This is a genomic window from Streptomyces lasiicapitis (assembly GCF_014646335.1).
In the GTDB taxonomy this organism is placed as follows: Bacteria; Actinomycetota; Actinomycetes; order Streptomycetales; family Streptomycetaceae; genus Streptomyces; species Streptomyces lasiicapitis.
In genome coordinates this window covers 113,291-170,961 of sequence record NZ_BMNG01000002.1, presented here as the reverse complement: position 1 = coordinate 170,961, position 57,671 = coordinate 113,291, and the positions used below count along the sequence as shown (strand labels likewise).

The 57,671-nt window shown below is 72.1% G+C and carries 47 protein-coding genes (2 of these 47 running past the window's edge); 18 read left to right on the top strand and 29 right to left on the bottom strand.

Annotated elements, in window-relative coordinates; genetic code table 11:
* The 6 genes from IEY91_RS04250 to IEY91_RS04230 all read right to left on the bottom strand — a co-directional run.
* Positions 1 to 717 carry the 5' portion of an ROK family transcriptional regulator gene (locus tag IEY91_RS04250; protein ID WP_164318565.1) on the bottom strand. 465 nt of this gene lie to the left of the window's left edge, so the window shows 717 of its 1,182 coding nt (coding positions 1-717); its start codon is at positions 715 to 717; the stop codon falls past the left edge of the window.
* 327 nt (positions 718 to 1,044) lie between these two features.
* Positions 1,045 to 1,722 (bottom strand): GntR family transcriptional regulator, encoded by a 678-nt coding sequence (locus IEY91_RS04245; RefSeq protein WP_164328032.1) that lies wholly within the window; start codon positions 1,720 to 1,722, stop codon positions 1,045 to 1,047.
* 166 nt (positions 1,723 to 1,888) lie between these two features.
* Positions 1,889 to 2,836 carry a beta-ketoacyl-ACP synthase III gene (locus IEY91_RS04240; RefSeq protein ID WP_164318567.1) on the bottom strand — a complete coding sequence of 316 codons (948 nt, stop codon included), beginning with the start codon at positions 2,834 to 2,836 and terminating at the stop codon, positions 1,889 to 1,891.
* Positions 2,837 to 2,976: 140 nt separating this feature from the next.
* Positions 2,977 to 3,120: an MFS transporter small subunit gene (locus IEY91_RS42755; protein ID WP_444545463.1), complete on the bottom strand. Its 144-nt coding sequence runs from the start codon at positions 3,118 to 3,120 to the stop codon at positions 2,977 to 2,979.
* Positions 3,095 to 4,471 carry an OFA family MFS transporter gene (locus IEY91_RS04235; RefSeq protein WP_229696698.1) on the bottom strand — a complete coding sequence of 459 codons (1,377 nt, stop codon included), beginning with the start codon at positions 4,469 to 4,471 and terminating at the stop codon, positions 3,095 to 3,097. Before IEY91_RS04235 ends, IEY91_RS42755 begins: the two co-directional genes overlap by 26 nt.
* 165 nt (positions 4,472 to 4,636) lie before the next feature.
* Entirely contained in the window at positions 4,637 to 5,548 is a 912-nt protein-coding gene (locus tag IEY91_RS04230; RefSeq protein WP_189172897.1) for a LysR family transcriptional regulator, read from the bottom strand.
* 84 nt (positions 5,549 to 5,632) lie between these two features.
* On the opposite strand from IEY91_RS04230, the gene IEY91_RS04225 reads away from it, so the two are divergent.
* The 8 genes from IEY91_RS04225 to IEY91_RS04190 all read left to right on the top strand — a co-directional run bounded on the left by IEY91_RS04225 (position 5,633) and on the right by IEY91_RS04190 (position 17,049).
* Positions 5,633 to 6,394 carry a TSUP family transporter gene (locus IEY91_RS04225; RefSeq protein ID WP_189172896.1) on the top strand — a complete coding sequence of 254 codons (762 nt, stop codon included), beginning with the start codon at positions 5,633 to 5,635 and terminating at the stop codon, positions 6,392 to 6,394.
* A 291-nt stretch (positions 6,395 to 6,685) separates the two neighbouring features.
* Positions 6,686 to 7,666, top strand: coding sequence for a 2-dehydropantoate 2-reductase (locus IEY91_RS04220; protein ID WP_164318569.1), 981 nt, complete (start codon positions 6,686 to 6,688; stop codon positions 7,664 to 7,666).
* Complete coding sequence (locus IEY91_RS04215; RefSeq protein WP_189172895.1) at positions 7,663 to 9,654, top strand: molybdopterin oxidoreductase family protein; 1,992 nt, start codon at positions 7,663 to 7,665, stop codon at positions 9,652 to 9,654. The genes IEY91_RS04220 and IEY91_RS04215 overlap by 4 nt, the downstream gene beginning before the upstream one ends.
* A gap of 26 nt (positions 9,655 to 9,680) precedes the next feature.
* Positions 9,681 to 11,648 (top strand): NAD(P)H-dependent oxidoreductase subunit E, encoded by a 1,968-nt coding sequence (locus IEY91_RS04210; RefSeq protein ID WP_189172894.1) that lies wholly within the window; start codon positions 9,681 to 9,683, stop codon positions 11,646 to 11,648.
* Positions 11,645 to 12,505 carry a 2Fe-2S iron-sulfur cluster-binding protein gene (locus IEY91_RS04205; RefSeq protein ID WP_164318575.1) on the top strand — a complete coding sequence of 287 codons (861 nt, stop codon included), beginning with the start codon at positions 11,645 to 11,647 and terminating at the stop codon, positions 12,503 to 12,505. The genes IEY91_RS04210 and IEY91_RS04205 overlap by 4 nt, the downstream gene beginning before the upstream one ends.
* Positions 12,506 to 12,510: 5 nt before the next feature.
* Positions 12,511 to 13,371: a formate dehydrogenase accessory sulfurtransferase FdhD gene (fdhD, locus tag IEY91_RS04200; protein WP_164318577.1), complete on the top strand. Its 861-nt coding sequence runs from the start codon at positions 12,511 to 12,513 to the stop codon at positions 13,369 to 13,371.
* 395 nt (positions 13,372 to 13,766) lie between these two features.
* Positions 13,767 to 15,731, top strand: coding sequence for a sialidase family protein (locus IEY91_RS04195; RefSeq protein ID WP_164318579.1), 1,965 nt, complete (start codon positions 13,767 to 13,769; stop codon positions 15,729 to 15,731).
* 10 nt (positions 15,732 to 15,741) lie between these two features.
* On the top strand, positions 15,742 to 17,049 hold the full coding sequence (locus IEY91_RS04190) for a DUF5005 domain-containing protein (protein ID WP_189172893.1): 1,308 nt from the start codon (positions 15,742 to 15,744) through the stop codon (positions 17,047 to 17,049).
* On the opposite strand, the gene IEY91_RS04185 is transcribed toward IEY91_RS04190, so the two are convergent.
* Complete coding sequence (locus IEY91_RS04185) at positions 16,985 to 18,094, bottom strand: bile acid:sodium symporter family protein (RefSeq protein ID WP_189172892.1); 1,110 nt, start codon at positions 18,092 to 18,094, stop codon at positions 16,985 to 16,987. The two genes, IEY91_RS04190 and IEY91_RS04185, sit on opposite strands and share 65 nt — an antisense overlap.
* A 171-nt stretch (positions 18,095 to 18,265) precedes the next feature.
* Here IEY91_RS04185 and IEY91_RS04180 point away from each other — a divergent pair, with 171 nt between their 5' ends.
* On the top strand, positions 18,266 to 19,138 hold the full coding sequence (locus IEY91_RS04180) for a LysR substrate-binding domain-containing protein (RefSeq protein WP_164318583.1): 873 nt from the start codon (positions 18,266 to 18,268) through the stop codon (positions 19,136 to 19,138).
* A gap of 17 nt (positions 19,139 to 19,155) precedes the next feature.
* Here the strand turns inward: IEY91_RS04180 and IEY91_RS04175 are convergent, their stop codons facing one another.
* On the bottom strand, positions 19,156 to 20,154 hold the full coding sequence (locus IEY91_RS04175; protein WP_268240850.1) for an Lrp/AsnC family transcriptional regulator: 999 nt from the start codon (positions 20,152 to 20,154) through the stop codon (positions 19,156 to 19,158).
* A gap of 120 nt (positions 20,155 to 20,274) precedes the next feature.
* Between IEY91_RS04175 and IEY91_RS04170 the strand changes: the two genes are divergently transcribed.
* The 5 genes from IEY91_RS04170 (at position 20,275) to IEY91_RS04150 (ending at position 28,956) form a co-directional block, all read left to right on the top strand.
* Complete coding sequence (locus tag IEY91_RS04170; RefSeq protein ID WP_189172891.1) at positions 20,275 to 21,771, top strand: MFS transporter; 1,497 nt, start codon at positions 20,275 to 20,277, stop codon at positions 21,769 to 21,771.
* A 204-nt stretch (positions 21,772 to 21,975) separates the two neighbouring features.
* Positions 21,976 to 23,799 carry an AMP-dependent synthetase/ligase gene (locus tag IEY91_RS04165; RefSeq protein WP_189172890.1) on the top strand — a complete coding sequence of 608 codons (1,824 nt, stop codon included), beginning with the start codon at positions 21,976 to 21,978 and terminating at the stop codon, positions 23,797 to 23,799.
* 119 nt (positions 23,800 to 23,918) lie between these two features.
* Positions 23,919 to 25,187, top strand: coding sequence for an ABC transporter substrate-binding protein (locus IEY91_RS04160; protein ID WP_189172889.1), 1,269 nt, complete (start codon positions 23,919 to 23,921; stop codon positions 25,185 to 25,187).
* Positions 25,188 to 25,199: 12 nt separating this feature from the next.
* Positions 25,200 to 28,088, top strand: coding sequence for an ABC transporter permease subunit (locus tag IEY91_RS04155; RefSeq protein ID WP_189172888.1), 2,889 nt, complete (start codon positions 25,200 to 25,202; stop codon positions 28,086 to 28,088).
* Positions 28,089 to 28,215: 127 nt separating this feature from the next.
* Positions 28,216 to 28,956 carry an ABC transporter ATP-binding protein gene (locus IEY91_RS04150; RefSeq protein ID WP_373287891.1) on the top strand — a complete coding sequence of 247 codons (741 nt, stop codon included), beginning with the start codon at positions 28,216 to 28,218 and terminating at the stop codon, positions 28,954 to 28,956.
* Here the strand turns inward: IEY91_RS04150 and IEY91_RS04145 are convergent.
* The 10 genes from IEY91_RS04145 to pqqA form a co-directional block, all read right to left on the bottom strand.
* Entirely contained in the window at positions 28,953 to 30,563 is a 1,611-nt protein-coding gene (locus tag IEY91_RS04145) for a glycoside hydrolase family 28 protein (protein ID WP_189172887.1), read from the bottom strand. The genes IEY91_RS04150 and IEY91_RS04145 overlap by 4 nt on opposite strands.
* A gap of 103 nt (positions 30,564 to 30,666) precedes the next feature.
* A complete protein-coding gene (locus IEY91_RS04140) occupies positions 30,667 to 31,785 on the bottom strand; it encodes a PQQ-dependent sugar dehydrogenase (RefSeq protein WP_189172886.1) in 1,119 nt (372 codons plus the stop codon).
* Positions 31,786 to 31,838: 53 nt separating this feature from the next.
* A complete protein-coding gene (locus tag IEY91_RS04135; protein WP_229696697.1) occupies positions 31,839 to 32,843 on the bottom strand; it encodes a chitinase in 1,005 nt (334 codons plus the stop codon).
* A gap of 38 nt (positions 32,844 to 32,881) precedes the next feature.
* Positions 32,882 to 33,700 carry a Tat pathway signal sequence domain protein gene (locus IEY91_RS04130; protein WP_189172885.1) on the bottom strand — a complete coding sequence of 273 codons (819 nt, stop codon included), beginning with the start codon at positions 33,698 to 33,700 and terminating at the stop codon, positions 32,882 to 32,884.
* 7 nt (positions 33,701 to 33,707) lie between these two features.
* On the bottom strand, positions 33,708 to 34,988 hold the full coding sequence (locus IEY91_RS04125) for a glycoside hydrolase family 88/105 protein (protein WP_229696734.1): 1,281 nt from the start codon (positions 34,986 to 34,988) through the stop codon (positions 33,708 to 33,710).
* Positions 34,985 to 36,148 carry a pyrroloquinoline quinone biosynthesis protein PqqE gene (pqqE, locus tag IEY91_RS04120; RefSeq protein WP_189172884.1) on the bottom strand — a complete coding sequence of 388 codons (1,164 nt, stop codon included), beginning with the start codon at positions 36,146 to 36,148 and terminating at the stop codon, positions 34,985 to 34,987. The genes IEY91_RS04125 and pqqE overlap by 4 nt, the downstream gene beginning before the upstream one ends.
* Positions 36,145 to 36,456: a pyrroloquinoline quinone biosynthesis peptide chaperone PqqD gene (pqqD, locus tag IEY91_RS04115; protein ID WP_189172883.1), complete on the bottom strand. Its 312-nt coding sequence runs from the start codon at positions 36,454 to 36,456 to the stop codon at positions 36,145 to 36,147. The genes pqqE and pqqD overlap by 4 nt, the downstream gene beginning before the upstream one ends.
* Positions 36,449 to 37,228, bottom strand: coding sequence for a pyrroloquinoline-quinone synthase PqqC (pqqC, locus tag IEY91_RS04110; protein ID WP_189172882.1), 780 nt, complete (start codon positions 37,226 to 37,228; stop codon positions 36,449 to 36,451). The genes pqqD and pqqC overlap by 8 nt, the downstream gene beginning before the upstream one ends.
* Entirely contained in the window at positions 37,225 to 38,130 is a 906-nt protein-coding gene (pqqB, locus tag IEY91_RS04105) for a pyrroloquinoline quinone biosynthesis protein PqqB (protein WP_189172881.1), read from the bottom strand. Before pqqB ends, pqqC begins: the two co-directional genes overlap by 4 nt.
* Before the next feature lie 9 nt (positions 38,131 to 38,139).
* Positions 38,140 to 38,253, bottom strand: coding sequence for a pyrroloquinoline quinone precursor peptide PqqA (gene pqqA / locus IEY91_RS04100; RefSeq protein WP_229696732.1), 114 nt, complete (start codon positions 38,251 to 38,253; stop codon positions 38,140 to 38,142).
* 370 nt (positions 38,254 to 38,623) lie between these two features.
* Between pqqA and IEY91_RS04095 the strand changes: the two genes are divergently transcribed.
* Entirely contained in the window at positions 38,624 to 39,415 is a 792-nt protein-coding gene (locus tag IEY91_RS04095) for an aldo/keto reductase (protein ID WP_189173127.1), read from the top strand.
* 22 nt (positions 39,416 to 39,437) lie between these two features.
* Here the strand turns inward: IEY91_RS04095 and IEY91_RS42290 are convergent, their stop codons facing one another.
* From IEY91_RS42290 to IEY91_RS04075, 4 genes are read right to left on the bottom strand one after another with little or no spacing between them, the layout of a single operon-like run.
* Positions 39,438 to 43,841 carry a tetratricopeptide repeat protein gene (locus tag IEY91_RS42290; protein WP_189172879.1) on the bottom strand — a complete coding sequence of 1,468 codons (4,404 nt, stop codon included), beginning with the start codon at positions 43,839 to 43,841 and terminating at the stop codon, positions 39,438 to 39,440.
* Complete coding sequence (locus tag IEY91_RS04085) at positions 43,831 to 44,895, bottom strand: AAA family ATPase (RefSeq protein WP_229696696.1); 1,065 nt, start codon at positions 44,893 to 44,895, stop codon at positions 43,831 to 43,833. The genes IEY91_RS42290 and IEY91_RS04085 overlap by 11 nt, the downstream gene beginning before the upstream one ends.
* Before the next feature lie 39 nt (positions 44,896 to 44,934).
* Entirely contained in the window at positions 44,935 to 46,668 is a 1,734-nt protein-coding gene (locus IEY91_RS04080) for a VMAP-C domain-containing protein (protein WP_189172878.1), read from the bottom strand.
* Between the two features lie 8 nt (positions 46,669 to 46,676).
* Entirely contained in the window at positions 46,677 to 47,087 is a 411-nt protein-coding gene (locus tag IEY91_RS04075) for a CU044_2847 family protein (protein WP_189172877.1), read from the bottom strand.
* A 114-nt stretch (positions 47,088 to 47,201) separates the two neighbouring features.
* On the opposite strand from IEY91_RS04075, the gene IEY91_RS04070 reads away from it, so the two are divergent.
* Positions 47,202 to 47,903, top strand: a complete 702-nt coding sequence (locus IEY91_RS04070) for a bleomycin resistance protein (protein WP_189172876.1) — start codon at positions 47,202 to 47,204, stop codon at positions 47,901 to 47,903.
* A gap of 27 nt (positions 47,904 to 47,930) precedes the next feature.
* Here the strand turns inward: IEY91_RS04070 and IEY91_RS04065 are convergent, their stop codons facing one another.
* The 4 genes from IEY91_RS04065 to IEY91_RS04050 form a co-directional block, all read right to left on the bottom strand.
* On the bottom strand, positions 47,931 to 49,052 hold the full coding sequence (locus tag IEY91_RS04065) for a class I SAM-dependent methyltransferase (protein ID WP_189172875.1): 1,122 nt from the start codon (positions 49,050 to 49,052) through the stop codon (positions 47,931 to 47,933).
* 143 nt (positions 49,053 to 49,195) lie between these two features.
* Positions 49,196 to 49,939, bottom strand: a complete 744-nt coding sequence (locus tag IEY91_RS04060; RefSeq protein ID WP_189172874.1) for a class I SAM-dependent methyltransferase — start codon at positions 49,937 to 49,939, stop codon at positions 49,196 to 49,198.
* A gap of 61 nt (positions 49,940 to 50,000) precedes the next feature.
* The gene (locus IEY91_RS04055) at positions 50,001 to 50,339 is read right to left on the bottom strand and encodes a 4a-hydroxytetrahydrobiopterin dehydratase (RefSeq protein WP_164318620.1); all 339 of its coding nucleotides are present in this window, start codon (positions 50,337 to 50,339) and stop codon (positions 50,001 to 50,003) included.
* 127 nt (positions 50,340 to 50,466) lie between these two features.
* Positions 50,467 to 51,651, bottom strand: coding sequence for an ADP-ribosylglycohydrolase family protein (locus IEY91_RS04050; protein ID WP_189172873.1), 1,185 nt, complete (start codon positions 51,649 to 51,651; stop codon positions 50,467 to 50,469).
* Positions 51,652 to 51,678: 27 nt separating this feature from the next.
* Here IEY91_RS04050 and IEY91_RS04045 point away from each other — a divergent pair, with 27 nt between their 5' ends.
* Complete coding sequence (locus tag IEY91_RS04045; RefSeq protein WP_229696695.1) at positions 51,679 to 52,575, top strand: helix-turn-helix domain-containing protein; 897 nt, start codon at positions 51,679 to 51,681, stop codon at positions 52,573 to 52,575.
* Positions 52,576 to 52,593: 18 nt separating this feature from the next.
* Here IEY91_RS04045 and dnaK read toward each other — a convergent pair whose 3' ends face one another.
* Together dnaK and IEY91_RS04035 are read right to left on the bottom strand one after the other, a co-directional pair.
* Entirely contained in the window at positions 52,594 to 54,510 is a 1,917-nt protein-coding gene (dnaK, locus tag IEY91_RS04040; RefSeq protein WP_189172872.1) for a molecular chaperone DnaK, read from the bottom strand.
* 211 nt (positions 54,511 to 54,721) lie between these two features.
* A complete protein-coding gene (locus tag IEY91_RS04035; RefSeq protein ID WP_164318624.1) occupies positions 54,722 to 55,147 on the bottom strand; it encodes an OsmC family protein in 426 nt (141 codons plus the stop codon).
* Between the two features lie 649 nt (positions 55,148 to 55,796).
* Between IEY91_RS04035 and IEY91_RS04030 the strand changes: the two genes are divergently transcribed.
* Entirely contained in the window at positions 55,797 to 57,434 is a 1,638-nt protein-coding gene (locus IEY91_RS04030) for a DUF6345 domain-containing protein (protein ID WP_189172871.1), read from the top strand.
* A 16-nt stretch (positions 57,435 to 57,450) separates the two neighbouring features.
* Here the strand turns inward: IEY91_RS04030 and IEY91_RS04025 are convergent, their stop codons facing one another.
* Positions 57,451 to 57,671, bottom strand: partial view of an amino acid permease gene (locus IEY91_RS04025; RefSeq protein ID WP_164318628.1) — the final stretch only. Its footprint extends 1,165 nt past the window's final position; only the last 221 of its 1,386 coding nucleotides appear in the window; its start codon lies off the right edge, out of view; the stop codon is at positions 57,451 to 57,453.

Sequence of the window (57,671 nt, the reverse complement as noted above, 5' to 3'; positions counted from 1 at the left end):
CACCTGGATGTGGCCTATGTCGCCCGCGCTGCCCGTCGTACCGCGGTACACCTCACCGCCGACGACGATGCCGCAGCCGATGCCGGTGCCTATCTTGACGCAGAGGAAGTCGCCCACGGAGCGGGCGACGCCCGCGTGCTGTTCCCCCATCGCCATCAGGTTCACGTCGTTGTCGACCATCACCGGGCAGCCGAGGTCCTGGCTCAGTGCCTCCCGTACGGGGAAGCCGTCCCAGCCGGGCATGATCGGCGGTGCGACCGGGACGCCCTCGGGGAAGCGGACGGGGCCCGGTACGCCGATGCCGGCGCCGTCGAAACCCTCCGCGAGACCGGAGGCGCGCAATTTGGCCGCCATGGCGAGGACTTGCTCGAAGACCGCGACCGGGCCCTCGCGTACGTCCATGGGCTGGTTGATGTGGCCGAGGACCTCCAGCTCGGCGTTGGTGACGGCGACGTCGACCGAGGTCGCGCCGATGTCCACGCCGAGGAAGCGGAGGGCCGGGGCCAGGCGGATGTTGTGGGAGCGGCGGCCGCCTCGGGACGCCGCGAGGCCGTCGGCGACCACCAGGCCCGTTTCCAGGAGGCGGTCCACCTCCACGGCCAGCTTTGACCTGGAGAGGTCGACCTGGTCGCCCAGTTGGGCGCGGGAGTTGGGCCCTCCGTCGCGCAGCAGCCGCAGTAGTCGCGCCTGGTGCGCGTTGGCGGGTCGAGCCGTCATACGTCTCACGCGCCCCTCCCCGCCTGTTCGGCCGAATCCCGTGTGTGTTCGTTGGGCTTTCGAGGGGAACGTAGCAGCGCGTGCCGGGGCTGGGAAGAAGTTGAGCGCGAATTGGCTTCGACTTTCTCCTGTTCCAGGACAAAGGTGGGGGATGGGGGGCCCTCGCGGGTGGCGCCCCAGGCCCGCCCCTTCCCGTAACCAGGGGCTGCCGCCCCTGGACCCCGCTGATCGCCGCTTCGCGGCTCGTCCTCAAACGCCGGACAGGCTAAAACCTTGCCGGTGCGGCTGCGTTGTTTCAGCCCGTCCGGCGTTTGAGGACAAGGCCGGTCAGGCCGTCTCCCGCTCGTGGTACGTCTTGCGCGTGTGCTCCGTGTGCGCCCGCATGACCTCCGTCGCACGCGCCTCGTCGCGGGCGGCGATCGCGGCGATGAGCTGGCGGTGCTCGATCCAGGACTGGATTCCGCGCTGCCGAGCCACCGGCGTGTAGTACCAGCGGACGCGCCGGTCGACCTGCCCGGCCAGTTCGGCGAGGACGACGTTCCCGGCGAGTTCCATCACCTTGGCGTGGAAGGCCGCGTTGGTGGCGACGACGAGGTCGACGTCAGCGTCCGCGACGGCCGACTCCCCCTTGGCACACAGCTCTTCGAGGGCGGCGATACCGGCCGACCCGGCGTTGGCGGCGGCGAGCCGGGCCGCCTCGGCCTCCAGGAGGGTGCGGACCGTGAGCAGTTGGTCCGCCTCCTCCTCCGTCGGCTCGTGCACGAACGCGCCCTGCGCGGGGCGCAGGTCCACCCAGCCCTCGGTGTTGAGCCGCTGCAACGCCTCGCGGACGGGCTGGCGGGACACCCCGAGGTGCCCGGCCAGCTCGCTCTCGACCAGGTGCTGGCCGGGCCGGAGCGCGCGCGTGGTGATGAGTTCGAGCAGCGCCTCGTAGACCCGCTCGCGCAGCGGGCCCGGCCGTTCCAGCTTGGGCACCGTCCCCTGTGGCAGTCCTGCGGACAACATCCCGGCCCCCTCCTGGACGACGTCAAGCCATGCATGCCGGCTAAGTCATGCAAGCCAAACGAATTGGCTTTTGTCTACAGTTTACCGAGCACAAGGGCCAGTACCAGGGGGAGTTGAACGCGTCACGCTCGCGGGACGGCGGACGCGCTCAGCGAACGGCTCGCGCTCAGGGGCAGCGCACTACCTGGCCCGCGTACGACAAGTTCCCCCCGAACCCGAACAGCAGCACCGGGTCCCCCTTCGAGATCTCGCCCCGCTCCACCAGCTTCGAAAGCGCCAGCGGCACCGACGCCGCCGACGTGTTGCCGGAGTCCACGACGTCCCGGGCTACGACGGCGTTCACCGCCCCGATCCGCTCGGCCAGCGGCTCCACGATGCGCAGGTTGGCCTGGTGGAGGACGACGGCGGCCAGGTCGGCGGGGGTGAGCCCGGCGCGTTCGCAGGTCGCGCGGGCCAGCGGCGGCAACTGCGTGGTCGCCCAGCGGTAGACGCTCTGCCCCTCCTGCGCGAACCGCGGCGGCGTCCCCTCGATGCGCACCGCGTGCCCCATCTCCGGCACGGAGCCCCACAGCACGGGACTGATCCCGGGCTCCTCGCCCTCCGCGCAGGCCTCGACGACCGCCGCGCCCGCGCCGTCACCGACGAGCACGCAGGTGGTGCGGTCGGACCAGTCCGTGATCTCGGACATCTTGTCGGCGCCGATGACCAGGGCCCGGCTCGCCGCCCCGGCCTTCACGGCGTGGTCGGCGGTGGCGAGCGCGTGCGTGAAGCCCGCGCAGACGACGTTGACGTCCATCGCGGCGGGCGAGCCGAGGCCGAGCCGGGCGGCGACGCGCGCGGCCATGTTCGGCGAGCGGTCGATGGCGGTGGACGTGGCGACGACGACCAGGTCGACGGAGGAGGGCGCGCGGCCCGCGGAGGCGAGGGCCTTGGCGGCGGCGTGCGCGGCGAGCTCGTCGACGGGCTCGCCGGGTCCGGCGAGGTGGCGGGTGCGGATGCCGACCCGGGAGCGGATCCACTCGTCGCTGGTGTCGACCATGCCCGCCAAGTCCTCATTGGTGAGCACCTTGGCGGGCTGGTAGTGGCCGACGGCGGCGATGCGTGAGCCGGGCATGGGCGATCCCCTCGTGGTGCAGGCAGTGCGGGACGTGCAGGAAGTGCGTGACCGTCCAGTCTGCTCAGCGACTCACGGGTAACAGGTGAGGTAATGCGACAGGAAAGGGGCGTCCCCTTTGGATGCTTCGCCACATCGTGTCACCCGGTGAAGAGCTGTTTGGCCTTGTGTACGAGTTCGTAGACGCCGTACGCCAACGGCAGCCCGACCCAGAGCCAGGCCCCGACGATCAGCGGCCGGCGACGCGGCGGGGCCGGGTCACTTGGCCGAGCGCTCGGCGTCATCGGTGTCGGCGGCCGATTCGGCTGCGGCTGATTCGGCTGCGTCGTCATCGGACGGCTCCTTCGCGGCGGAGATGTGGTGGCGCGCGTGCACGGGACGTACCAGCTCATTGGCTACGAAGCCGACGACGAGCAGGCCGATCATGATGGTGAGGGAGACCCCGTACAGCCCGGGGCCGTGCTTGCCCGCCTCCTCCTGGCGGTCGGCCACCCAGTTCACGATCAGCGGCCCGAGCACCCCGGCGAGCGACCAGGCGGTGAGCAGCCGGCCGTGGATCGCGCCGACCTGGTAGGTGCCGAAGAGGTCCTTGAGGTAGGCGGGGATCGTCGCGAAGCCGCCGCCGTAGAAGGAGAGGATGACCAGCGCGCAGACGATGAACAGGGGCTTGGAGTCGTCGCCGAAGCGGGCGATGAGCAGGTACATGAGCGCGCCCGCGCCCAGGTAGAGGCGGTACACGTTCTTGCGGCCGACCAGGTCGGACGCCGAGGACCAGCCGATGCGGCCCGCCATGTTCGCGGCCGAGAGCAGCGCGACGAAGCCCGCGGCGGCGGACGCGGAGACGGGCGCCGAGGTGTCCGCGAAGAAGTCGGTGATCATCGGCGCGGCCTTCTCCAGGATGCCGATGCCCGCGGTCACGTTCATGCAGAGGACCACCCACAGGCACCAGAACTGCGGGGTGCGCACGGCCTGCCGGGCCGAGACCTGCGGGCCGTCCAGCGGTGCCGGAGCGCCGGGGACCACCGCGCCCTCCGTCCTCGGCACCCGCACGAGCACCACGCCGAGGGCCATGAACACCGCGTACGAAAGTCCGTGTACGAGGAAGGCGAGCGCGATGCCGGAGGAGTCGTCGCCGAACGTCTCCAGCATCTGCGCCGACCACGGCGAGGCGATCAGGGCGCCGCCGCCGAAGCCCATGATCGCGATGCCGGTGGCCATGCCGGGGCGGTCGGGGAACCACTTGATCAGGGTCGACACCGGGGAGATGTAGCCGATGCCGAGTCCGATGCCGCCGACGAAGCCGTAGCCGAAGACGATCAGCCAGTACTGGCTGGTCGCGGCGCCCAGCGCGGCGATCAGGAAGCCGGAGGAGAAGCAGACGAGTGCGACGGACATCGCCCAGCGCGGTCCGTTGCGCTCCACGAGGGTGCCGCCGAACGCGGCGGACAGGCCGAGCATGACGATGCCGAGCTGGAACGGCAGCGCGCTCTGGGTGCCGCTGAGGTCGAGGGCGGATTCCAGGGGTGGTTTGAAGACGCTCCAGGCGTAGGCCTGGCCGATCGAGAGATGCACCGACAGGGCGGCGGGCGGCACGAGCCAGCGGCTCCAGCCGGGTGGTGCTACGGGGGGCCTCATGATCCCGAACGGTAGGAATCCGACGGGCCGTTGGGAAGGGGGCGGACAGGGATGGGTCGACGGTATGCAATGTTCGGGGCTCGCGTCAGCGATGTTCGGCGGGTCGGCGGGACGCGGCGTTCGGCGGGCCGGACCTCGAAGCGCGCCGGAGCGCAGATGGCCGCCCTACCCGCCCACCGACCCCCCATCAGCCAGCGCCGCCTCCCGCAGATGCTCCGCCAGCGCCACCGCCGCCGCCGAAGCGGGCCCGTCCTTCACCCCCCACGCCAGCAGGTGGTGGCGCCGCGCCCACGGCTCCCGCAGCGCGCACACGTCCAGGGCACTGCCGGGGGCGACGGCGCGGCGCGGCACGACGGCGAGCCCGACCCCCGCGGCGGCGAGCGCGACGAGGATGTTGAGGTCGGCCACCGTGGTGCGGTGGCGGACGACCGGCGCGTGCGGGCCGAGGTGCCGCTCGATCCAGCGGCGCAGCGAGGAACCGGCGTCGAGGCCGACGAGGGGGTGCTCGGCGACCTCGCTGTACGTGACGGCGGTGCGCCCGGCGAGCACCCCGCCGGCCTGGCCGATCACCACGAGGGAGTCGTCCCCGAGGGGTTCCATGTCGAGGCCGCAGTCGCGGGCTTCGTCGTCGACGACGACCCCCAGGTCGGCCTTGCCGTCGGCGAGCATGCGCACGGTGCGCGGGGTGCGGTTCTCCGACACCGTGACGTCGACGTCGGGATGCGCGAGCAGGAACGTGGCGAGGGCCTGCGGCACGAGGCGGTAGCGCGCGGAGCCGCCGCACAGCAGGGTCAGCGGGGCGGCCGGGGACCGTGTGTAGCTCGCGACGGCGCTGTCGAGCCGGGCCGTCTGGGCGAGCACTTCGCGTGCGTGCCGGGCCAGGGTCGCCCCCGCGGGCGTGGGCCGCACGCCGCGCCGCCCGCGGATCAGCAGGGCCACACCGGCATGGTGCTCGAGGGCGCGCACCCGGGCGCTGGCCGACGGCAGGCTCAGGTGCATGCGGCGGGCGCCCGCCGTGATGGACCCCTCCGTCACGATGCCGAGGAAGAGCCGCAGGTCGTCCAGGTCGTAGCGCACCCGGTTCAGCCTATGGCACAGCCTTAGGCTGGGTACGCGGATCGCGCATTGTGGGCGGGCCGGACGCGGGCCGATGCTCGGCAGATGCCGGAGACGCTGTGGGTGCTGCTTGCCGGGGTCGTCGCGGGCGGCCTGAACGCGGTGGGCGGCGGGGGCACGTTCGTGGCGCTGCCCGCCCTGGTCGCGGCGGGGGTGTCCCCGGTGACGGCGAACGCGTCGACGACCATCGCCCTCGTCCCCGGCGCCGTGGCCGGAGCGTGGGTCTACCGACGCGAACTCGCCCCGGCCGGTGGGGTGTCCACACGCGCGCTGACCGGGGTCAGCGTGCTCGGCGGCGGTCTCGGTGCCGGGCTGCTCCTCGCGCTGCCCGCGGCCTCGTTCGACGCCGCGGTGCCGTGGCTGCTCGCCTTCGCGACGGTGCTTCTCGCGGTGGGCCGCCGGGTCGCGAGCGCGGTCGGCGCCGCCCTCGACCGCCCCGTCGGCATGGGTCCACGGTCCGTACTCGCCGCGCAGTTCGTCCTCGCCGTGTACGGCGGATACTTCGGCGGAGCCGTAGGCATCATGATGCTCGCCCTGTGGGGCATCGGCCTCGGCCTCGACGCCGCGGCGGGCAACCCGATGCGGATCGTGCAGGTCGGGGCGATCTACCTCAGCGCGTCCGCGCTGTTCCTCGCCGCCTCGGACGCCCTTGACGCCCCGCTGCTCCTGGGCGCGCTGCTCACGGGCGCGCTGGCCGGTGGCTACGGCGGCGCGCACCTCGCCCGCCGCATCCCGTCCCGGGTGCTGCGCGGCATCGTCCTGACCACGGCCGCGACCATGACCGTCCTCTATTTCCTGCGCGGCTGAGGAGTGACCGGCATGTCCTCGCGACTTGGACGACTGGGTCCTGCGCCACCAGGAGGGCGGTAACGACAGCCTCGGCCCCGCGCCGGTCTCCGGCGGACTCCCCCGCATGCCCCACGGGCTCACCCCGAAGAACCCTCACTGACGGGTCTCGCCCGAACCCTTGCTGCCCCAACTTCCATACTGTAGACAATATTCCATCTACCGCGTGTGGCTTCTCGGCCACTCGCGACCAGCGCAGCCTGAGAGCGCTGCCGGTCCGTCGGAACCCTCAACCGAACGGAGCGCCCCATCGTGAAAGTCGCAGTCCTGGGCGCCGGTGCCATCGGCGCCTATGTCGGAGCCGCGCTGCACCGCGCGGGCGCCGACGTCCATCTCGTCGCCCGCGGGCCGCACTTGGCGGCCATGCGGCAGCACGGCGTACGCGTCCTCAGTCCGCGCGGTGACTTCACCGCGCGGGCCCACGCCACCGCCGACCCGGCCGACATCGGCCCCGTCGACTTCGTCTTCCTCGGCCTGAAGGCCACTTCGTACGCGGCGTGCGGGCCGCTGATCGCACCGCTCCTGAAGGACGACACGGCGGTCGTCGCCGCGCAGAACGGCATCCCCTGGTGGTACTTCCACCGGCACGGCGGCCCGCACGACGGGCACCGCCTGGAGAGCGTGGACCCCGGCGGGTCGGTCAGCGCGGTGCTCGCGCCGCGGCGGGCGGTCGGCTGTGTGGTGTACGCGGCGACCGAGCTCGCCGAGCCCGGTGTCGTACGCCACCTCGAAGGCACCCGCTTCTCCGTCGGCGAGCCGGACCGCAGCAGTTCGGCGCGGTGTCTGGACTTCAGCGAGGCGATGCGCGCGGGTGGCCTGAAGTGCCCGGTGGAGCCGGATGTGCGCGGCGACATCTGGATCAAGCTGCTCGGCAACATCTCCTTCAACCCGATCAGCGCGCTCGTGCGCGCGACGATGCGCGAGATGTGCCTGCACGGCGGCACGCGCCGCGTCATCGAGATCATGATGGCCGAGACCCTCGCCGTCGCCGCGGCCCTCGGCTGCGAGCCGGACATCTCCATCGAGCGGCGGCTCGCGGGCGCCGAGCGCGTCGGCGACCACCGCACCTCCACGCTCCAGGACCTGGAGCGCGGCAAGCCGCTCGAACTCGACGTGCTGCTCGCCGCCGTCGTGGAACTGGCGGACATCACCGGCGTGCCCGTGCCCACCCTGCGCACCGTGCACGCCCTCTCGGACCTGCTCGCCCACGGCATGAGGAGCGCCGTAGCGTGACCAAGCCAGACCGCACCCGGACCCAGCCCGACCCCGCCCGGGGCGGCCGCAAGCGCGACCGCACCCCCAAGACGTACACCCGCCTCACCCACCCCCTCGTACGCGAAAGCCGTGACGGACCGCTGCGCGCGGCCAGTTGGGACGAGGCCCTGGCCCGCGCCGCCGACGGCTTCCGGCGCGCCCGCGACGCGCACGGCTCGGACGCCTTCGCGCTGCTCTCCTGCGCCCGCGCCACCAACGAGATGAACTACGTGGCGCAGAAGTTCACGCGGGTGGTGATGGGCACCAACAACGTCGACTCCTGCAACCGCACCTGTCACGCCCCGAGCGTCGCGGGTCTGTCGGCGGCCTTCGGCTCCGGCGGCGGCACCTCCTCCTACGAGGAGGTCGAGCACACGGACCTCGTCGTGATGTGGGGCTCCAACGCCCGCTTCGCGCACCCGATCTTCTTCCAGCACGTCCTGAAGGGCATCCGGGGCGGCGCGCGGATGTACGCCGTCGACCCGCGCCGCACCTCGACCGCCGAGTGGGCGGAGAGCTGGCTCGGCCTGAACGTGGGCACGGACATCGCCCTCGCGCACGCCGTCGGCCGCGAGATCATCCACGCGGGCCTGCACAACACGGCGTTCGTCGAGCGCGCCACGTCCGGCTTCGAGGAGTACGCGGCGCTGGTGGAGCCGTGGACCCTCACCCTCGCCGAGAAGGTGACGGGCGTGCCCGCGGCCGCGATCCGCGATCTGGCGCACGCGTACGCCACCGCCGAACGCGCCCAGTTGTGCTGGACGCTCGGCATCACCGAGCACCACAACGGCACCGACAACGTCCGCGCCCTCATCAACCTGGCGCTGCTCACCGGCCATGTGGGCCGCTACGGCGCCGGGGTGCAGCCGCTGCGCGGGCAGAACAACGTGCAGGGCGGCGGCGACATGGGCGCCATCCCCAACCGCCTCCCCGGCTTCCAGGACATCCTCGACGACGGCCACCGGAGCAAGTTCGAGCGGGCCTGGGACACGGTCATCCAGCCGCGGTACGGCATGACGCTCACGGACATGTTCGAGGCCATGGAGAGCGGCGAACTGCGGGCCGTCTACTGCATCGGCGAGAACCCGGCGCAGTCGGAGGCCGAAAGCGAGCAGGCCGTGCGGCGCCTTTCCGCCCTCGACCACCTGGTGGTCCAGGACATCTTCCTGACGCGCACGGCCGAGCTGGCCGACGTGGTGCTGCCCGCCACGGCCGCGTGGGCGGAGACCGACGGGACCACCACCAACAGCGAGCGGCGGGTACAGCGGGTGCGGGCGGCCCTCGCGCCGCCCGGCGAGGCGCGCGAGGACATCGACATCATCTGCGAGGTCGCCGCGCGGCTCGGCCACGACTGGAAGTTCGCCGACGCGGAAACCGTATGGAACGAACTCCGCTCCCTCTCTCCGGACCACTTCGGCATGACCTACGACCGCCTGGAGGAGCACCACGGCCTCCAGTGGCCCTGCCCCGACACAGAACGCCTCCCCTCCAGCTTCCTGCACGGCCGCCTGTGGGAGACCGACCCCGCGCTGCGCGGGCGGCGCGCGCCCTTCGGGCTCGTCAAGGACGATCCGCCGGTGGACCTCACCGACGAGTCGTTCCCGCTGCGGCTGACGACGGGGCGGCGCCTGGACTCGTACAACACCGGTGTGCAGAGCGGGAGTTTCGCCTCCCCGCTGCGGCGCGGCGAGTACGTCGAGCTCTGTCCGGAGGACGCGGAGCGGTACGGGGTCGTGGTGGGCGAGGAGGTGCGGGTGTCCTCGCGGCGCGGCGCCGTGCTCGCGCCGGTGTGGGTCGATCCCGGCCTGCGCCCCGGGCTCGCCTTCATGACCATGCACTTTCCCGACGAGGTGGACACCAACCAGCTGACGATCGAGGCGAATTGTCCGATCGCGGGGACGGCGGAGTTCAAGGCGTCCGCCATCCGCATCGAGAAGCTGACCGCCGTCGGCGGCGGGCAACTGTGACTGTGACTGTGGGGAGTTGACCGTACGTGGACCTGCGCTTCGGCGACAGCAAGCCGACCGACGAGGAACGGGACGCCGTGGACGCGCTCCTCGGGCCGCCCGAGTCGGCCTGGGAGGGCGCGGACGACCGCTCCGACGCGGATCTTCGGTGGGCCCGGGGCGGGCGGGCCGCCCGGGAGCGGCGGGATCTGCTGCTTCCCGGGTTGCACGCGCTCAACGATCGCGTGGGGTGGATCAGCGAGGGCGGGCTCGACTATCTGTGCCGGCGGCTGACCGTGCCGCCCGCCGAGGCGTACGGGGTCGCCACGTTCTACTCCATGTTCTCCGTGAAGCCGCGGGCGCGGACTGTTGTGCGGGTCTGTACGGATCTTGCGTGCGCGGTGCGGGGTGCCGGCGCGCTGTGCGACGGGGTGGAGGCCGAGCTCGGCTCCGCCGAGGGGGTGGAGGTGGAGCGGAGTCCCTGCCTGGGGGTGTGTGAGCGGGCGCCGGCGGTTCTGGTGGTGCGGGCCGGGGTCCCTGCCGGGGGCTCCCCAAGCCCGCCCCTTCCCGAAACTGGGGCTCCGCCCCAGACCCCGTATCGGCCTGAACGGCCTCGTCCTCAAACGCCGGACGGGCTGGATCCTCGCCGGGGCGGCTGGGTTTCAGCCCCTCCGGCGTTTGAGGAGCGGGGGTCTGGGGGCAGAGCCCCCAGTTTCGGGAAGGGGTGGGCATGGGGGCTCCCAGCCGGGCCCCTCGCCGAACCCCCACCCGCCCAAGCCGTCCCCCAGGCCGGGTCCCCCGACCTGATCCTGCTCCGCCGCATAGGCGTCGTCGACCCGTACTCGCTCGACGACTACCGCGCCCACAACGGCTACACAGCCCTCCGCCGAGCATTCGCCCTCGGCCCGGCGGCCGTGATCCGCGAGGTCACGGACGCGGGACTGGTGGGCCGAGGCGGCGCCGCCTTCCCGACGGGAAGGAAGTGGCAGGCGACGGCCTCCCAGCCGGACCACCCGCACTACCTGGTGTGCAACGCGGACGAGTCGGAACCGGGCACGTTCAAGGACCGCGTGCTGATGGAGGGCGACCCGTACGCGCTGATCGAGTCGATGACGATCGCGGCGTACGCGGTGGGCGCCCGGCACGGCTACCTCTACCTGCGCGGCGAGTACCCGCGGGCACTGCGCACCCTGGAGCATGCGATCGGCCAGGCCCGCGCCCGTGGCCTCCTCGGTGACGACATCCTCGGCCAGGGCTTCTCCTTCGACATCGAGATCCGCCGCGGCGCGGGCGCGTACATCTGCGGCGAGGAGACGGCGCTGTTCAACTCGATCGAGGGGTACCGGGGCGAGCCCCGCTCCAAGCCGCCGTTCCCCGTGGAGAAGGGGCTCTTCGGCAAGCCCACGGCCGAGAACAACGTCGAGACGCTCGTGAACGTGCTGCCCATCCTGACCATGGGCGCGGCGGCGTACGCGGCGATCGGCACGCCCAAGTCCACCGGCCCCAAGCTGTTCTGCGTCTCGGGAGCCGTGGCCCGGCCCGGCCTGTACGAGCTGCCGTTCGGCGCGACCCTCGGCGATCTGCTCGGCCTCGCGGGCACGCCGGACAACCTGCGGGCGATCCTGCTCGGCGGCGCCGCGGGCGGCTTCGTGCGGCCGGACGAGCTGGACATCCCGCTCACCTTCGAGGGCACGCGGGAGGCGGGGACGACACTCGGCTCGGGGGTGGTGCTCGCGATCGACGACTCCGTGCCGCTGCCCCGGCTGCTGCTGCGCGTCGCCGAGTTCTTCCGCGACGAGTCGTGCGGCCAGTGCGTGCCCTGCCGGGTCGGCACCGTACGCCAGGAGGAGGCGCTGCACCGCATCGCCGACCGCACGGGCCCGGCCGCCGCCTCCGACATCGCGCTCCTGCGCGACATCGGGCAGGCCATGCGGGACGCCTCCATCTGCGGTCTGGGCCAGACCGCGTGGAACGCCGTGGAATCCGCCATCGACCGTCTGGGGGCGTACGAATGACCGCCATCCCGCTCCAACCTCCGCGCCGCCTGGTCGAGTTCACGCTCGACGGCGAGCCCGTGCGCGTACCGGAGGGCGGCACGGTCCTCGACGCCTGCCGCGCCGCGGGCAAGGACGTGCCGACGCTGTGCGAGGGCGACACGCTGGCGCCGAAGAACGCCTGCCGGGTGTGTGTCGTCGAGGTCGAGGGCGCGCGTACGCTCGCCCCGGCCTGTTCGCGGCGCGCCGAGCCCGGCATGGCGGTGCGCACGGACACCGAGCGGACCCGGCACAGCCGCCGGCTCGTCCTCGAACTCCTCGCGTCCTCCGTCGACTTGACGACCACACCGCGCGTGGCCGAGTGGCTGAAGGAGTACGAGGCGAAGCCGGACCGCTTCGGCCCTGACGCGGCCCGCCTCAACGAGTCCCCCAAGGTCGACAACGATCTGTATGTGCGCGACTACGACAAGTGCATCCTCTGCTACAAGTGCGTGGACGCGTGCGGTGAGCAGTGGCAGAACAGCTTCGCGATCTCCGTGGTGGGCCGCGGTTTCGACGCCCGGATCGCCGTCGAGCACGACGCCCCGCTGACCGACTCGGCGTGCGTGTACTGCGGCAACTGCGTGGAGGTGTGCCCGACGGGCGCCCTCAGCTTCAAGAGCGAGTTCGACATGCGCGCCGCCGGGACCTGGGACGAGGCCGCGCAGACGGAGACGACCACCGTGTGCGCGTACTGCGGAGTCGGCTGCAACCTCACCCTGCACGTGCAGGACAATGAAATCGTGAAGGTCACCTCGCCGCACGACAGCCCGGTGACCCACGGCAACCTCTGCATCAAGGGCCGCTTCGGCTACCAGCACGTACAGAACCGGGACTGATCGACATGGGACGAGTCACGGAACGCCGCCGCGTGATCCGCATCCGCGACGGCGTGGTCAGCGAGCGGCCGGACACCCTCGTCGCCGAGGAGCCGCTCGAGATACGCCTCAACGGCAAACCGCTCGCGATCACCATGCGCACGCCCGGCGACGACTTCGCGCTCGCGGCCGGGTTCCTGGTCAGCGAGGGCGTCCTCGGCGCGGCGGACGAGCTGCGGAGCATCGTCTACTGCGCGGGGGCGACGGCGGACGGCGTCAATACGTACAACGTGGTGGACGTGTCGACCGCACCCGGCGTCGTCGTCCCGGACATCACGCTGGAGCGCAACGTCTATACGACCTCGTCCTGCGGCCTGTGCGGCAAGGCGAGCCTGGACGCGGTCCGCACCACGGCCCGCTGGCCCATCGCCGACGAGGCCGACGGCGCTCCCCCGGTCCGGCTGACGCCCGAGCTGCTCGCCCGCCTCCCCGACCGGCTGCGCGCGGCCCAGCGGGTCTTCGACCGGACCGGGGGGCTGCACGCGGCGGCCCTGTTCACCGAGGACGGCGACCTCGTCGACGTACGCGAGGACGTGGGCCGGCACAACGCCGTCGACAAGCTGGTGGGGCGGGCGCTCCAGGACGACGGGCTGCCGCTGTCCCGCAGTGTCCTGATGGTGTCGGGCCGCGCCTCCTTCGAGCTGGCGCAGAAGGCCGTGATGGCGGGCATCCCCGTGCTCGCGGCGGTCTCCGCGCCCTCGTCCCTCGCCGTCGACCTCGCCGCCGAGACCGGCCTGACGCTGGTCGGCTTCCTGCGCGGCTCCTCCATGAACGTGTACGCGGGCGAGCACCGCGTGGCCCTGCGGACCGCGGCCGCCACGGGCTGACCGGCGCTCTCCCCGCGGCACGGCGACGGGGTCCCGGCCCGGCGGGGAGCGCCCCCTGCGCCGGCCGGGCCCTTACGCCTCCCCTCCCTGCGGCTTCCTCCCCCGCGCCGTCCCGGCCGTCCACCCGCCGGTGTCGTCCGGCCGGGTGACGGGCTTTCAGGCCGGGCCGACCGCCCGGCGCACGCCGCCGCGGTACACGGCGCAATCGAGTCGCGCGTCAACACGGGCAAGATCGTACTTATCGCTTAATCTGGCCACGTCCGCGCCCGGCACCCTGCCGGTATTCCGTTACGCGCACGCTTCTTGTGTTGCTCCAAGGCCCCCAAGTAGCTTCAGTGACGCGCACGTTGGACGTGGGATGTCCGAATGTCCGGTCGACATGAAGGGCCCGCACCATGCCGTCGAGACTCCGTGTACGCCTCAGATCCCCCCGATCACCCGGCACCCCCCGGCTCCGGCCGGTCCTCGCACCCCGGCGGCGCGCCGTCGCCGCCCTGACCGCCACCGCGCTCGCCGCCCTGGCCCTGCCGCCGGCGCTGAGCGGCGGCTCGGCCGAGGCCGCGGACAAGGCGCCGAGGGCACCGTTCGACCAGCAGATCCTTTTCAAGGCTTCCCAGGATCCGGGCTACTCGTGCTTCCGGATACCAGCGATCGTGAAGACGGTGAAGGGAACGCTGCTCGCCTTCGCCGAGGGACGCGTCAACGACTGCAGCGACGCCGGTGACATCGACCTGGTCCTCAAGCGCAGTGAGGACGGGGGCAGGACCTGGAGCCCCATGCAGGTCATCAACGAGGGCGGCGGGGACACGCACGGCAACCCGGCGCCCGTCGTCGACGTCGAGACGGGCCGCGTCGTGCTCGCCGAGACCTACAACCCGGGCCGTACGGACGGCAAGAACTGCGAGGTGCCGTGCGAGCGCACGCCCTACATGCAGTACAGCGACGACGACGGCGAGACCTGGTCGAAGCCGCGGGACCTGAGCGACGACATCCTGCCCGAGTCCTGGAACTCCTGGTACGCGACCGGGCCCGTGCACGGCATCCAGCTGACCCGCGGCCGGCACGCGGGACGCCTGGTCTTCACCGTCAACGCCGAGACGTGGAACGGCAGCCGCGTCACCGAGAACCATGCCGCCCTGGTCGTCAGCGACGACGGCGGCGACAGCTGGCGGATCGGCGCCACGGACTCGTACCCGATCTCCGCGAGCGACGCCACGTTCCGGCAGAAGCCCTCCGAGATGACCCTGACGGAGCGTCACGACGGCTCGGTCTATGTGAGCGGGCGCGAGCAGGACGGCACCGACCTCGGGCACCGCGACCACGCCGTCAGCCGTGACGGCGGCGAGAGCTTCACGGGCCCGTTCGTGGCGACCCCGGACCTGTACACACCGCAGGTGCAGGGCTCCACGCTGCGGTTCGGCAACCGGCTCCTGCTCGCCTGCCCCGGCGACCCCGACCGCCGCCGCACCATGATGATCCGCTCCTCCTTCGACGGCGGCCGCACCTGGGACAGCTTCGACCGGGGCACCGTCGTCACCGGCGACTGGTCGGGCTACTCCGACATGGTGGGGATCGACGACGACCGGGTCGGCCTGATGTACGAGGGCGGCGCGGTCGACGCCCGCGACGAGATCCGCTTCGCGCGCTTCACCGAGGACTGGCTGAAGCCGCGGCGCGGCCCGGACCCGCGGACCACCGACTGGGCGCCCGGCGCCCGGGACGCGGCGGTGCTCGGCGGCGCCGGCACCACCGACGGCGTCTTCGGCGGCCGCGCCATCGACTTCGACGGCGTGGACGACGCCGTCCGGCTGCCGTACAGCTCCCGACTGCCGCTCGGCACAAGGGACTTCACCGCGTCGCTGTGGTTCCGCTACTCGGCGACGAGCGGCGAGCAGCCGATGCTCTGGATGGGCGGCGTCGGCAACACCCAGCCGCAGGTGTGGCTGCGCGGCGAGCCCGCGAACAACCGCGTCACGGGCCTGATCACGACGCGTGAGGGCGGCAGCCCGCCGCGCTCGGTGTCGCTGAGCACCGACAGCGCCCACAACGACGGCCAGTGGCACCATGTCGCGCTGCGCCGCGGCGACGGGGAGCTCACGCTGTTCCTGGACGGCGAGCCGCTCTCGCGGGCCGACATCCCGGGCAGCGTCAGCCGCAACTCCCCGTTCGGCGTGCACGTCGGCCAGCGCCTGGACAGCAGGGCCCACTTCACCGGTGCCATCGACGAGGTGGGCGTGTTCGAGCGGGCGCTGAGCGACGCCGAGGTGAGCCGGCTCAGCTCCGGGCAGAGGACGGCGTCCGCTGTGACGTGGAACACCGTCACCTGGCTGCCCATGGACCGGGTGCGCGCGGGCAACTAGCGTCCCGGGCGTGTCCGCCACCACGACGCCGTACGCAGATCCGTCCACCGAGGACGGGCCCCCGGGCGGCCGGGGCGCGCGCAGGACCTGGATCGTCCTGCTGCTCGTCCTGGCCTGCGCGGCCGTGTTCCTGACCGCCCTCCCGGACGGCGACGACGACCGGGAGGGCGGTCCGGCGTGTGCGGCGACCACCGTCGCGTCGTCGGCCGCCGAGCCGAAGCTGACGCGCGCGTTCGCCTCGTACGGCGACGACGGCGCCCGCACCGACGACTGGACCGGCGGCGACGGCACGCACTCGGTGCGGCTGCCCGACGGGCGGGTCCTGTGGCTGTTCTCCGACACCTTCCTCGGCCCGGTGCACGCGCCCCCGAACCCGCAGGGCCAGCCGCACGCGTGGCGGGACACGAGCGCCCCGATGGTGCGCAACTCCGGTGTGGTGATGGGCCGTTCGGGATCCGTCGAGCGCACGCTGCCCACCCCGATGTTCGCCGATCCGGCGCCGGGGCAGTGGCGCTGGCCGGTCGCTGCGAAGGTCGAGCCGCGCTCGCCGGGCGCCGACGAGGACGTCCTGCGGGTGCTGCTTTGGACCCGCGCGACGGGCACGGGACCGTGGATCTACGGCGTGCCCGCGGCCACCGAGGTCGCCACGCTCTCCCTGCCCGACCTCCAGGTGGAGGGCATCACGCAGATCTCGGACCAGCGCGGCGTGGCCGACTTCGAGCAGCGTGTGCTGTACGGCGCGACGACCGTCGAGGACGACGAGTGGACGTACGTCTTCGGCGGCAACGACGCCCAGGCCACCGCCCGCCCCTCCTCGCACGCCTACGTCGCCCGCGTGCCGCACGGCGGGCTCGGCGACCCGGCCGCCTGGCGGTACTGGGACGGCTCGGACTTCTCGCGTACCAAGGCCCCGCGCCCGGTCCTCGGCAACGGCGACCACAAGGGCGTGGGCAGCGCGTTCACTGTGACCCGAGTAGATAGAACGTTCGTTCTACTCACCATGGCTGCGGGCGCCGAGGGCCTGGCGAACGTCACGTCCTATTGGTCCTGCTCGCCCACGGGCCCCTGGCACGGGCCCGCCAAGGCGTTCGCGCCGTCGCTGCCGAAGGACGCCGGGGGCGGCGCCGCGGACACGGCGGCCGCCGCGCCCTACAACCCGCAGGCGCACCCGGCGGTGAGCCGCGGCGGGCGGCTCGTGGTGAGCTACGACGTGAACTGGCTGGACGCGACGGCGACGAACGCGCAGGCGCAGATCAACCGGAACGTCGAGCTGTACCGGCCGCGGTTCGTGTCGCTCCGCTTCCAGCGCGAGAGCTGACGGGACCGGCGCCGCCCGGCCTCCCTGACTCCGCGATCCGTGACTCGCCCGCCTCCGCGGCGCGGGCCTCGAAGGCCTCCGGGTCGTGGGAGCGGCGTTTGGCGATCACCGCGCAGACCATGAGCTGCATCTGGTGGAAGAGCATCAGCGGAAGCACCGCGAGCGAGGCCTGGGCGCCGAACAGCACGCTGGCCATGGGCAGTCCGGCGGCCAGCGACTTCTTCGACCCGGCGAACTGGATCGCGATCCGGTCGGCTCGCCCGAACCCGAGCTTCTTCGCGCCGTACCAGGTCAGCGAGAGCATCGCGGCGAGCAGCACCGCCTCGACGCCGAGCAGCGCGCCGAGCCGGGCCGGGGTGATCTGGCTCCAGACGCCCTCGACCATGCCCTGGCTGAACGCGGTGTAGACGACCAGCAGGATCGAGCCCCGGTCGACGAAGCCGAGCACCTTCTTGTTGCGGGCGAGGAAGCCGCCCACCCAGCGGCGCAGGAACTGGCCCGCCAGGAACGGCACGAGCAGTTGCAGCACGATCTTCAGGAGCGAGTCCGCGGAGAACCCGCCGGCGCTGTGCCCGAGCAGCCAGGCCGCGAGCAGCGGCGTGAGCACGATGCCCGCGAGCGAGGAGAACGAGCCCGCGCAGATCGCCGCGGGCACGTTGCCGCGCGCCATGGACGTGAAGGCGATCGACGACTGGATCGTCGAGGGCACCAGGGTCAGGAACAGGAAGCCGCTGAAGAGCGCGGGCGTCAGGACGTACGGGACGAGGCCCTTGGCGGCGAGGCCGAGCAGCGGGAAGACCGCGAACGTACAGAGCAGGACGGTGAGGTGGAGGCGCCAGTGCCGCAGTCCGTCGAGGGCCTCACGCGTGGACAGGCGCGCGCCGTACAGGAAGAACAGCAGCGCGACGGCCGTCGTGGAGGCGCCGGACGCCACGTCGGCGGCCGTGCCGCGGGCGGGCAGGAGCGCCGCGAGCCCCACGGTGCCGAGGATGGCCGCGATGTAGGGGTCGATCGGCATCCAGGACGGCCAGGACGGGCGTTTCACAGTGCTCCATGCTCTCGGGGGCTGCTCGGGAGTTGCTCTCGGAATGCTCGGTGGATCTTGGTTTCGGCTCCGGGGCGGTACGTGCCCTCTCCATGCTCCTCCTCCCGGCAGCGATCGGGAATCCCGCATACCGCTCTGACTGTCATCACGTTCCGCGATAGCCTGGGGAGCGTGTACGACCCCGCCCAACTCCGTACGTTCCTCGCGGTGGCCCAGACGTTGAGCTTCACGCAGGCCGCGCGCCGCCTCGGCCTGCGCCAGTCGACGGTGAGCCAGCACGTGCGGCGCCTGGAGGAGGCGACGGGGCGGCCGCTGTTCACGCGCGACACCCACAGCGTCGAGCTGACCGAGGCCGGCGAGGCGATGCTCGGCTTCGCCCGCCGCATCCTGGAGGTGCACGAGCAGGCGGCGGCGTTCTTCACCGGGGCGCGACGGCCGGGCGGTCGGCTGCGCTTCGGCGCCTCCGAGGACTTCGTGCTGACCCGGCTCACCGACATCCTGGAGTCCTTCCGGCGCGGCCACCCCGAGGTCGACCTGGAGCTGACCGTCGAGCTGTCCGGCACGCTGCACGAACGCCTCGACGCGGGCAAGCTCGACCTGGTCCTCGCCAAGCGGCGCCCCGAGGACCCGCGCGGCGAACTGGTCTGGCACGACGACCTGGTGTGGATCGGCGCGCCCCGGCTCCGCCTGGACCCGGCCCTGCCGGTGCCCCTCATCGTGTACCCGCCACCGGGCATCACCCGCGCCCTGGCCATGGAGGCCCTGGAGCGCAGCGGCCGCCCCTGGCGCGTCGCCTGCACAAGCGGCAGCCTCAACGGCCTGGTGGCCGCCGCCCGCGCGGGCCTCGGCGTGATGGCGCACTCACGCGGCCTGATCCCGCAGGGCCTGGAGCGACTGCCGGACCGGGCGGGCCTGCCGGAGCTGGGGTCGGTGGACTTCGTGCTGCGGCACGGCGAGCGCGGGCGGGCGGCGCGCGGCGCGGCGGAGGCCTTGGCGGCGGCGATCCTGGCGGGCGGGGACAGGCTGCAAAGGGGACGTGACTAGGGGCAGCGGGGGCGTGACTAGCGGCTCTGGCGGTACGTCAGCTGCTTGACGCGGCGCAGGAACGGGGCCGTCTCGACGTGCTGGACGCCCTCCAACTGCCCGAGTTTCCCGCTGATGTAGGCGTACAACCCCGCGGTGTCGCGGGCGACAACCGTGGCGAGCAGGTTCGACGGCCCCGCGGTCGCCGAGGCGAAGGCGATCTCATAGTGGGACGCGAGCGCTTCGCCAACCGAGTGCAGCGAGGCCGGGGCGGCGGTGATCCACAGGGACGCAGCCACGTGATACCCGAGCAGCTCGGGCGTGTACTCGACGTCGACGAAGACGGCCCGGGACTCCAGCAGAGCGCTCAGGCGGCGCTTCACGGACGACTCGGAGAGGCCGGTGGCGCGCTGCAGTTCGGGGTAGGTGGCGCGGCCGTCCGCTTCGAGCGCGGTCACCAGCGCCTCGTCCTCGGGCGCGATGCGGGCCGGGGCGCCCGTGACGGGCGGGAGCCGCGGGGTCAGTGCCGCGAGCTGCGCCTCGCTGAGCGGAGCGAACTTGCTGAGCCAGCCGCGCGGCCCGCCGAAGAAGCTGTGCAGGAGTTGGAACGCGCGGATCTCCACGATGTGCGGGGTGCGCGGCAGCTTGCCGAGGAGCAGGTCGTCGTGGTCGCCGGGCCTGCGGGGCCGGGTCAGACAGGTCACTTCCGTGCCACCGGACATCAGGGCGACCCAGGAGGTGTCGGGGCGCCGCGCGAGGGCGCCCGCGATGGTCTGCGCGCCCTCGGGCGTGCAGCGCAGGCGCAGCATCCAGAAGTCCGTGCCGAGCCGCTCAGCGTTGCGCACGCCGACCACGTTCAGGCCGCCCTCGGCGGTCAGCTTGCGGTAGCGGCGCGCGACGGTCTGGTCCGAGACACCGAGAACCGCCGCGATCTTGCTGAAGGGCGCGCGCCCGTCGGTCTCCAGCGCGTGCAGGAGCTTCATGTCCAGCTCGTCGAGCGGGCTGGGCGTGCGCGACGTGTGGGATTCCACCGGCAACCACCTTTCAGATGTCGAATTCCGACGGTACACGGGCGACAACCGTCACGATCGTGCGGCCCTGATGGATCGTACGTCGTCGTACGAAGCCTTTGGATGTTGCACGAGGAGTGGGGAAGCATGCGCACATGGGGGCCGCTGACAGCGGTATGTCTGGGCACATTCATGCTGTTGCTGGACGTGACGATCGTGGTGGTGGCGCTGCCCGACATGGCGCGGGCGCTGGACGCGTCACTGAGTGATCTGCAGTGGGTGATCGACGGCTACGCGCTCGCGCTCGCCGCGCTGCTGCTCGGGGTCGGCGCCGCCGCCGACGTCCTCGGCCGGCGCCGGATACAGATCGCGGGCACCGTCGTGTTCGCGCTCGCGTCGCTGGGCTGCGGGCTCGCGTCGAACGCGGAGGTCCTGGTGGCGGCGCGGGCGGTGCAGGGGTTCGGCGCCGCCGCGATGTTCGCGACGACGCTGCCGCTGCTGGGCGCCGCCTACCAGGGCAAGCGGCGCTCGATGGCGCTCGGCGTGTGGGGCGCGGTCAGCGGCGGCGCCGCCGCGCTCGGGCCGATCTTCGGCGGGCTGCTCACCGAGGGTCCTGGCTGGCGGTGGATCTTCTTCGTGAACCTGCCGGTGAGCGTGGCCGCGGTGTGGCTGACGCTGCGGTGGGTGCCGGAATCCAAGGGGCATGCGGCACGGCGCGTGGACTGGGCGGGCACGGTGACGTTCGCGCTGTTCGCGGGCGCGCTGACGTACGCGGTGGTGCGGGCGTCGGCCGTGGGCTGGACGTCGGGGCGCACCCTGGTGACCCTCGCGGTCGCGGCGCTCTCCCTGATCGCGTTCGTGGTCGTCGAACGCCGCGCCGCGCACCCGCTGATCGACCTGCGGCTGCTGCGCAAGCCCGCGTTCACCGGCATCCTGCTCGGCGCGATCGGCTACAACGCGGCAGCCTTCGCCGTGATCCCGTACTTCTCGATCTGGCTGCAGACCGTGCTCGGCATGAGCCCGATCCGCGGCAGCCTGGTGCTGCTCCCACTGGCGGCGACGTCCTTCGTGGTGGCGGCGGTCGGCGGCAAGCTGCTTCACGGGGTGCCCGCGCGGTACGTCATCGGCGGCGGCCTGCTCCTGATCGGCGCGGGCTGCCTGGCGATGGCGGTGCTCGACGCCGGGTCGACGTGGCGCGCCCTTGTGCCGGGGCTGACGCTGGCGGGCATCGGTACGGGCCTGGTCGCGCCGGGCCTGGCGGGGGCGGCGCTCGCCTCGGTGCCGCAGGAGAACGCGGGCATGGCGGGTGGCGCGGTGAACACCTTCCGGCAGCTCGGGTACGCGCTCGGCGTCGCCGTGTTCGGCACGGTCCTGACCTCGCGGATGCAGGACGCGATCGGGCACGACGCGGCGCACACGGCGGCCGGAGGCGGGGCGGCCGCGCTGCGCGGCTCGGTGTCGGCGCACGAGGTGCGGGACGCCTTCGCCGCGGGGCTCAACGGGGCCTCGCTCACGGCGGGTGCGGTGGGGCTCGCGGCGGGCCTCGCGGTGCTCCTGATGGTCCGTACCAAACCGGCGTCCGTCGCAGGTCAGACCCCGTCGGCGGCTGCGGAGCCGACCCCCGAGAAGGCGCTCCAGGGGTAACTGCCCCGTACAGATTCGGTGGAGATTACGGCACCGAAACTTACTCAGCCGTCAGTAATGTGTCCGACCCTTACCCTTGTGGCCGCATTTCACCCGCTGACCTGTGACGATCGTGCCCGTTCGGGCACTTCCCACCCCCCTCCCGGAAGGGACTGGGGTGGGGTACCGTCACCGGCGCTGTGCGGAGCGCCACAAGGAGCACCATTGCGCGAGTTCACGAACCCTCCCATGGCGTCGGCGCCACGGGTGGGCGGTCTTGCCGACGCCGTGTTCGACCATGCCCTTGAGGATCCGGTCCGCGTCGTCCTGGGCCGCAAGCGCGACGGCGTCTGGCAGGACGTGACGTCAGCGGAGTTCCGCGACGAGGTGCTGGCGCTCGCCAAGGGACTCCTTGCCCAGGGGGTTCGGTTCGGCGACCGGGTCGCCATCATGTGCCGCACGCGGTACGAGTGGACGCTCTTCGACTTCGCCCTGTGGACCGTGGGCGCGCAGGTCGTCCCCGTGTATCCGACGTCGTCGGCCGAGCAGGTCTTCTGGATGCTGCACGACGCGCAGGTGTCGGCGGCGATGGTCGAGCACGAGGACCACGCGATGACGATCGGCTCGGTCGTCGACCGGCTGCCGCATCTGCGCCGCCTTTGGCAGCTCGACGGCGACGCGGTGCGCGAGCTGGGCGACGCGGGGCGCGACATGGACGACGAGGTGGTGCACCGCCACCGCCGGGCCGTCACCCCGGACTCCGTCGCCACCGTGATCTACACCTCCGGCACCACGGGCCGCCCCAAGGGCTGCGTCCTGTCCCACGCGAACTTCATGTTCGAGGTGGACACGCTCGTGGAGCGCTGGGAGCCGGTGTTCCGCTCCAAGCGCGGCGACGAGCCGTCCACGCTGCTCTTCCTGCCGCTCGCGCACGTCTTCGGCCGGATGGTGCAGATCGCCGCGGTGCGCTCGCGCGTCAAGTTCGGCCACCAGCCGAGCCTGAACGCGGCCGCGCTGATCCCCGATCTGGCCGCGTTCCAGCCGACGTTCATCCTGGCCGTGCCGTACATCTTCGAGAAGGTCTTCAACGCGGCCCGGCGCAAGGCCGAACGGGAGGGCAGGACGGGCCCGTTCGACAAGGCGGTGGAGGCGGCGGTGCGGTACGCCGACGCGATGGAGGCCAAGGCCTTCGGCACCGGACCCGGACCGTCGACGGCGCTGCGCATGCAGCACCAGCTCTTCGACAAGCTCGTCTACTCCAAGGTCCGCGACGCCATGGGCGGCCGGGTGCGGCACGCGATGTCCGGCGGCTCCGCCATGGACCGGCGCCTCGGCCTGTTCTTCGCCGGCGCGGGCGTGACGATCTTCGAGGGGTACGGCCTGACGGAGACCTCGGCCGCGGCGACCGCCAACCCGCCCGAGCGCACCCGCTACGGCACGGTCGGCCAGGCCATCCCCGGCACCACCGTGCACATCGCCGACGACGGGGAGGTGTGGCTGCGCGGCGGCCATGTCTTCCAGGGCTACCTCAACGATCCCAAGGCCACCGACGCCACGCTGCACGACGGCTGGCTCGCCACCGGCGACCTGGGCGCGCTCGACGAGGACGGCTACCTCACCATCACCGGCCGCAAGAAGGAGATCCTGGTGACCTCCGGCGGCAAGAGCGTCTCGCCGATCCAGCTGGAGGAGCGGGTGCGGGACCATCCGCTGGTCGCGCAGTGCATCGTCGTCGGCAACGACCGGCCGTACATCGCGGCGCTCGTCACCCTGGACGCGGAGGCCGTCGAGCACTGGCTCGCCATGCGCCACAAGCCCCCGATGGCCGCGCGCGAGCTGGTGCACGACCCGGACCTGGAGACCGAGGTGCGGCGGGCCGTGGTCGCCGCCAACACCCTTGTCTCCCAGGCGGAGTCGATCCGTACGTTCCGGATACTGGCGCACCAGTTCACCGAGGAGCACGGCCTGCTCACGCCCTCGCTGAAGCTGAAGCGCAAGGCGATCGAGGAGGCGTACGCGGCCGAGGTGGAGGCGCTCTACCGGAGCTGAGCCGCACTCCGGACGCAGCCGCCCCACACCTCCACGCAGGAATTTGACGTTGCGTCAGTTATTGACGCTTCGTCAGGTCGGACACAGAATCTCCCTCACCCGACCGGAGGGGGACGACCGTGTCGCGATCCCTGCGCAAGCTCGGCGCCGTCGCCGTGGCCGGACTGCTGCTCGCCGCCACACCCGCCTGCAACTCCGCGTCCAACAGCGGCAGTTCGGGCGACGGCAAGGGAGGCGACTCCGCGCGCGGAGTGAGCGGCGACTCGGTCAAGGTGGGCGGCATCGTCTCCATGACGACCGCCAGCGGCTACAGCAAGAAGGACACCGACCTGGGCGCCAAGGCCCGCTTCGAGCGGGCGAACGCCGAGGGCGGGGTGCACGGCCGGAAGATCGACTACCTGGGCGCGGAGGACGACGGCCAGGACCCGGCGCGCAATCTCGCCGCCGCCCGCAAACTCGTCCAGCGCGACAAGGTGTTCGCGATCGCCCCGATGAGCTCGGTGACGTTCTCCGGCGCCGACTTCCTCCAGGATCAGAAGGTGCCGACGTTCGGCTGGGGCACGATCCCGGCGTTCTGCGGCCCGACGTACCTGTACGGCTTCGGCGGCTGCATGGTGCCGATGCCCGGCGGCACCATCACGCAGAGCTGGCCGGAGGGCCTGAAGAAGGTCATGGGCGGCGCGAAGGGCAGGTCGGTGGCGATCCTCGCGAACGACAACGAGCCCGGCACCTTCGCCATCCGCACCTACCGGCAGAGCTTCAAGGCCGCCGGTTTCAAGGTGACGTACGCGAAGTCGGTCGTGCCCGCGACCTCGGTGCCGAGCGACTGGTCGGCGTACACGAAGGACATCCTGCGCTCCGACGCGGGAAAGGCACCCGACGCGGTCGTCTCCGTCATGCAGACCCCGTACAACATCGGCCTGTTCACGGCCGTCAAGCGCACCGGATACAAGGGCGTGCTCACCGACCCCACGGACTACGACCCGGGCCTGCTGGCGAAGAGCGCGACGCGCAAGGCACTCGACGGGGTGCACGTATTGCTGACGTTCCAGCCGTTCGAGCAACAGAGCGCGGACATGCGGCAGTTCAAGCAGGACATCAGGAAGACGGCGGGCAAGGACGTACCCCGCAACATGCACATGATGACGGGGTACATGTCGGCGGACCTCTTCCTCGCCGTCGCCGAGAAGGCGGGCCGGAAGCTGACAACGGAGTCGTTCCAGCGGGCGGCCGAGGGCTTCTCCGACACGGGCACGCTCGTCGGCGACCGGGCGCTGCCGAAGGGCCGCAAGGAGGCGTTCGGCTGCGGGGCACTGGTGCGTCTGAAGGACGCGAAGTACGAGGTGGCATCCCCCTTCACCTGCTACGAACCGATCCCCTTCCGCTGAGGCGGGCCGCCGATGTCGGACCTGCTGGGCTTCGCCCTGAGCGGCCTCGTCTCGGGCGCGCTGTACGCGCTGCTCGCCACGGGCCTGGTCCTGTCGTACTCCGCGTCCGGCGTCTTCAACTTCGCGCACGGCGCGACCGCCTACCTCTGCGCCCTCGCCTTCTACGAACTGCACTCCGGCTTCGGCTGGCCGGCCGTGCCGACGGCGCTGCTCCTGGTCTGCGTGGCGGCGCCCGCCCTGGGCTGGGGCCTGGACCGGCTGATGTTCCGCAAGCTGGCGCGGGTGGGCGAGACGGCGCAGATCGTGGCGACGATCGGCCTGCTGGTGGCGCTGCCCGCGCTCGGCCTGTGGGCGGTGGAACTCCTCGACGACGCGGGCGCGCCGGTCGAGCCCGCCGAGAACCAGTTCGGCCTGCCCGGCGTGGGGCCGAGCCCGGCGAAGAGCTGGCAGCTGACGGACGGCGTCGGCGTCGACTCCGACCAGCTGATCACGTGGGTGGCGACGGCGGTCGTGGCGGTGGGGCTGTGGGTGCTGATGCGGCACACGCGCCTCGGCCTGCGGATGCGCGCGGCCGTCGACAACCGGGAACTGGTGGAGCTGCGGGGCATCAGCGCGGACCGGTTGTCGTCGGTGGCGTGGATGCTGTCGTCGGCCCTGGCGGGCCTGGCCGGGGTGCTGGCCACACCCCTCCTCGGCCTGTCCTCCCACGACTTCACCCTCTTCCTGTTCGTGTCGGCGACGGCGGCCGTGCTCGGCCGGTTCCTGTCGGTGCCGCTGGCGTTCGCGGGCGGCCTGGGGCTCGGGGTGCTGCAGAACCTGGTCGCGGGGTACGCCGACTTCGCCGAGTCGCTCACCGGTTTCCGTACGGCGGTGCCGTTCCTGCTGCTCTTCGCGGGGTTGCTGGTGCTGACGCGGAGGCAGCGGGTCGCGGGCACGGCGGCGGTGGACGCGGCGCCGGTGGACTACCTGGCGGGGCGGTCGTGGGGCCGCAGATGGGGCCCGTGGACGGTGGCTGCGCTCCTCCTGGCCACCGCCTTCTACACCGTCACCACCCCCTTCTGGAGCGGACTGCTCGCCCAGGGACTCGCCCTCTCGCTCGTCTTCGTGTCCTTCACCGTGGTCACCGGCCTCGGCGCGATGGTGTCGCTCGCGCAGGCCACGTTCGTGACGGGCGCCGCGCTCGTCGCCGGGCTGCTGCTCAGCCACGGCTGGCCGTTCTTCGCCGCGGCGCTCGTCGGTACGTGTGCGGCCGCCGTGCTGGGCGCCGTCGTCGCGCTGCCCGCGCTGCGGCTCGGCGGGCGCTCCCTCGCCCTCGCGACACTCGCCCTCGCCTTCCTCGCCGACCAGGTGCTCTTCCAGATGGGGTGGCTGCGCAACGGCGACACCGGGTGGGAGATCCCCCGGCCCGTGTTCGGGCCCGTCGACCTGTCCGACGACCGGGCCATGGGGGTCGCGATGGTCGTCCTCGTCAGCGCGGCCGTCGCCTCGCTCGGCGCGTTGCGCGGGTCGGCGTCGGGGCGGGCCATGCTGGCCGTGCGATCCGCGCCCGCCGCCGCGATGGCCTCCGGCGTTTCCGTCGTCCGTACGAAGCTGCTGCTCTTCACGCTGTCGGCGGGGCTCGCCGGGTTCGGCGGCGTGATGTACGCGTCCTTCAACACTCGGATCACGGCTACCGACTTCACCGCGATGACGGGGCTTGTGTGGCTGGCGGTGGTCGTCGCGGCGGGTGTGCGGCGGGCGCAGTTCGCCGTGGTGGCGGGGGTGGTGTTCGTGGTTGTGCCGCATTTGTTGTCCGAGTACGTGACTGAGTCGGCGCATGTGCCGGTGATGCTGTTCGGGTTGGCGGGGGTGGCGTTGGCCAATGATCCGGATGGGTACTGTGCGGCTGTCTCCGTACGGAGGTGGAGGCGGTTGGGCCCTGCGGGGCCTTCCCCAATCCCGCCCCTTCCCGAAACTGGGGCTCCGCCCCAGACCCCGTATCGGCCTGAACGGCCTCGTCCTCAAACGCCGGACGGGCTAAAACCGCGCCGCTGTGGAAGGGGGGTTTCAGCCCGTCCGGCGTTTGAGGACGAGCCGCGGAGCGGCGATAGCGGGGGTCCAGGGGGCGGCAGCCCCTTGGTTTCGGGAAGGGGTGGGATTGGGGAGAGCCCCGCGCAGCGGCAACCCGCCCTCGCCCTCCACGACATCCACGCCGCCCACCACACCACGCCCGTCCTCCACGGAGTGGACCTCACCATCCACCCCGGCGAAATCGTCGTCCTCCTGGGCCCCAACGGCGCGGGCAAGTCCACCCTCTGCCAAGTGGCCGCAGGCCAACTCACCCCCACCCAGGGCCAGGTGACCATCGCCGGTCGGGACGTGACGAGCCAGAGGGCAACGGACCGCTCCCGAGCGGGCATCCTCCTCGCGCCCGAGACCCGAGCCATCTTCCCCACCCTCACCATCGACGAAAACCTCACCCTCCACCTCCCGGACACCCCCTCCCGCGAAGCGGTGTACACCCGCTTCCCCGCCCTGGCGGCCCGCCGCACCGTCCCGGCGGCCTCCCTCTCCGGCGGCGAACAGCAACTGCTCTCGCTGGCCCCACTCCTCCAGCACCCCCCGGACGTACTCATCGCGGACGAGCCGTCACTGGGCCTCGCGCCCCGGGTGGCCGACGAGGTGTTCCGGCTGCTCGCCGAGCTGAGGGACGCGGGGACGGGCCTGCTCCTGGTGGAGGAGAAGGCGGCGGAGGTACTGGGCCTGGCGGACACGGTGGCGTACCTGGCGCAGGGCAGGGTGGCCTGGTCGGGCCCGCGCGAGGACGTGCGGGTGGACCGGCTCACGGAGGCGTACCTGGGCCTGGCCGCCCCCGGGGCCGGAACCCAGCCGCACCCCGCAGAGGAGGCGCACCACCCGTGAACACAGCCGAAGCCCCCGCACCCGAACCCCCCGAACCCCCCACCCTCACCGCCTCCCACCTCACCGTCCGCTTCGGCGGCATCCACGCCCTCGACGACGTCACCCTCACCCTCCGCCCCGGCGAGGTCTGCGGCCCATCGGCCCCAACGGCGCGGGCAAGACGACCCTGTTCGACGTCCTGTCGGGCATCCGCCGCCCCGACCGGGGCCGAGTGCGGTTCGGCGGCGCCGACGTCACCCGCCGCTCACCGGTGTGGCGCGCCCGCCACGGCATGCGCAGGACCTTCCAGCGGCAGCAGTTGTTCGGGCAGCTCACGGTGGCCGACAATCTGCTGGTCGCGCAGGAGTGGCGCGGGGGCGGCGGCGGGTTCGCCGCGGATCTGGTGGCGGCGCCCACGCGACGTAAGCACGAGAGCGCCCGGCGCACGCGGGCCGCCACCGTCCTGCGGGAGTGCGGACTCGACGACCTGGCGGGCCGCTACGCCGGCGATCTGCCGGTGGGCCGCGCCCGGATGGTGGAGCTGGCGCGTGCCGTCGCGGACCCGCCCGCCGTGCTGCTCCTGGACGAGCCCGCGTCGGGGATGACGGCGGCGGAGCGGCGTCAACTGGCGGCGATCGTACGGCACTTGGCGGACGAGGAGGGCGTCGGCGTGCTCCTGGTCGAGCACAACGTGGCGTTCGTGATGGAGGTGTGCGCCCGCGTCGTCGTGCTCGACCTCGGCCGTGTGCTCGCCGAGGGCACGGCGGCCGAGGTACGCGCCGACCCGAAGGTCCGCGACGCGTACCTCGGCACCGCGGCCGGGCCGCCCCAACGGCCCGGCGGTCCCGCCGACCGGGGCGACGGCCCCGGTCGGCCGGAGTCTTGCTAACGCGAGCCCGGCTGACGCAGGCCCGGCGCCCGGACGCTGCCGCAGTCCTGCGTCGACCCGCTCTGGGTGACGCGCAGGGCGCCGCCCCCGGTGTTCGCACTGTCCTTGACGCAATACCCCTTCGTCGACTGGAAGTTCAGGTCGGCGGGGCTGTTGCCGCCGCGCTGCGCGGTGAACTTCTCGAAGCGGATGCCGGTGCTGTTGTTGGCGATGACGGCGGGCCGGCCGTCGCCGGAGGCGAACCTGACCTCGCTGTCGACGAACGTGACCCGGTCGGCGCGGCGGATGTACCAGCCGTACGCGGGCCGGGTGCCGATGCTCTTCGGGTTGTAGTCGGTGGAGGTGTTGCTCGGCACGTCGGCGGACATGGTGCCGTTGCCGCCGGGCACCGTGAGGTCGACGTCGGTGAACGTCACGTCACTGATGCGGCTGGCGCCCGACTCGCCCCACAGGGTCGGCGAGAACGACGGACTCGCCCCGGTGGCCTTGATGTTCGTGTACGTGATGTTGCTGATGGAGCCGACGCCCGGGTTGTTGCCGCAGCGTTTGCGGTTGCCGATCTTCTGCATGATCGGCGAGCGCACCCCGGTCATGGTGATGTCCTTGTAGTGGACGTCCGAGATCTTGGAGCCGTCCATGGACACCATGCCGAGCCCGGACTTGTCCGAGCCCTCGATCCGGATGCGCTCGAAGCGGTAGTCGGTGAAGTCGCCGCAGGTCTCGGAGCCGAACATCAGCGCGTTGCAGCAGCCCGCCGACAGATACGAATCGCTCACCCGCACCCGCCCGTTGGGCAGTTTGGCGCCGAGCGCGTAGTCGCTCTTGAACGCGAGCGCGTCGTCGTTGGCGTCGAAGTGGGCGTTGGTGATGGTCACGTCGGTGGTGTTGATGACGTTCCAGCCGTCGCGGTCCATCGCCGTGTCGAGGGTCAGCCGGTCGGAGACCACGTCGTCACAGCCGTTGATGAGCGCGGCGAAGTGCCCGCCCTCGCGCAGCGTGAGCCCGTCGCCCATGCGCAGGCCCTTGCACCGCGTCAGCGAGATGATCTTGTCGGCCTCGCCGGACTTCGGGTTGCCGGTGATCAGGGCGCCGTCGCCGTCGATGACGCCTTCGCCGACGAAGCCGATGTCGCTGAGCCGGTCGCCGTAGATCATGGCGTTGTGGAAGTGGCTGTGCCCGTAGTCCTGGTAGTCGTCCCACTCGTTGGGCTCGGGCGGGTCGTAGTCGTCGGCGCCGCTGCCGGACAGCGTGGCGCCCTTGTCGAGCTGGAGCGTCACGCCGCTCTTCATGTGGATGGTGTTCTTCGATTCGTACGTGGCGGTGCCGGGGAAGCGCACGGTGCCGCCGCCCGCCCGGTTGGCGGCGTCGATGGCCTTCTGGATGGCCGAGGTGTCGTTGCTGGAACCGTCGCCCTTGGCGCCGTAGTCGCGGATGTTGAACTCGGCGGCGGGCAGCGGCTGTTGGGGTGCACGGGTGGCCCGAGCGGCAGGCGCGGGCTGTTCCTCGAACGGCGCGGCCCCGGCCGGCCGTCCGTCGAAGACAGCCAGCACGGCGAGCGCGGCGACCCCCGCGAAAACGGCCCCGGCCCGTGTCCTCGAACGTCTCATGTCCCGTTTCGTGGTCCGTTTCATGATCCTCCTCAGCGGTGTGCGGGCTTGTGGGGTGCGTGGTGCGGGGGCCGACCGGCTCGACGTCAGCCGGTGTCCGGGGTCAGCCGATGTTCACGCGGAAGATCCTGTCCGCGCCGTCGGGCTCCCCGCCGTTGCCGTCGGCGTTGGTCGTCGACAGCCACAGCGACTTCGCGCCCGGCACGGCGGTCACGGCGCGCAGCCGGCCGTACTGGCCGACGTAGAAGGCCTTGGCCGTGCCGACGTTCTCGTTGTCGGCGTTGATGGGGATGCGCCACATGCGCTCGCCCTTGAGGGCCGCCATGTAGACCGCGCCGTCGACGACGGCGACGCCGCTCGGGGAGGCCTCGGCGACGCCCCACGTCTTCTTCGGGTTGGTCATGCCCGCGGTGTCGCAGTTGCCCTCGCAGGTGGGCCAGCCGTAGTTCTTGCCCGGCTTGATGAGGTTCAGCTCGTCCTTGCTGGAGTCGCCGAGCTCGGCCTCCCACAGGCGGCCCTGCGGGTCGAAGGCGATGCCCTGCGGGTTGCGGTGGCCCAGGCTGTACACGTAGTTGCCGAAGGGGTTGCCGGGGGCGGGCTTGCCGTCCCGGGTCATGCGCAGGATCTTGCCGTTGAGGGAGTTCTTGTCCTGCGCGAGGGGCTTGGTCTGGGCGTCGCCCGTGGTGGCGTACAGATAGCCGTCGGGACCGAAGGCGAGACGGCCGCCGTTGTGGTACTTGGCCTTCTTGATCCCCTTCAGCAGCACCGTGTAGCCGCCGAGCGAGGAACCGTCGTACGTCATGCGCGCGACGCGGTTGCCCTCGGAAGAGGTATGCATGACGTACACGTAGTGGTTCGTGGCCCACTGCGGGTCGACGGCGACGCCCATGAGGCCGCCCTCGCCGCCGGTGGTCTGGGACTCGGGCACCTTGCCGAGCTGCTTCTTCGTCGCGCCGTCGGCCGAGATCGACCAGACCCGGAAGTCGTCGCGCTCGGTGACGAGGGCGGACTTGCCGTCGGGCAGCCAGGAGGTGCCCCAGGGTATGGTCCAGCCGGTCGAGATCGTCTTGATGTCGGTGGGCTCGCCGGCGGGCGCGGCCGGTGCGGCGGACACCGAGGGGACGTACGCCACAAGTCCCGCAGCCAGCGCGGCGGTTGTGGCGACCGCCACCTTCCGGGCCGGGCGGCCCTTGCTCCTGATGACGTGCACGAGTACCTCCATGTGGGGGATGTGAGCGTGGGGGTGGTGAGCGTTGTTCATCGACTGACGAAGCATCAGCCTCCGTACTGGGCAACAATCTTGGTGAACTCGTAGGGCTGCTGGCCGATGCCGCTGCACGAGTCGCCCGGCGACCCGCCGCCCGCGCAGGACCGGTCGCGGTTGACGGACCAGAAGGCGAAGCGCGCGATGTGGTGCTGCTTGGCGTAGCCGAGGATCTTCTTGAAGTCGGCGGTGGTGACGGTCTCCCCCGCCACGTCCGTCTTGCCGTTCATGGACGAGACGCCGATGTGCTTGTAGGCGTCGGTGTCGCTGTAGCCGTACGCGCTCTTGACCGTGTTCTTCAGGCCTTCGAGGGCGCTCACCGAGGCATCGCCCATGGTGCCGCTGTGGCCGTCGAAGTCGAACGGCATGATCACCCAGGCGTCGGCGGCGAGCCCGGCCCGCGCGCCGCGCTGGATGAGGTCCTTGCCGGTGGCGTCGGGGCCGTTCGGGGTGGTGCCGAGCGTGACGTACGTGACGATGCCCGGGTTCTTCTGCTCCACGATCTTCAGCGCGTCCACCACCCGCTGGCGGACGGTGGGGTTGTTGAACTCGGTGTTCTCGATGTCGACGTCGAAGGCCCTCAACTTGTAGGCGTCGATGACCTTTTGGTACGCGCCGGCCAGCGCGGTGGCGCTGGAGCATTTCTCGCCGAGCTTGGCGCCGCTCCAGCCGCCGACGGACACGACGATGTCGCCGCCGGCCGCGCGGATGGACTTGATGGCGGACTCGTCGGAGCCGCCCTTGAGCGGACGGCTGCCGTCCCAGGCCGGGTTGCAGCCGCCGTCGGACAGGATGAAGGCGAGCGTGAACCACTTCACGCCGGTCGCGGCCATCACGTCGGTGGGCTTCTGCGGGCTGCCCCAGCCCAGGTACTCGTAGGGGGCGGCGTGGATCGTGCCCGCGGCCCGGGGAGCGGCCTCGGTTTGGGGAGCGGCCGCGGTCGCGGGCAGTTGGGACAGCCCGAAGACTGCGGCCGCGGCGAGGGCGAGTCCGCCCAGGCCCATGAGTCGGCGCACGGGGATTCCTTTCAGGTGGTTCACGCGAGTCGTCCGGGTCAGACGAGTTGGTAGCCGCGCATGCCCGTCAGGAGCATGTACGTGTTCTGCAGCGAGCCCGAACTGTCGCCGAGCGAGCGGTAGATGCCCCACTTGGGGCGCACCCGGTCGGCGAGGAAGGTGTCCACGCCGGACTTCGACTTGTCGATGACGGTCGTCGAGCCGCTCTTGAGGATCCAGCGCACGGACCCCGACGAGCCGTCGCCGATCTTGATCTGGAAGTCGACGTCGGTCCATTTGTCGTGCAGCGGCTCCAGGTCGGTGCGGCCGACGAGGATGTCCTGCTCGAAGATCTTCAGCTCGATGGTCTGCTTGCCGCCCACCCGGCGCAGCGACTGCACGACGATGGGCGCGCTGCCCGCGCCGGGCTGCTTCATCTGCATGATGTGCGTGAAGCTCGTGGTCGCCTTCAGCGAGCCCGGTATGAACATGCGGTAGGTGACCCGCCAGGTCTGGCCCTTCTGCCACTTCAGGTACGAGTCGCCGGTGCGGCAGCCGGTGACCTCGTGGCGCTGCCGGTCGTCGCTGGTGTCGCGGTCGACCGTGTGCATGTTGAAGCGGAAGTTGTCGCCCTCGGCGAAGATGTGCGGCTTCGCCGCCGGGTGCGAGTCGGCGCGGTCGTCCTCCAGCGTCTCGAAGGCGCGCAGACCGACGTCGCGGGCGGACGGGGACCAGCGCAACTGCCAGTCGGCGGCGCGCGCTGCGCTCCCGGCGGGCAGCCCCACCGCGGCGGCCGCGGGCAGGCCCGCAGCGGTCGCCGCGACACCCGCCCCTGCGCCAAGTGCCGCTCCCAGTACGGTCCTTCGTGAGGGAGTCATCGCTCGCTCACCTCTTCTTCCTGAGCTGTTCGTTCATGATCAAAAATGCGCCGAGGCCGTGGAAGTCATTGGTCTGCCGGGGGCGCGCGATGTAGAAGGCGTAGTCGCCGACGTTGGTGCCGATGGAGATGTCCGTGAGGTTGGTCAGGCCGTCGGAGCCGAGCGAGATCTTCTCCAGGACGCCCCGGTAGCCGCGCCGCGCGACGGCCTGGTACGACGGCGCCACATAGCCCTTCTCGGCGGCGCGCGACAGGGCGAAGGTGAACATGCTGGAGCAGGACGTCTCGGTCCAGTTGCCGCTCTCCGCCCCCTTGTTCACGACCTGGAACCAGCGACCGGTCTCCGGGTCCTGGGCCCGCGCGATCCCTGCCGCCAACTTCCGTACGTGGCCGAGAAGTTCACGTCGCCCGGGGTCGCTGCGGGGTGTGGCGTCCAGGACGTTGACGGCGGCCATGGAGTACCAGCCGATGGCCCGGCACCACTGCTCGGGGGCGCGCCCGGTGTCCTTGTCGGCCCAGACCGCGGTGCGCGACTCGTCGTACGCGTGCTGGAACAGGCCGTTGTCCGCCTGGAGGCGGCGGGCGTACACATTGAGCTGCTCGACGGCCTCACGGTCGGTGTACGCCTCGTCGCCGAACTCCTTGCCGTACTCGACGAGGAACGGATTGACCATGTAGACGCCGTCGGACCACAGTTGGTGCGCGCGGCTCGCGGTGTCGGCGTGCCAGAAGCCGCTGTCCTGGGTGCGCGGATAGGTCTTCAGGCGCTCGCGGATCTTCTGGGCGGCGACGCGGTAGCGGTCCTCGCCGGTCTCGTGGTGCAGGACCACCAGGAGCCGCCCGGCCTGCATGCTGTCGAGGCTGTTGAACTTCTGCCCGATGTTCCCCTCGGCGTCCACGAAGCGGTCGACGTAGCTCTTGATGTACGTCAAGTAGCGCTCGTCGTGGGTGCGTTGGTACGTGAGGTACTGGCCGTAGAGGTAGAGGCCGACGGGGTAGGACCAGCCGCCGATGGTGGCCGGGGTGAAGCGGGTGGTCGTGGAGTCGACCATCGCGACGGACCAGTCGGTGGCCGCCGCGCGGTCCTGGCCCGGGTCGGGGGAACGGTCGGCCGGTGCGCTCCCGGCCGCGGGGGCCGCCTGCGCGGTGAAGACGGCGGCTCCGGCGAGGAGCGCGGCCAGTGCGGCGCGGGTGGCTCTTCGCGGCGTGGTCGTGCGCGTACTCGTGGTGGGGGTCGACGTGCGGGGCGTGGGCCGAGGTATGGCGGATGAACGGCGGCGGCGCATCAGGTTCCTCCCTCGCGGTAGGCGAAGCCGGGGTGGTCCTCCGGGGCGGGCCCGCGCGCGGCGTCGACCAGGGCGCGGACCAGATCGTGGTCGGGCGAGCGGTGGCAGGCGGGGTCGGTGCGGGCGGCGTCCCCGGTGAGGGCGTAGGCCTGGCAGCGGCAGCCGCCGAAGTCGACGGCGCGCAGCTCGCAGGAGCGGCAGGGCTCCCGCATCCAGTCCTCGCCGCGGTAGCGGGTGAAGGCGGGCGACTCCCGCCAGATCCAGTCGAGCCGGTGGTCCCGCACGTTCGGGGCGTCGTCGCCGAGCAGCTCCGCCGCGGCCGGGCACGGCAGCACCGAACCGTCGGGCGCGACGGTCAGGGACACCGCGCCCCAGCCGCCCATGCACGGCTTCGCGGTGGCGTCGACGTAGTCGGGCGCGACCCAGACCAGCTCCATGCGCCCGGCGAGGCGGACCCGCCAGCGCTCCAGCGTCAGCCGGGCACGGGCCACCTGGTCGGGGTCGGGGAGGAGCGCGGCGCGGTTCTCCATCGCCCAGCCGTAGAACTGGGTGTTGGCCAGCTCGATCCGGTCGGCGCCCCAGGCAAGGCCCAGCTCCACGAGCGCGTCCAGGGCGTCGAGGTTGGCGCGGTGCAGGACGGCGTTGAGGCCGAGCGGAAGGCCGGCCTCGCGGACCAGGCGGGCCGCGCGCTCCTTCGCGCCGGTCGCCCGCGCCCCGGCGATGAGGTCGGCCCGCGCGGGGTCGGCGTGCTGCACGGAGAGCTGGACGCTCCGCAGGCCCGCGTCGACGAGCTCGGCGAGCCGCGCCTCGTGCAGGCCGACGCCGCTCGTGACGAGCTGGGTGTGGATGCCCGCCTCGTCCGCGGTCGCGACGATCCGCGGCAGATCGCGCCGCAACAGCGGCTCGCCGCCCGACAGATGCGTCTGCACGACGCCCAGTTCAGCGGCCTGCCGCAGCACCTCGCACCACTCGTCCCCGGTCAGCTCCACTGACCGACCGATCAGTTTGACAGGGTTGGAGCAATAGGCGCAGCGCAGCGGGCAGCCGTGGGTGAGCTCGGCGAGGAGGGCCCAGGGGGGCTCCGGGGGTGGGGGCGGCGAGGTGGGGCGGGCGGCTGCATCGGGCCCGCCCTGCGCGCCATGGACGCCGAATGCTTCGCTCACCGCAGCCACCCCTCTGCACGCAACTGCCGCAGAAACGCCGGGACTTCGGCGTCGACCGGCGCGTCCGGATGGCGGCGGGCGAGTTCCGCGACGATGGCGGCCACGTCGCGCTCGCCGTCGCACAGCTTCACGATGCTCCCGGCCGCACCGCGAAGCACCACCACGCGCTCCGGCAGGAGCAGCAGGTCGGCGCCGCGTACCCGGTCGTGACGGAACATCACCGAGCGGGCGAGCGCGGGCCGCCAGTCGAGGTCGACGCGGTCGTCGGTGGCGGTGTCACGACGGTCGCTGGTGGCGATGTCACGCATGGCCGACCCCCTCCCCCGCCGCACCGGATGCCCCGCGCGACACCCCATTGGCACCGGCACCGGCACCGTCGACGGCGTCGAGCAGCGACCACAGCACGTCGCACTTGAACGCCAGCGCCGCCACGGCCCGTTCCTGCTGCTCACGCGTGCGGGCCCAGGCGCGCACCAGGCCCAGCGCCTCCTGCCCGTCCCGGCCGCCCTGCCCGACCCGGCCCCGGAAGTAGGTGAGGCCCTCGGTCTCGATCCACGGGTAGTGCTTCTCGAACGCGGCGATGCGGGTGCGCATCAGGTCGGGCGCGGATAGTTCGGTGAGCGAGGCGGCGACGGCGTCGAGCGCGGGCCGCAGGCGGCAGAAGTTGACGTATCCGTCGACGGCGAGCCGCACCCCCGGCAGCACCCGGGCGGTGTCCAGAAGCTCCTCGCGGGCGATGCCCGCGGCCTCGCCGAGCCGCAGCCACCGCTCGATGCCGCCCTCGCCCGCGCGCTCGCCGTCGTGGTCCCTGATCCGCCGCGACCAGCCCCGGCGCAGCGCGGGATCGTCGAACTTGGCCAGGATCAGGGCGTCCTTGACGGGGATGTGCCGCTGGTAGTGGAACCGGTTGGCGATCCAGCGGCGCAGCTCGGCGCGGGTCAGGGTGCCTTCGTGCATGCGTACGTTGAAGGGGTGGCGGTCGTGGTAGCGCTCGGCGGAGACGGCGCGCAGCCGCTCGGTGAGCTCGTCGGGACTCCAGGGCGCCCCGGAGTCCGTGTCAGTCTTGACGGTCGCGGTCACAGCTCGATCACCATCCGGTCCTGCGCGACTTCGAGCCCCCAGTCGGCGAGTTGCTTGTGCTGTTCGGCGCTCCGGTCGCCGAGCGGGTTGGTGTTGTTCAAGTGGGTGTACAGGCAGCGTCCGGGCAGCCGGGAGAGCCGGTGGGCGGTGCCGCCGGGGCCGGCGATGGGCAGGTGCCCCATGCCGGTCGCGGACTTGGTGCTGAACCCGGCCCGCCGGGGCTCCTCGTCGTCCCAGAAGGTGCCGTCGACGAACACGACGTCGGCCGCGCGCGCGGCCTCCTCGAAGGCGTCGGTCCAGGCGGCGAGGGCCGGGGCGTAGAGGACGGTGCGGCCGGTGCCGGTGTCGTGCAGGCTCAGGGCGACGGACCAGGTGGCGTCGTCGGGGCCCAAGTCGGCGGCGTAGCGCGGTCGTTTGGCCGAAACGGGCACGGCGGCGACCCGGATTGCTGACTCGTCGTTCAGTTGGCGGGCGGTGCCCGTGAGCTCGCGCCAGCGCACTTTCGTGTAGGGGCCGAGGACGGCGCCGAGGCCGAGGCGGTCGCGTACGGCGGTGGTGACCGGCGCGGTGGCGAGGACGTCCACGCCGTCGCGGGCCTCGCGGAGGCGGGCGATGCCGAGGGTGTGGTCGAGTTCGGCGTCGGTGAGGACGACGCCGGCGAGCGGGGAGAGGCGGGTGTCCGCGCCGGGGGCGGGCAGCAGTTCGGGGCAGGCCTCGATCTGCTCGCCGATGTCGGGGGTGGCGTTGACGACGTACCAGCGGCCCGGTCCCGCGCGCAGGGCGAGGGAGGCGTGCCGGCGGCGGCGTTCCGGGTGGGCGCGCGCCCCGGCACAGCCGGGGCACGCGCAGTTCCACTGGGGGAGTCCGCCGCCCGCCGCGGTGCCGAGCACCTGGAGCAGCATCGGGCGGGTTTACCGGTCGGCGAGGCGGTAGGCGGTGACCTCCAGCGAGGTCTCCACGACCGTGTACTCGGGGGTCTGCCAGGCCGTGGTGCCTCCGGACGCCACAGACGCCACAGACGTCATGGCCACGGCCGTGACCTCCGACGTTTCCTTCTCATGAACGTTCATGCGCGTGTTCCTATCCTTCCTGAAAAGTGGGAGTTCAGGAGCCACTGGGGCACATCACCACCCATGTGCGTATGGTGTTCACATGGATGGCCTGCGTTCAGTGACGTGCAACAGAGTTGCGGCATGACGAGACGCGGTCAATGGTTCGGACCGATAAGGTCGGAGCTATATCTAGCCATTCTCAGTGGGCCGTGCAGCGGGACCGCCACGCCAGGAATGCGGTACGGCCCCTGATCGTTGACCATGGAAGTACCACCCGACGACGTATAAGGATCGAGAGCTCGTGAGCAAGGTCCCCCCGATCATCCTGAACAACGGCATCGAGATGCCGCAGCTCGGCTTCGGTGTCTGGCAGGTCCCGGACGACGAGGCGGAGCAGGCCGTGACGACGGCGCTGGAGTCCGGGTACCGCAGCGTCGACACGGCCAGCCTCTACGAGAACGAAGAGGGCACCGGCCGGGCCATCGCCAAGTCCGGCATCGCCCGCGACAAGCTCTTCGTCACGACGAAGCTCCGGAACAGGCACCAGGGGTACGACGCGACGCTGCGCGCGTTCGACGAATCGCTGGCCAAGCTGGGCCTGGACCATGTCGACCTGTATCTCATCCACTGGCCGATGCCGGCCAAGGACACCTACATCGACACGTACAAGGCCTTCGAGAAGATCCTCGCCGACGGCCGCGCCAAGTCGATCGGCGTCTCCAACTTCCTTCCGGAGCATCTGGACCGCCTCATCGACGCCACGTCGGTGATCCCGGCGGTCAACCAGATCGAGCTGCACCCGCACCTCCAGCAGCGCGCCTCCCGTGCGTACCACGGCGAGCAGGGCATCGCCACGGAGGCCTGGTCGCCGCTCGGCCAGGGCAAGGGCCTCCTGGAGGTCCCGGCGATCGTCGCCATCGCGCAGAAGCACGGGCGCACGCCCGCGCAGATCGTGCTGCGCTGGCACCTCCAGCTGGGGACCGTGGTCATCCCCAAGTCGGTGACCCCCTCCCGCATCAAGGAGAACATCGAGGTCTTCGACTTCGAGCTCGACCCGGAGGACATGGCGGCGATCAGCGCGCTGAACGAGGACCGGCGACTCGGTCCGGACCCGGCGGCGTTCGAGGCCCCGTAAGCGGCTGCCATTGCTGCATGTCTCAGGGCCCGTCTGTGCCGCCGCTGCGGTGGCGCAGGCGGGTCAGTTCGTCCTTGAAGGCGACGACATCGCGGTGTTCGGCGCCGAGGATCGGGACGAGCGTCTCCACCGCCGTCTCCAGGAGATCCACCGCCGTCGCGACTTCGCCCCCCGCGGTGGACGCCTCGACGAGATTCCTGATCATCGCCACGGTCCGGGGGTCCCCGTAGCCGAGGTGCTCGGCAATCTGCGGCAGGGCGCTTTCGTACGTCGCGATGGCGCGCGCGTGGTCCCCGGCTTCCAAGTACGCGTAGCCGAGGAGGTTGTACGTCCTGATGAGCTCGTCCGGAAAGTCGTCGCTGTGCGTCCGCAGCCGCACGCCGAGGACACCGGTGAGCAACTGGACGGCCTTGTCGGCCCCCGCCGCGCCCAGATGAGCAAAGGCCGTGCGCTCCTGAGCCGCCAGGGTCACGGGGTGCGCCTCCCCCAGCACCCGGGACCGGGCTGCGGCGACCGTCCCGCAGAGCGGCACCGCCCCCTCCGCGTCGCCGACCTCCTGCAGGGCGAAGGCCAGGCGGTCGTACGACTCCCAGGTCTCCGGGTCGTCCTCGCCGAGTACCACGCGCCGGGCGTTCAGGACCTGCTTGTAGCGCGAAATCGCGTCGGTCCAGGCTCCGTTGGACCATTGGGCGTCGGCCAGGGTCGCTGAGGCGCGCAGGGTCGCGGGGTGGTCGGGGCCCAGCGCGTCGGTCGTGGCGGAGAGCCAGTCGTTGCCGCGCTCGACGGTACGCTCCGTGTCCCCGGCCCGGAGGAGCACGGCGAGGAGGCGGCTCCACAGGTTCAGGGTCTCCGGGTGCGACTCGCCGCGCACCGCACGGCTGCGCCGCAGCGCCTCGTCGTATCCCTGGATCGCTTGCGGCAGTCCGTCCTCCCAGCCCTCGTGCACGCGGGCGATTTCGCTGATGGCGTCGATCAGGCGGATATGACTCGTGCCGAAGAGGCTGCTGAGGTGGTTCAGCACCGCTGCGCCCTCCTGTTTCGCCCGCTCCGTGCTGCCCGCCGCGTAGAGCGCTGCGGCCAGTTGGCTGCGTACATCGATGCTGTCCAGGTGGCCGTCCCCCAGCTCCCTGCGGCAGCCGGCCAGCGTCGCCTCGTACAGGTCCACCGCCGTGTGCGGCTCTCCCACGGCCAGGGCCAGGCCCGCGATGGCCGCGCAGGACGTGCGCCACTCGGGGTACTCCTGCACCAAGGCCTCGGTCGCGAACAGACGCAGCTTCAGGAAGAGCTGCCAGGCGCGGTCCCCCGCCCCCACCTCACGGTATGTATCAGCGAGTTCCGTCCACAGGAGCAGCATGTCGGGGTCTTCCATCGCGGCCGAGCTGCGCGCGCTCTCACACAGGTCCACCGCTTCCCGGGGGCGGCCCGCGGTTCGCAGTGCGCGCGCGAGCCGCAGGGTCACCCTCAGCGTCGCCGGGTAGCCCGGCCCGGGGGTGCGCTGTCGGCCCTCCACAGCACGCCACAACATGCTGATGCCGCGTTCCGGCTCGCCCTGCGCGATGACGAAGTCCGCCGTTGCCGCGAGCACGGCCGCAAAATACTCGGTGTCGTCACCCGGCGCGACGCGCTGGGCCAACTCATCGACGTGCGGCAGCAGTTGGTGCCAGCGGGGCCAGGCGGCCGGGTTCGTGTCCTTGGGCAGCGCGCCCGCGAGGCAGACTGCGGCTTCGAAGCGGGCCGCTTCCAGCGCCGCCACGCTGTGCCACGGGTCGTCCTCGTCCGGTTCGTGGAGGACTCCTTGCACCACGGGGTGGATCCGCAGCGTGTCGTCGTCCTGGCTGAGGAGAAGGCTGTGGCGTGTCAAGTTCCTTATCGCTTTGACCAGTTCGGGCTCCTCCGCCATGCGTGACAGCCAGCTCCGCGGGACAGGCTCCGGGGCGAGCCAGGCGAGGACGTTCAGGACGCGGTGTGCCAACGAGTCGCCCAAGACACGCAGAGCCGCGCGGATCGCGTTCCCTACACGGGCCTGGCCCCCGCTTGAATCGATCTCCATGGCCGTCAAGTACTGGGCAGGAGAGATCCCCTCCAGTCCCATGTACGCGGCGGCCTGTTCCACGGCGAGCGGCAGATACCCGAGCGCTTCAGCGAGGTTGTAAGCGTCCGCCGTCAGCATCTCCGTGCCCGCACGGACACGGAGCAACTCGACGGCTTCGTCGGGCTCCATGACGTCCAGGTTCAAGACCGGACCGACGCCTTCCCAGCCCAGGCGCCTCCGACTGGTGATCAGGATGCGGCCCCTCCTGCCCAGGCGGGACACGAACGCACCGATGTCGGCCGGATTTTCCGCGCCGTCGAGAACGAGCACCCAGTCGTCGTGCGCGACCAGCCAGGCGACGGCCCACTCGCCCAGTTGCTCCCTTGTGACCGGCGGCGTGACCGGGTTCAGGGTCTTAGCAAGGTCCGCGAGCCCCTCGGCCAGAACAGCCCGCGAGTCCGCCGTCAGCCACCACACCGGGGACATCGACTCGCCGCTGGCTGCGGCTGCCGCCCACCGCACGGCCAGAGCCGTCTTCCCCACGCCTCCCATGCCGCAAACGACCACTGCTCGGGGCCCGTCGGATCGGGGATCGGGAGCCAGCAGTTCCTCGTCCAAGTGCCGGAGCTCGGCGGCTCTCCCCACGAACGTCACCGTCCCAGGGGGTACGTTCGTCAGTCCCCGCCGGGCCGACACCGCGCGGTCGTGGCTCGTTGCCAGCCAGACCGCGTGGGTCAGCTCCTCCCAGTCGGGGGCGACAACTTCGCTCCAACGCCCCAGCCCCACCACCGGCCGCTCCACCACCCGAATCGCCCGCCCCCGCAACACCTCCAACGCCTCCTCGCTCACCAGCGCGAACGGCTCCCCCGCCGCCCCGAGCGCCCTGGTCCCCGTCCCCTCCGCCACCGGCACGACCGCGCGGAAGGAGCGGGCCGTCGAGCCCGCGCGGGCCTCTATCTCCGCGCCGAGGCGGGTGAGGAGGTCGGTGACGGCCTGGGACTCGGGGCGGGGCAGGGTTTCGAGGAGGGCGGTGCGGGCGCCGGGGACGAAGTCGTACAGGCCCCGTTCGCCGTCGACCGGCTCCAGGAGGCCGCTGAGCAGGACCTCCGCGAGGTCGCTCGGCCGGGAGCCGGGGGTGACGCGCTGCTGGATGAGCCGCATGACGGGGAGCGCGGGCACCGAGAGGGCGACGTGCGCGGCGAGGTCGGCGGCCGTGGGCGAGGCGGCGAGCTGGAAGCGCAGGACGCGTTCGGCGATCGGCAAGTCGCCCTCGGCGGTACGGGGTTCGGTGCGGCTTGTCGGGGTGGCGTCGACGTAGGTGACGGCCGTGTCGCGGGGGCGGTCGCCGGTCGCCGTCACCAGCGCGGCCCAGTCGGCGAGCCACTCGGGGGCGAGTTCCAGGACGGGCACGGGCAGGGCGCCGGCGGGGCGGCGGGCGCGGCCGTCGTGCGGGGTGAAGCGGAGCGCCGCGTTCGGGGCGCCCGGCCGGGACGCGATGGCCCTGCCGGGCGTGGCGGGCGCGGCGGTGCGCCGCCAGAGGCGTTCGGGCAGCGGCTGGAGCAGCGCGGTGGGGCCGCGCCGCGCCCACGCGTGCAGGGCGGCCCCGGCGCGCCCGGCCCACCAGTGCGGCCCGGAGCAGTCGCTGAGGACGAGGGTCACCTGGCGCCCTGTGGGGTCGAGGGCCGCGCCGGGTTCGACTGCCGGGCGGCCGGGCGAGGAGCGCAGGCCCACGCGGCTGCCGAGGTCGGTGACGTACCACAGACGTACGTCGCGGAACGCGCCCGTGCGCTGCAGTGCCGCCCTCAACTCCCCTGCCAGGGGCCGCCATACGTTCATCGCGGGGCCGGTGTCGACGACGAGGGCGAGGCGCAGCGGGCGCTCGGTGGCGGGCACCAGGACCGGGACCCAGGGGCGGCGCCCCGCACCGACGGACGCGGCGCGCGCGGCGGTGGCGTCCTCGTCGAGGACGCGCCGCCGGGTGTCCGGTACGCGGCGTTTGAGGGGGCGCAGGGCGCGCTGGATGGCGAGTTCGTGGCGCAGGGCCTGCGGGGCGGGCACGAGGACGTCGTCGGCGTCCGTGCCGGGGCGGGTGGCGCCGCGCGGCAGGTGGAGGGGGCTGGCGGCGGGCTCGTCAGGAGCCGGGGCGTCGGTCGGCCCGGGGTCCCTCTCGTCCCCGGCCTCTGGGGCGCACGGCGCACGTACCGGGTGATGCGCAAAGTCACCCGCCCCGTCCGGTCGGAGCGCGTCCGGCGTCGACGCCGCGCCCACGCGCGGCCACGGCCCGTCCGCCTCCGTGGACAGCCGTTCCGCGAGCCACAGCATCTCCGCGAGCTCCAGCGGCGTGACCGGCGGGCCGAGCGCCTCCAGGGTGGCGCGCAGCCGGTCAAGCGTCATCGGGGCCGGTCGCCTCGCTGCTCAGATACGGCATGACCTGGTCCGCCAACTCGGCGACGCTCTCGGGTGGTTCGCTGAACGACGCGTGGTGGCACATGTAAATGGCGTTCAGGAGCTGGTCGTTGGCGAGCAGGCCGCCGCCGCGCCGGTCGTAGAAGCGCTGGATCACATCGCGTGCGCCCTGGGGCAGTTGACCGGTCTCGTCGCCGACGACCTCGCTGAGGTGTTCCCGCACGATCGCGGTCAGCTCGTCGATCGTCCTGGGCTGCTTCAGGTCCACGGTGACGCAGCGGCGCAGGAAGGCGGGCGGGAACTCGCGTTCGCCGTTGCTGGTCATGACGACGAGAGGGAAGGCGCGGCAGGTGACGGTGCCGTCGCGGATCTCCACGCGGTCGGTGGTGCTGTCGGCCGTCATCACGCGGGCGGTGGGCTCGGCGCGGCGGGCCAGCTCGACGAGTTCGTACGAACCCTTCTCGAAGATGGTGAGGAGGTCGTTCGGCAGGTCGATGTCGCTCTTGTCGATCTCGTCGATGAGCAGGACGCGAGGGCGCGCGTAGGGCAGCAGGGCGGTGCCGAGGGGGCCGAGGCGCAGATAGTCGCCGATGTCGTCGGCGGCCGCTCCCGTCGCTCCCGCGGCCGCGCCGTCGCCGCGGGCCCGCTCGGCCGCGTACAGACGCGTCAGCGGATCGTAGGCGTACAGGCCGTCGCGCAGCGTCACGCGGCTGGTGATGGGCCAGTGCAGGACCTTGCCGAGGGCCAGTTCATGGGCGACGGCGTACGCGAGGGAGGACTTGCCGGTGCCGGGGGCGCCGGTGACCAGGAGCGGTCGGCGCAGATAGAGGGCGGCGTTGACCTGGCGGACCGCGTCCGCGCCGGGGCGGTAGCTGACGGCCGCGTGGTGGTTGCCGGTGCCGCCGGGCGGCGTGGGCAGGGGCGGGCCGCCGCGGAACCGGCGCCAGGGCGGCGGGTCGGGGAGCCGGTCGACGCGGTCGTGCGGGGTGCGGCTGCCGGTGTAGACCTGCCACGTGGCGGACAACGGATTCTCGGCCGTCACACGATCACCACTCCGGTCGTTCCTGCTGCCTCGGTCACGTCAGTCATTTCCCTTGCTCCCCATGGCCAGTGGCGGATCGGGCTTGCGCTCCGGGTCGTCCCAGAACAGCGTGAGCCGGTGCCCGCAGTGGTCGGCGTGCCCCCGGCGCGGGGAGCGGGCCTCCTTGCGCAACTTCATTACCTCGTACGGGAGTTCGTCGGGGTCGAGCGCGGCCACCGCCTCGATGAGCCGGTCCAGGAACGCACCGGGGGCGCAGTGCGCGTGCCCCGCGTCGCCGCAGTCGCGCCGCCGCCACAGCATGATGGGTACGCCGGTGTCGAGGGCGGCGGCCAGCCAGTCGTCGACGGGGTTCGCCGCGTACGCGAGGGCGCACAGGTCGTCCTCGTCCTCCAGCCAGTCGTAGAACGCCTGGTAGTCGTAGGACTCGGAGCACTCCACGGGCGCGGGCCGGGTGCGGCCGCGGGCCCGGACGGTCTCCCAGCGGCGGCGCGTGAGGCGGGACTCCGTGAGCGGCTTGAGCCGGTCGACGTGGCGGACCACGACGGGCACCGTGCGCAGCGGTCGGGGCCGGGCGGCGCCCGGCTCCCGCAACTGCCACTCCTCGAAGGGCTCGCCCATCAGCCCCTGCGGCACGATGAACTCGACCATCCAGTCGAAGTCGTGGACCGCGCCGACCTGCGCGGCGAGCAGCGCCTCCACCTTCGTACGCAGTTGCTGGCGCCGGATCCGCACGGGTCCGGCACGCGCGACCGGCACGCCGTCGACGACGGCGCACACCGTCAGGTCGAGGCTCCCGCCGCGGGTCATCGGCTCCGCCCGGAACATGATCGACCCGACGGACACGGGCGGGGCAGCCGGGTGCTCGGGGCCCTCCAGCTCCTCGGGCAGCCACTTCCCCATCCAGTCGGCGATCCGGGCCGCGAGGTCGGCGGGCGAGCGGTCCCGCAGCTCGCGCAGCAGCAGCACGAGGCGGTCGTCGCCGATCAGGTCCTCGGCGACGTACCGGACCGCGTGCCAGACGGACCGGAAGGGCGGATGCCGCAGCCGAGGGCTCGGAAAGGCGCGGCGCACCGCCAACGAGACGGTGGCACCGGGCAGTTCGGACCCTTCGGACCCTTCGAGTGCGGCTCGCAGTTCCCGGCGCGGCCGGGCGGCCAGCCCCCAGTCGAGGGTCAACAGGTCGTCGAGGCCCTCCCAGTGCCGGCGGATGGCGTCGAGGGGCAGCATCCGCCCCTGCGTGCCGCCGTGCTCCCCCTCCAGGTCGGCGTCGGTGACGATGCCGACGACCTGCTCGCTCTCCGGGTCGTACACGCCCGCGCCACTGAACCCCTCACCGAGGCGCCGCAGATGCCCCTTCTCGACATCCAACTCCAGCCACTCCCCACCGAGTTGGCGATCCTGGCTGGTGCTGACCGTGACGTGGGTGCCGTCCTGGTCATGGCCCTCCGGGAAGCCGAGGGCGCGCAGGGCGTACGCGGTACGGCCATGGCGTGGGCGGAGCGAGCCGAGCGGCGCGAAGACGCAGGGCGGTACGGGCAGGGGGTGGTCGAGCACGAGCACCGCGAGGTCGCCGTGGTCGCCGACCTCGCGCCATTCGCCCGCCCACGCGACGCGGGCGCGCGCCCCGGCGGCGACGCCGGGCAGCACGACGGAGACCTCCGCGCGGCCGTCGACGACGTGGGCGCAGGTGATCACCCGCTCGCTGTCGACGAGGACGCCCGCACCGAGCGGGGCGCCCCCGCCGACCGGTCCGATGCGGGCACGCCAGTGCATGCCCGCCATCATCCGCCCTGAACGTCGCCGTCCGCGCGCCCGCGCACAGCTTCGTTGGACTGCTTCGGCTCCTTCGACTCCTTCGACTCCTTCGACTCCTTCGACTCCTTCGACCAGGTGAGCTTGACGGTCAGATGCCCCTCGGCCGACGTCTTCGCGATGACGGCTCCGGCGGCGGCGCTCAGCTTCACCCCGAATTCCAGCTCGATCCCGTCCGGGTCGAGCGCGTGGTCCCGGAACGTCCGCAGCGCCGACATCGCGGCCCCGCGCACGTTCCCGAGCGCCGACTCGAACCGCCCCTCCACCTCGCGGACCCCCTCCTCGTCACGCCGCGAAACGGACTTGTACCCGACGTCCCTGCTGTCCACCTCGACGACGACGGGACCTTCCTCGGACTCCCAGCGCATCAGCTCCCTCATACGGGAGAAAATAGCCTCAACAGGTCTTACGGAACGGGAGAGTTGGCAAATGGGTCCGCCATTGCGCGCGGGTGAGCCCCCTCTTTCTATTCAATTTTGACTAGACTGGCCCGCATGGCTGAGAAAACCATCCCCCTGTTGCCCTGCGTGACCGTCCAGCCGATCGTCGACTTCTATACCGCCCTCGGGTTCGAGACGACGTACCTCCAGAAGAGTCCGTACGCGTACGCCGTCGTCGAACGCGGCACCGTGGAGCTGCAGTTCTTCGGGATGAAGCAGTACGACCCGGCCGGGTCGATCTCGGGGTGCTACATCCTCACCGACGACGTGGAAACGCTGTACGCCGCCTTCCGCGCGGGACTGAAGGCGGCGTACGGGAAGATCCCCAGCCGGGGGCTGCCGCGCATCGGGCCGCTGAAGGACATGTCGTACGGAGTGCGGCAGTTCCTGATGACCGACCCGGCCGGGAACAGCATCCGCGTGGGCCAGCCGATCAGCGAGGACCAGCAGCACCGTCCCGCCCCGAAGGAGACCTTCGCGCGGGCCCTGCACACCGCGGACCTCTTCGTCGACTCCAAGGAGGACCTGCCGGGCGCCGCCAAGGTCATCGACCGTGCCCTCGGGCTCACCGACGAACGGCCCACCCCCGCGCAGCATCTGCGACTGCTCGTGCTGCGCGGGGACATCGCCCAGCGGCTCGGTGACGATGTCCTCGCGGGACGGCTGCTGGAGCAGGCCGAGGGCATCGCGCTCACCGAGGAGGAGCGGAAGTCGGCTCGGGACGCGCTGGTGCGGCTCGATGAGCTGCGGGGGTGAGTTCTCTCGGTCGGACGCTCCGGCCGCTCAGGACTCCTTCGCCGCCACGTGCACCGTGTGGGCCGTCAGCAGGAACAGGTCGGGGCGTCGGTGCAGGCTCAGTTCGTCCTGCGGGTCGAGGAGGCGGTCGAGGGTGGCGGCGTCTTCGGGGGTGAGGCCGCCTGCGGGGGCTGCGGCGGAGGTGGCTGGGGCTGAGGTGGCTGGGGCTGAGGTGGCTGCGGTTGCGGTGTCCCCGTCGGCCGCCTCGGCCCCCTGCGTCGCGTTCGTCGCGAGTGATCGGTAGCGCTCGAACGTCGCGATGATGTGGGCCCGCGCCGCGTCGTCCAGGGGCGCGGGCAGGTCGTGCAGGAAGCTGCGCGTCGCCACGTGTCGCAGGCCCGCCGACTTCAGGAGTGAGGGCCAGTCCTCGGTCGTCTCCTTCGCGCCCGGCAGTTCCGTCCGCATCCGCGTGAACCAGTCCTCGTTGGCCGCGTCCAGGCGGGCCTGGAGGCCGGGGCGGCCGATGCCGAAGTCGCGCGGCAGGCTGCGCGGGGCCAGGCCGCCTTCGAGGATCGCCAGCGTTCCGCCCGGCGCGAGGCGGTCCGCCAGCGCCGCGAGAGCCGCCCCCTGGTCGCCCACGTGGTGCACGGAACGGGCCGCCCAGATCAGGTCGGCGGGCGGCAACTCACCCAGGCCGTCGGGGAGTTCCGCGCGGTGCGTGCCCACGCGGTCCGCCAGGCCGAGGCGGGCCGCACGGGCCGTCGTACGCTCCAGGAGCGCCTCCTCGGGGTCCGCCGCGATCACCCGGGCCTTCGGGAACTCCTCGGCGAACAGGCAGGTGACGACGCCGGGGCCGCTGCCCGCGTCGACGATCAGGGACGGGTCGGCAACCCCGGCCGCCCTGTCGCCGCCGTCACCCGGACGCGCCCCGCGCAGCTCACGCAGCCAAGCCGCCACCTCGCGGTACACGGGCGCCGTGACCTCCGCGTTCTGCTCCAGGACGGGGGCCATCACGGCCCAGTCGATGTCGGCGTGACCGTGCCCGCCACCGTGGCTGTGCCCATGACCACCGCCGCGCCCATGACCACCGCCGTGCCCCTGACCGTGCCCGTCCCCGTGCCGGCCCCCGTGCCCGTCCCCGTGCCCCTTCACGCGCTCCGTCACCGTCATCGCCGCCTCTCCTGGCCGTGCTGTGGCCGTCCCCGTACGACTCTGCCGTCGTACGCCGCCAGCGTGCTCCCCTCCCCCGGTTTCGGCCAGCCAGCTTGCCGTTTCGGCAAACATCGGCAAACAGAAGGCCCTCCAGTCGGTTCTCAGACCGTCGGCTTGCGGAACGCGTGCAGCGTGAAGCGCGGGTCGGGGCGGTGGACGTCCTGGTCCGGCAGTTCCGCGAGCCGTGCCGCGTACCGCCGTGCCAGCGGTCCGTCCGGCGGGATGCTGGTGAACCAGCCCCGGTGCAGGTCCTCGACGGTGGAGCGGGGGCTGCGGCCCTGGCCGTGGCCGATGAAGCGGGCCTCGCCCTCGTGGACGAGGCCGTGCGCGGCGGCGTGCCGCGCCACCTGCGCCGCCGCGTCCACGGGCGGCCGGACCGGACGGCCCGCGAGCGCCTCGTCGATGTCGCTGCCCACGTGGTGCGAGGCGGCCTTGTCGACGGTGGTGACGAGCACCCCGCCGGGCCGCAGCACCCGCGCGCACTCCGCGACGACCGCCGCCGCCTCGTCGAAGCCGGACAGCAGGTGCAGCAGCCACACCGCCGACGCGGCGTCGAACGCGCCGTCGGGGAAGGGCAGCCGCCTGCTGTCGCCGAGCACGACGGCGCCGGGGACGCGCTCGGCCGCCATCCGCGCCATGTTGTACGCCGCGTCCACCCCCGTCACGCGCAGCCCAGGACGGGCGGCGAGCCGCCGCGTGACCAGGCCCGTGCCGCAGGCGACATCGAGCAGTGAACGGGTCCGAGCGGGCAGCAGCGAGAGCACCGCGTCGGCCGCGGCCGCGGCCCGCGGTTCCCCTCCGCGTGACGCGTCGTACCGAACGGCTTCCTTGCCGTAGTCCAGCATCAGGCACCAGCTCCGCGGGCACCCGTCCCGCGCCCGGCCCGCCCGGCCGTCGCACCCCGCATCATTCCGCCCCGTGCCCCGCAGCCAGCGCCTCGACCCTGCCGGCCAGTGCGAAGTCCAGGCCGGTGAGGGCGCCGCCCGCGCTGTGGGTGTTCACGGCGAGGGTCACCGTGTTGTAGCCGAGGGTCAGGTCCGAGTGGTGGCCGAGCTCCTCCTGGACCTGGGCGATGTGCACGACGAGGGCGGTGGCCGCGAAGTGCGAGGCGAGCCGGAAGGAGCGGGTGAGCTTCACCTCGGCGGCCTTGGCCCCGGCGTCCGCGCCGACCGAGGTGAGCGACCAGCCGGGGAGCTCCGCGAGCCGGTCCTCGATCTCCTTCTGCGACAGCGGTTCGACAGGCATGGCCGCTCTCCTTCCTGCGTATGTGGGATGTACAGCCAGCGTGCCACAGAGGCTGCCGGTCAGCGACGTACGCGTGCGGCTCCGGTAGCCGACGTACGCAGGAGACTCACCGACGTACACACGCGACTCACCGACGTACGCACTCTGACGCCAGGTCGTCCGCCACCGCCGCGATCACCGCGCGCCCCTCCGTCAACCGCAGCCACTCGTCCGGCAGTTGGTGGTCGCCGTGCAGCGCGCCGAGCAGGTTGCCGCAGACGGAGCCGGTGGAGTCGCTGTCGCCCGAGTGGTTCACGGCGAGCAGCAGGGCGTCCTCGACGCGGTGCGTGGCCAGAGCGGCGTACACGCCGATGCCGAGGGCCTCCTCGGCGATCCAGCCCGCGCCGAGGGTCTCGACGCGCTCGGCGCTCGGCCCGCCAGCCGCGGCGAGGTCGACGGCGGCGGTCAGCGCGGCGGACGTCTCCTCGTGCCCGGCATACCGCGCGAGCAGCCGCAGGGTGCGCAGGACGGCGCCCTCCAGGGAGTCGCCCTCGACGAGGTGCGCGACGATCGCGGCGAGGGCGCCCGCCGCGTAGTAGCCGGTGGGGTGGCCGTGGGTGATCTGGGCGCAGCGCGCGGCGAGTTCGAAGGCGCGGTCGGCGGGGGCGCGCGTGAGGCCGAAGGGCGCCGAGCGCATCACGGTGCCGCAGCCCTTGGACTCCGGGTTGACGGGTCCGTGCGGGCCGAGTTCGGCGGCGGGGTCGGGTGCGTAGCCGTGCTGCAGGCCGCTGAGGCAGGCGTTGCCGGGGGCGCGCTGGGCGTAGAGCCACGCCTGGGAGCTGAGGTCCGCCGGTTCCGCGGGCCCCGGCTCGTGGGCCTGCGGCTCGGGCCCCGCCTGGTGGGTTCGCGGCTCGGGCCCTGCCCGGTGGGTTCGCGACTCCGGCCCCGCCCGGTGCGGCTCCGGCCCCGGCTTCATCTGCGTGTCCAGCCACCGCATGTACGCCTGCCGTACGAGTTCCGGGGCCGCGCCGCCGATGCCCTTGCGGCGCTCGCGGGCGTGCGCCGTGCGCAGCGCCTCGGCGGTGAAGAGGGTCATCTGGGTGTCGTCGCTGATCAGGCAGACGCCCGCCGCCGCGTCGGGCAGCGGCCCGCGCACCCCGCCGGGCCCGTGCGCCGCGCGGATGCCGTCGAGCGAGGTGAACTCGACCGCGTAGCCGAGCGCGTCACCGATCGCGCCGCCGAGCAGGCAGCCCCGCACCCGGGCGCGGTAGGCGACGGTGGCCTCCCAGCCCGCCGCCCTCACCTGGACCGGCGGGTCCCACGGATTCGTCATGCGTCGCTCCTCGATTACCGTCTGGGTATGACAACTCTCGCGCCCGGCACACGGAACAGCAAAGGCGGCCCCCGGGACCCCGCGGAACGCCGTGCCACGGGCCCCGGCGGCCCCGGCGGTCCCGGCGGGACAGAGCCGGCCGCGCCGTCCGAGGTGGGCGCGCTGCTGCGGGCCTGGCGCGAGGAACGCCGCGTCAGCCAGCTCGAACTGGCGCTGCGCGCGGACTCCTCGGCGCGGCACATCAGCTTCGTGGAGACGGGCCGCGCCCGCCCCAGCGAGGAGTTCGTGCTCAAGCTCGCCGAGCACCTGGACGTGCCGGTGCGCGAGCGCAACGCGCTGCTGCTCGCGGCCGGGTACGCGCCGCGCTTCCCGCAGACACCCCTCGACGATCCGTCGATGGACACCCTGCGGGCCGGGCTTGAACAACTGCTCCAGGGTTACGAGCCGTATCCGGCGTTGGTCGTCGACGCGACGTACCACGTGGTCGCCGCGAACCGCGGCATCGCGATGCTGCTCGACGGGCTGCCGGAGGAGCTCCTCGAACCGCCCCTGAACGCGATGCGCGTCGTCCTGCACCCGCGGGGCCTCGCCGCGAAGATCCGCAATCTGCGGGAGTGGCGCGGGCATCTGCTGCACCAGATGGAGCGGCAGATCGCCCTGCACCGGTCGGCCGAACTGCGGGCGCTGTACGACGAGGTGGCGGCGTATCCGGTGGCGGACCCGGGCGAGGACGCGGCGACGGACTGGCAGGTGCCGTACTTCGCGCTGCCGCTGCGGATCGAGCACGAGGGCCGGGTGCTGTCGTTCGTGTCGTCGATCTCGACGTTCAACACGCCGATGGACGTGACGGTCGCCGAGCTGGCCATCGAGACGCTGCTCCCGGCCGACCCGGCGACGGTCAAGTACCTCCAGTCGAAGGCGTAGTCGCGCCCGGGGGCAGGGTCAGGGCTTCTTGGCGTCCGGCGTGCCGCCCTGGTCGTCGTCCACGATCTCCGCCTCCACCACACCCTCGTCGCCGCCGCCCCGCGCCCCGGCCGCGTCACCCTGCGGCGGCGCGGCGTCCTGGGCACCGTCACCGCCCGCCTGCCCCGCCTGCGCGGCCGCGTACATCGCCTGGCCCATCTTCTGGCTGACGACGGCGAGCTTCTCGGCGGCGGCGCGGATGGCCTGGGTGTCGCCGCCGTCGAGCAGCGGCTTCAACTCGGCGGCCGCGGCCTCGACTTCGGCCTTGGTGTCGGCCGGGATGCGGCCGTCGGGGCCGGAGTTGTCGCGCAGGAAACGCTCGGTCTGGTAGAGGAGCTGCTCGGCCTGGTTGCGGGTCTCGGCGGCCTCGCGGCGCTTGCGGTCCTCCTCCGCGTACTGCTCCGCCTCGCGGACCATGCGGTCGATGTCGTCCTTGGGCAGCGCCGAGCCGCCGGTGACGGTCATGCGCTGCTCGCGCCCGGTGGCCTCGTCCTTCGCGGAGACGTGCATGATCCCGTCGGCGTCGATGTCGAAGGTGACCTCGATCTTCGGTACGCCGCGGGGCGCGGGCGGAAGCCCGGTGAGGTCGAACACGCCGAGCTTCTTGTTGTACGCGGCGATCTCGCGCTCGCCCTGGAAGACCTGGATGCCGACGGAGGGCTGGTTGTCCTCGGCGGTGGAGAAGGTCTCCGAACGGCGCGTGGGGATGGTGGTGTTGCGCTCGATGAGCTTGGTCATGATGCCGCCCTTGGTCTCGATGCCGAGGGACAGCGGTGTCACGTCGAGCAGCAGCACGTCCTTCACGTCGCCGCGGATCACGCCCGCCTGGAGGGTGGCGCCGAGGGCCACGACCTCGTCGGGGTTGACGCCCTTGTGCGGGTCCCTGCCGGTGAGTTCCCTGACCAGGTCGCCGACGGCGGGCATCCGCGTCGAGCCGCCGACGAGGATGACGTGGTCGACCGCGGCGAGCTGCACGCCGGCGTCCTTGACGGCCTGGTGGAAGGGGCCCTTGCAGCGGTCGAGCAGATCGGAGGTGAGCTCCTGGAACTGGGCCCGGGTGAGCTTCTCCGCGAGGTGCAGCGGTCCTTCGGCGGAGGCGGTGATGTAGGGCAGGTTGATGTCGGTCTCGCTGGACGAGGACAGCTCGATCTTCGCCTTCTCGGCGCCCTCGCGCAGGCGCTGCAGGGCCATCTTGTCCTTGCCGAGGTCGATGCCGTGCGCGTTCTTGAACTGGCGTACGAGGTGCTCGACGACCCGCTGGTCCCAGTCGTCGCCGCCGAGCTTGGTGTCGCCGTTGGTGGCCTTGACCTCGATGACGCCGTCGCCCATCTCCAGGAGCGACACGTCGAAGGTGCCGCCGCCGAGGTCGAAGACGAGGACGGTCTGGTCGTCGCCCTTGTCGAGGCCGTAGGCGAGGGCGGCGGCCGTCGGCTCGTTGATGATGCGCAGGACCTTCAGGCCCGCGATCCCCCCGGCTTCCTTGGTGGCCTGGCGCTGGGCGTCGTCGAAGTACGCGGGCACGGTGATCACCGCGTCGGTGACGTCCTCGCCGAGGTAGGACTCGGCGTCCCGCTTGAGTTTCTGCAGCACGCGGGCGGACAGCTCCTGCGCGGTGAAGCGGGTGCCGTCGATGGTGGCGCCAGAGCCGCTCTCCGGGAAGCGCCAGCTCCCCTCGCCCATGTGGCGTTTGACGGAGCGTGCGGTGCGCTCCACGTTCGTGACCGCCTGGCGCTTGGCGACCTCGCCGACGAGGACGTCGCCGCTCTTGGCGAAGGCGACGACCGACGGGGTGGTGCGGGCTCCCTCCGCGTTCGCGATGACGGTTGGCTCGCCGCCCTCCAGGACGGCCACCACCGAGTTCGTCGTCCCGAGATCGATCCCGACCGCACGTGCCATGTCCAACAACCCCTTCCGACGCGGCGCTACTCCGGCCTCCAGCACAAAACTTGAGCGGCCTCTTGTCAATGCCGCGTGCCGGTCCGGTGCGGGGCGCGGGCGCCCGGAGGCGGGTGCAGGGGTCGGGTACCCGGTCCGGACATGGCGAAGCCGCCGACCGGTCGCGCCGGTCGGCGGCTTCGCCGTGCTGCCGCGTCGCCGCGGCGGGTGCTCAGGCCAGCTTGGCCGAGAGCGTGATCGTCGTGCCCGTGAGCGCCTGGCTGACCGGGCAGTTCGCCTTGGCGTCCTCGGCAGCCGAGGTGAACGCGGCCTCGTCGAGCCCGGGCACCTCGCCCTCGACGGTGAGGTGGATGCCGGTGATGCCGGTGCCCGGCTGGAAGGTCACGTCGGCCGACGTGACGAGCTTGGTGGGCGGGGTGCCCGCGCCGGTCAGGCCGTGGGAGAGAGCCATGGAGAAGCAGCTCGAGTGCGCGGCGGCGATGAGCTCCTCGGGGCTGGTCTTGCCGTTCGCCTGCTCGGCGCGGGAGGGCCAGGACACGGCCTGCTGCCCGATGCCCGAGGAGTCGAAGGTGACGGTGCCGGAGCCCTCGGTCAGGCTGCCTTCCCAGACCGTGTGTGCGGAGCGCGTGGTAGCCACGATGCCAAATCCCTTCGGTGAAGTTCGTTGAGGGCCATCCGATCACACTCCGGGTGAAATCGGCGCGTCGGGCGGGCGCACGGGGCCGTAAGAAGGATCACCGGGCCGGGGACCGACCGACCCCGCGCGGCCACTCCAGGAGCAACCCCTGTCCTCAACGCCCCGTCCACGAAGGCAAGTTGGACCGGACAGGGAGCGATGTGCACCGGCCAGACGCACACCGGGCGGACGAAGCCCGGCGAAGGGCCGCCTCACCGGATTCCGGCCCGCCATGGGCCGCGAGCACATCCCGGTGCGCGCCGAGGTCACCGACAAGCAGGGGAACACGTCGGCCGTGACGATTCGGCGCGCCTAGCTCGGCCGCCGGCGGCGCCGTGGACGGCAAGTAGACACCCTCCGTTTCCCGCCAACCGCGCGGCCCCCTCGCTGTGTTCGAGGGGGCCGCGCTGGTGCCCGGGGGCCGATACGAACACTGGGGCGGAGACGTCCCAGGCCACAGGTGCCGCTGGGGCGGTCGGGCACATCCGTGGCGCGGTTCCTATGGCCGGAATGGCAACTGGGCAAGGCACGCCCGCGGTGACACTTTTAGGCCCCCTCGACCGCGTGCGCCTCAGCCACGCGACGGGGAGATCACCCAGGGGGTAAGGCCATGCGCATGATCTACGTGGACCGCGGACCGTCTCCGGTCGAGCCGGAGAAACCGGGCGCGGCCGGCGACCGGGACTCGACGTTCGGCTGGTGGGGGGCGTTCAGCGTCGAGACGTTCGCCGACGCCTCGCCGCTGCGCTACACGCACGAGGACGCCACCGGTTTCCTGGAGTACCCGCAGAAGTTCTACGACCGCAACTTCTGGTTCGCCGACGGCGGCGTCCAGGTGTGGGCGTACGAGGAGACGTTCGACAACTGGCAGGACCGCTACGGCATGGACGCGGTCTGCGCCGTGTACCACTCGGGCCACGGCAACATGGACGGCAACGGCGTCTTCGAGGCGTGTCTCGGCGCCGCCTGGGACGGCCGCACCCGCGCGTACTCCAACCGGATGGCGCTCGGCAACGAGAAGGCGAAGTACGTCTTCTGGTCGACGTGCTTCTCGCTGCGGGTCCTCGGCGGGCACTCGCCGATCCGCACCTGGGCCGGACCCAACCTCGGCTTCCGCATGCTCTTCGGCTTCGAGACGACCAGCATCGACCACCCGGACTACGGCAGGAAGTTCTGGGACAAGTGGGTGTCCGGGCAGACGTACGCCGAGGCGTGGCTGAACGCGAGCTGGGACATCTGGAAGAACCAGGCCCCGTCCGTGCTCGCGGTCGGCACCACCCAGGCCGAGGCCGTGAACCGGCTCAACACCGAGCGGTACTTCTACCGCGACGCCGTGGCGGACAACTGGTACGCCTGGCGCTGGTACAACGCGCGTGAGTCGCTCACCGAGCAGCTCACCGCGCTGCCGCAGGGCACGCAGACCGTGCAGCTCGCGCCGCGCAACCCGAGCGCCGAGCTGACCCAGGCCGGGCGCATCGCGTCGTTCCCGGCAGCCGCACTCGAAGAGGTGCAGGTCGACCGGCAGGGCGTGCTCAGCGCCAGCTCCGGCGACCGCGTCGTCTCCACGGGCCCGCTCGCGGTGCGCTGGGTGCGCCTCGCCGAGCCCAACACGCGCAACACCACGGCGCTGCCCACCGACCGGGCCGTCGAGCTGGCGCGCGCCTTCGCGGAGGAGCACGCCGACGGCGCCGAGCTGGTCGTCGACAGCGTGCACGACCTGATGCAGAACTCCGGCACCAAGGACGGCTCGGAGATCGGCGCCCCCACGACCCTCCAGACGCACGTCACGTTCCGGCAGGCCTTCGACGGCGTGCCGATCATCACGCCGGACCGCGGCGTGATCCGGGTCGGTCTCGACAACGACGGCACGATCGTGCAGGCGCAGTTGTCCACCCGGCAGGCGACGAGTGCCCGGCGCGAGCCGAGCAGCCAGGTCGCGCCGCCGACGGCCGGCGGCAGGCAGGCGCCTCAGGCCCCCGCGATCGGCGACCCGAACGAGGCCCTGGCGGCCGCGCAGGAGAGCCTGCTCGCCGAGCTTGCCGTGCGCGGCGCGGGCGCCGGCGCCGACTACCCGTCGGCGGTCTCGCGGGAGCAGCAGCCCGAGGTCAGGGACGTGCCGGGCACGTTCCAGGTGGGCTATGAGGTCGAGGGCAACGAGGCCTACCCGGCCGCCCGCAAGCTGATCGAGATCGGCCCCGATGACGGCTTCAAGACCCAGCGCTGGGTGATCGCTCCGCTGGCACGGTAACCAGGAGACAGGGAGGCTACTGGGTGGCGGTCCGCTGCTTGCGGGCCGCCATCCACGCGTACACGAGGACACCCACGAAGAGGAACAGCACCCCCTGGTAGACCGCCGCGTACCCGGCCCCGGCCACCAGCCACATCGAGAAGCCGAACGCGAGCGCGGCGAGGACGGAGTCCCGCACCAGGCGGCCGCGGTCGACGCGCTCGCGCTGCCCGGAGATCAGGAAGTAGATCTGCGCGG

Excerpts from the sequence above, each read along its gene's own strand:
- IEY91_RS04245 (WP_164328032.1), bottom strand. The coding sequence starts at position 1,722 with ATGTTGTCCGCAGGACTGCCACAGGGGACGGTGCCCAAGCTGGAACGG.
- IEY91_RS04240 (WP_164318567.1), bottom strand. The coding sequence starts at position 2,836 with ATGCCCGGCTCACGCATCGCCGCCGTCGGCCACTACCAGCCCGCCAAG.
- IEY91_RS42755 (WP_444545463.1), bottom strand. The coding sequence starts at position 3,120 with ATGACGCCGAGCGCTCGGCCAAGTGACCCGGCCCCGCCGCGTCGCCGG.
- IEY91_RS04235 (WP_229696698.1), bottom strand. The coding sequence starts at position 4,471 with ATGAGGCCCCCCGTAGCACCACCCGGCTGGAGCCGCTGGCTCGTGCCG.
- IEY91_RS04225 (WP_189172896.1), top strand. The coding sequence starts at position 5,633 with ATGCCGGAGACGCTGTGGGTGCTGCTTGCCGGGGTCGTCGCGGGCGGC.
- IEY91_RS04205 (WP_164318575.1), top strand. The coding sequence starts at position 11,645 with ATGACCGCCATCCCGCTCCAACCTCCGCGCCGCCTGGTCGAGTTCACG.
- fdhD (WP_164318577.1), top strand. The coding sequence starts at position 12,511 with ATGGGACGAGTCACGGAACGCCGCCGCGTGATCCGCATCCGCGACGGC.
- IEY91_RS04195 (WP_164318579.1), top strand. The coding sequence starts at position 13,767 with ATGCCGTCGAGACTCCGTGTACGCCTCAGATCCCCCCGATCACCCGGC.
- IEY91_RS04170 (WP_189172891.1), top strand. The coding sequence starts at position 20,275 with ATGCGCACATGGGGGCCGCTGACAGCGGTATGTCTGGGCACATTCATG.
- IEY91_RS04155 (WP_189172888.1), top strand. The coding sequence starts at position 25,200 with ATGTCGGACCTGCTGGGCTTCGCCCTGAGCGGCCTCGTCTCGGGCGCG.
- IEY91_RS04145 (WP_189172887.1), bottom strand. The coding sequence starts at position 30,563 with ATGAGACGTTCGAGGACACGGGCCGGGGCCGTTTTCGCGGGGGTCGCC.
- IEY91_RS04140 (WP_189172886.1), bottom strand. The coding sequence starts at position 31,785 with ATGGAGGTACTCGTGCACGTCATCAGGAGCAAGGGCCGCCCGGCCCGG.
- IEY91_RS04130 (WP_189172885.1), bottom strand. The coding sequence starts at position 33,700 with ATGACTCCCTCACGAAGGACCGTACTGGGAGCGGCACTTGGCGCAGGG.
- pqqD (WP_189172883.1), bottom strand. The coding sequence starts at position 36,456 with ATGCGTGACATCGCCACCAGCGACCGTCGTGACACCGCCACCGACGAC.
- pqqB (WP_189172881.1), bottom strand. The coding sequence starts at position 38,130 with ATGCTGCTCCAGGTGCTCGGCACCGCGGCGGGCGGCGGACTCCCCCAG.
- pqqA (WP_229696732.1), bottom strand. The coding sequence starts at position 38,253 with ATGACGTCTGTGGCGTCTGTGGCGTCCGGAGGCACCACGGCCTGGCAG.
- IEY91_RS04095 (WP_189173127.1), top strand. The coding sequence starts at position 38,624 with ATGCCGCAGCTCGGCTTCGGTGTCTGGCAGGTCCCGGACGACGAGGCG.
- IEY91_RS42290 (WP_189172879.1), bottom strand. The coding sequence starts at position 43,841 with ATGACGCTTGACCGGCTGCGCGCCACCCTGGAGGCGCTCGGCCCGCCG.
- IEY91_RS04080 (WP_189172878.1), bottom strand. The coding sequence starts at position 46,668 with ATGCACTGGCGTGCCCGCATCGGACCGGTCGGCGGGGGCGCCCCGCTC.
- IEY91_RS04075 (WP_189172877.1), bottom strand. The coding sequence starts at position 47,087 with ATGAGGGAGCTGATGCGCTGGGAGTCCGAGGAAGGTCCCGTCGTCGTC.
- IEY91_RS04070 (WP_189172876.1), top strand. The coding sequence starts at position 47,202 with ATGGCTGAGAAAACCATCCCCCTGTTGCCCTGCGTGACCGTCCAGCCG.
- IEY91_RS04065 (WP_189172875.1), bottom strand. The coding sequence starts at position 49,052 with ATGACGGTGACGGAGCGCGTGAAGGGGCACGGGGACGGGCACGGGGGC.
- IEY91_RS04060 (WP_189172874.1), bottom strand. The coding sequence starts at position 49,939 with ATGCTGGACTACGGCAAGGAAGCCGTTCGGTACGACGCGTCACGCGGA.
- IEY91_RS04055 (WP_164318620.1), bottom strand. The coding sequence starts at position 50,339 with ATGCCTGTCGAACCGCTGTCGCAGAAGGAGATCGAGGACCGGCTCGCG.
- IEY91_RS04050 (WP_189172873.1), bottom strand. The coding sequence starts at position 51,651 with ATGACGAATCCGTGGGACCCGCCGGTCCAGGTGAGGGCGGCGGGCTGG.
- IEY91_RS04045 (WP_229696695.1), top strand. The coding sequence starts at position 51,679 with ATGACAACTCTCGCGCCCGGCACACGGAACAGCAAAGGCGGCCCCCGG.
- dnaK (WP_189172872.1), bottom strand. The coding sequence starts at position 54,510 with ATGGCACGTGCGGTCGGGATCGATCTCGGGACGACGAACTCGGTGGTG.
- IEY91_RS04030 (WP_189172871.1), top strand. The coding sequence starts at position 55,797 with ATGCGCATGATCTACGTGGACCGCGGACCGTCTCCGGTCGAGCCGGAG.